41 protein-coding genes and 1 pseudogene (1 of these 42 running past the window's edge) are annotated in these 57671 nt (G+C 70.5%); 33 read left to right on the forward strand and 9 right to left on the reverse strand.

The annotated features are described in order from the left end of the window. Positions 1-125 precede the first annotated feature (125 nt). Positions 126-1184 (reverse strand): annotated as a pseudogene (locus tag OTB20_RS20000) (aminopeptidase P family protein); the annotation flags it as partial. Positions 1185-1353: 169 nt separating this feature from the next. On the opposite strand from OTB20_RS20000, the gene OTB20_RS20005 reads away from it, so the two are divergent. The 9 genes from OTB20_RS20005 to OTB20_RS20045 all read left to right on the forward strand — a co-directional run bounded on the left by OTB20_RS20005 (position 1354) and on the right by OTB20_RS20045 (position 11953). Continuing rightward, complete coding sequence (locus OTB20_RS20005; RefSeq protein ID WP_267819327.1) at positions 1354-3831, forward strand: collagenase; 2478 nt, start codon at positions 1354-1356, stop codon at positions 3829-3831. Positions 3832-3879: 48 nt separating this feature from the next. Further along, positions 3880-5031: an NAD(P)/FAD-dependent oxidoreductase gene (locus tag OTB20_RS20010; protein WP_267819329.1), complete on the forward strand. Its 1152-nt coding sequence runs from the start codon at positions 3880-3882 to the stop codon at positions 5029-5031. Positions 5032-5242: 211 nt separating this feature from the next. Then, positions 5243-5578 carry a (2Fe-2S)-binding protein gene (locus OTB20_RS20015; RefSeq protein WP_267819331.1) on the forward strand — a complete coding sequence of 112 codons (336 nt, stop codon included), beginning with the start codon at positions 5243-5245 and terminating at the stop codon, positions 5576-5578. Then, positions 5559-7079 (forward strand): NAD(P)/FAD-dependent oxidoreductase, encoded by a 1521-nt coding sequence (locus tag OTB20_RS20020; protein ID WP_267819332.1) that lies wholly within the window; start codon positions 5559-5561, stop codon positions 7077-7079. Before OTB20_RS20015 ends, OTB20_RS20020 begins: the two co-directional genes overlap by 20 nt. Positions 7080-7169: 90 nt before the next feature. Next, positions 7170-8099 carry a dihydrodipicolinate synthase family protein gene (locus OTB20_RS20025; protein WP_267752788.1) on the forward strand — a complete coding sequence of 310 codons (930 nt, stop codon included), beginning with the start codon at positions 7170-7172 and terminating at the stop codon, positions 8097-8099. A 20-nt stretch (positions 8100-8119) separates the two neighbouring features. Then, a complete protein-coding gene (locus OTB20_RS20030) occupies positions 8120-9124 on the forward strand; it encodes a proline racemase family protein (protein ID WP_267819333.1) in 1005 nt (334 codons plus the stop codon). Further along, on the forward strand, positions 9121-10152 hold the full coding sequence (locus tag OTB20_RS20035) for a proline racemase family protein (RefSeq protein WP_267819334.1): 1032 nt from the start codon (positions 9121-9123) through the stop codon (positions 10150-10152). The genes OTB20_RS20030 and OTB20_RS20035 overlap by 4 nt, the downstream gene beginning before the upstream one ends. A 56-nt stretch (positions 10153-10208) precedes the next feature. Next, positions 10209-11171 (forward strand): ornithine cyclodeaminase family protein, encoded by a 963-nt coding sequence (locus OTB20_RS20040; protein ID WP_267819336.1) that lies wholly within the window; start codon positions 10209-10211, stop codon positions 11169-11171. 56 nt (positions 11172-11227) lie between these two features. Then, entirely contained in the window at positions 11228-11953 is a 726-nt protein-coding gene (locus tag OTB20_RS20045; protein ID WP_267819338.1) for a GntR family transcriptional regulator, read from the forward strand. A 69-nt stretch (positions 11954-12022) separates the two neighbouring features. Here OTB20_RS20045 and OTB20_RS20050 read toward each other — a convergent pair whose 3' ends face one another. Beyond that, positions 12023-12202: a hypothetical protein gene (locus OTB20_RS20050; protein WP_267819339.1), complete on the reverse strand. Its 180-nt coding sequence runs from the start codon at positions 12200-12202 to the stop codon at positions 12023-12025. A 149-nt stretch (positions 12203-12351) separates the two neighbouring features. Here OTB20_RS20050 and OTB20_RS20055 point away from each other — a divergent pair, with 149 nt between their 5' ends. The 5 genes from OTB20_RS20055 (at position 12352) to OTB20_RS20075 (ending at position 18107) form a co-directional block, all read left to right on the forward strand. Continuing rightward, on the forward strand, positions 12352-14103 hold the full coding sequence (locus OTB20_RS20055) for an ABC transporter substrate-binding protein (protein ID WP_267819341.1): 1752 nt from the start codon (positions 12352-12354) through the stop codon (positions 14101-14103). Between the two features lie 2 nt (positions 14104-14105). Next, positions 14106-15071 (forward strand): ABC transporter permease, encoded by a 966-nt coding sequence (locus OTB20_RS20060; protein WP_267819343.1) that lies wholly within the window; start codon positions 14106-14108, stop codon positions 15069-15071. Continuing rightward, positions 15068-16054, forward strand: a complete 987-nt coding sequence (locus OTB20_RS20065) for an ABC transporter permease (protein WP_267752800.1) — start codon at positions 15068-15070, stop codon at positions 16052-16054. The genes OTB20_RS20060 and OTB20_RS20065 overlap by 4 nt, the downstream gene beginning before the upstream one ends. Next, positions 16054-17073, forward strand: a complete 1020-nt coding sequence (locus OTB20_RS20070; protein ID WP_267819345.1) for an ABC transporter ATP-binding protein — start codon at positions 16054-16056, stop codon at positions 17071-17073. Before OTB20_RS20065 ends, OTB20_RS20070 begins: the two co-directional genes overlap by 1 nt. A 92-nt stretch (positions 17074-17165) precedes the next feature. Then, the gene (locus OTB20_RS20075; protein WP_267819512.1) at positions 17166-18107 is read left to right on the forward strand and encodes an ABC transporter ATP-binding protein; all 942 of its coding nucleotides are present in this window, start codon (positions 17166-17168) and stop codon (positions 18105-18107) included. Positions 18108-18255: 148 nt separating this feature from the next. Here the strand turns inward: OTB20_RS20075 and OTB20_RS20080 are convergent, their stop codons facing one another. Then, entirely contained in the window at positions 18256-20337 is a 2082-nt protein-coding gene (locus OTB20_RS20080; protein ID WP_267819347.1) for a S9 family peptidase, read from the reverse strand. Positions 20338-20434: 97 nt separating this feature from the next. Between OTB20_RS20080 and OTB20_RS20085 the strand changes: the two genes are divergently transcribed. Next, entirely contained in the window at positions 20435-21997 is a 1563-nt protein-coding gene (locus tag OTB20_RS20085; RefSeq protein WP_267819348.1) for an MFS transporter, read from the forward strand. Between the two features lie 9 nt (positions 21998-22006). Here the strand turns inward: OTB20_RS20085 and OTB20_RS20090 are convergent, their stop codons facing one another. From OTB20_RS20090 to OTB20_RS20100, 3 genes are all read right to left on the reverse strand, one after another. Continuing rightward, the gene (locus OTB20_RS20090) at positions 22007-23458 is read right to left on the reverse strand and encodes a cytochrome P450 (protein WP_267819349.1); all 1452 of its coding nucleotides are present in this window, start codon (positions 23456-23458) and stop codon (positions 22007-22009) included. A gap of 529 nt (positions 23459-23987) precedes the next feature. Continuing rightward, positions 23988-25517: a helix-turn-helix domain-containing protein gene (locus OTB20_RS20095; protein WP_267819351.1), complete on the reverse strand. Its 1530-nt coding sequence runs from the start codon at positions 25515-25517 to the stop codon at positions 23988-23990. A gap of 529 nt (positions 25518-26046) precedes the next feature. After that, positions 26047-26202: a hypothetical protein gene (locus tag OTB20_RS20100; protein ID WP_267819353.1), complete on the reverse strand. Its 156-nt coding sequence runs from the start codon at positions 26200-26202 to the stop codon at positions 26047-26049. A 255-nt stretch (positions 26203-26457) separates the two neighbouring features. On the opposite strand from OTB20_RS20100, the gene OTB20_RS20105 reads away from it, so the two are divergent. The 6 genes from OTB20_RS20105 (at position 26458) to OTB20_RS20130 (ending at position 34245) form a co-directional block, all read left to right on the forward strand. Then, the gene (locus OTB20_RS20105; RefSeq protein ID WP_267819355.1) at positions 26458-26829 is read left to right on the forward strand and encodes a hypothetical protein; all 372 of its coding nucleotides are present in this window, start codon (positions 26458-26460) and stop codon (positions 26827-26829) included. A 153-nt stretch (positions 26830-26982) separates the two neighbouring features. After that, entirely contained in the window at positions 26983-27543 is a 561-nt protein-coding gene (locus OTB20_RS20110) for a hypothetical protein (RefSeq protein WP_267819357.1), read from the forward strand. Positions 27544-27837: 294 nt separating this feature from the next. Continuing rightward, entirely contained in the window at positions 27838-30567 is a 2730-nt protein-coding gene (acnA, locus tag OTB20_RS20115; RefSeq protein ID WP_267819359.1) for an aconitate hydratase AcnA, read from the forward strand. 305 nt (positions 30568-30872) lie between these two features. Further along, positions 30873-32324 carry an N-acetylglucosamine/diacetylchitobiose ABC transporter substrate-binding protein gene (gene ngcE / locus OTB20_RS20120; RefSeq protein ID WP_267752817.1) on the forward strand — a complete coding sequence of 484 codons (1452 nt, stop codon included), beginning with the start codon at positions 30873-30875 and terminating at the stop codon, positions 32322-32324. Positions 32325-32358: 34 nt separating this feature from the next. Then, on the forward strand, positions 32359-33303 hold the full coding sequence (locus tag OTB20_RS20125) for a carbohydrate ABC transporter permease (RefSeq protein WP_267752818.1): 945 nt from the start codon (positions 32359-32361) through the stop codon (positions 33301-33303). 12 nt (positions 33304-33315) lie between these two features. After that, positions 33316-34245 (forward strand): carbohydrate ABC transporter permease, encoded by a 930-nt coding sequence (locus OTB20_RS20130; RefSeq protein WP_267752819.1) that lies wholly within the window; start codon positions 33316-33318, stop codon positions 34243-34245. Here the strand turns inward: OTB20_RS20130 and OTB20_RS20135 are convergent. Then, positions 34238-34402 carry a hypothetical protein gene (locus OTB20_RS20135; RefSeq protein WP_267819360.1) on the reverse strand — a complete coding sequence of 55 codons (165 nt, stop codon included), beginning with the start codon at positions 34400-34402 and terminating at the stop codon, positions 34238-34240. The genes OTB20_RS20130 and OTB20_RS20135 overlap by 8 nt on opposite strands. 100 nt (positions 34403-34502) lie before the next feature. Beyond that, positions 34503-37223, reverse strand: a complete 2721-nt coding sequence (gene mgtA / locus OTB20_RS20140; RefSeq protein ID WP_267819362.1) for a magnesium-translocating P-type ATPase — start codon at positions 37221-37223, stop codon at positions 34503-34505. 581 nt (positions 37224-37804) lie between these two features. Here mgtA and OTB20_RS20145 point away from each other — a divergent pair. The 6 genes from OTB20_RS20145 (at position 37805) to OTB20_RS20170 (ending at position 46279) form a co-directional block, all read left to right on the forward strand. Beyond that, positions 37805-39019 (forward strand): ROK family transcriptional regulator, encoded by a 1215-nt coding sequence (locus tag OTB20_RS20145; protein WP_267819364.1) that lies wholly within the window; start codon positions 37805-37807, stop codon positions 39017-39019. Between the two features lie 130 nt (positions 39020-39149). After that, complete coding sequence (locus tag OTB20_RS20150) at positions 39150-40247, forward strand: sugar ABC transporter substrate-binding protein (RefSeq protein ID WP_267752972.1); 1098 nt, start codon at positions 39150-39152, stop codon at positions 40245-40247. Between the two features lie 160 nt (positions 40248-40407). Next, positions 40408-41196 (forward strand): ATP-binding cassette domain-containing protein, encoded by a 789-nt coding sequence (locus OTB20_RS20155; protein ID WP_267819367.1) that lies wholly within the window; start codon positions 40408-40410, stop codon positions 41194-41196. Continuing rightward, positions 41193-42464 (forward strand): sugar ABC transporter permease, encoded by a 1272-nt coding sequence (locus OTB20_RS20160; protein WP_267819369.1) that lies wholly within the window; start codon positions 41193-41195, stop codon positions 42462-42464. Before OTB20_RS20155 ends, OTB20_RS20160 begins: the two co-directional genes overlap by 4 nt. 252 nt (positions 42465-42716) lie before the next feature. Further along, positions 42717-44633 (forward strand): 1-deoxy-D-xylulose-5-phosphate synthase, encoded by a 1917-nt coding sequence (dxs, locus tag OTB20_RS20165; protein WP_267819371.1) that lies wholly within the window; start codon positions 42717-42719, stop codon positions 44631-44633. 131 nt (positions 44634-44764) lie between these two features. Then, positions 44765-46279, forward strand: coding sequence for an amino acid permease (locus tag OTB20_RS20170; RefSeq protein WP_267819372.1), 1515 nt, complete (start codon positions 44765-44767; stop codon positions 46277-46279). Between the two features lie 131 nt (positions 46280-46410). On the opposite strand, the gene OTB20_RS20175 is transcribed toward OTB20_RS20170, so the two are convergent. Then, the gene (locus OTB20_RS20175) at positions 46411-47487 is read right to left on the reverse strand and encodes an LCP family protein (protein WP_420716443.1); all 1077 of its coding nucleotides are present in this window, start codon (positions 47485-47487) and stop codon (positions 46411-46413) included. Positions 47488-47752: 265 nt separating this feature from the next. On the opposite strand from OTB20_RS20175, the gene OTB20_RS20180 reads away from it, so the two are divergent. The 6 genes from OTB20_RS20180 to OTB20_RS20205 form a co-directional block, all read left to right on the forward strand. Further along, a complete protein-coding gene (locus tag OTB20_RS20180) occupies positions 47753-49258 on the forward strand; it encodes a hypothetical protein (RefSeq protein WP_267819376.1) in 1506 nt (501 codons plus the stop codon). Between the two features lie 218 nt (positions 49259-49476). Further along, entirely contained in the window at positions 49477-50661 is a 1185-nt protein-coding gene (locus tag OTB20_RS20185; RefSeq protein WP_267819378.1) for a CDP-alcohol phosphatidyltransferase family protein, read from the forward strand. Beyond that, the gene (locus OTB20_RS20190) at positions 50658-55097 is read left to right on the forward strand and encodes a bifunctional glycosyltransferase/CDP-glycerol:glycerophosphate glycerophosphotransferase (RefSeq protein WP_267819380.1); all 4440 of its coding nucleotides are present in this window, start codon (positions 50658-50660) and stop codon (positions 55095-55097) included. The genes OTB20_RS20185 and OTB20_RS20190 overlap by 4 nt, the downstream gene beginning before the upstream one ends. A gap of 18 nt (positions 55098-55115) precedes the next feature. Beyond that, the gene (locus OTB20_RS20195; protein WP_267752836.1) at positions 55116-55883 is read left to right on the forward strand and encodes a rhamnogalacturonan acetylesterase; all 768 of its coding nucleotides are present in this window, start codon (positions 55116-55118) and stop codon (positions 55881-55883) included. Next, entirely contained in the window at positions 55880-56596 is a 717-nt protein-coding gene (locus tag OTB20_RS20200) for an Ig-like domain-containing protein (RefSeq protein WP_267819382.1), read from the forward strand. The genes OTB20_RS20195 and OTB20_RS20200 overlap by 4 nt, the downstream gene beginning before the upstream one ends. Further along, a protein-coding gene (locus tag OTB20_RS20205; protein ID WP_267819383.1) for a phosphodiester glycosidase family protein crosses the window boundary here: on the forward strand, positions 56589-57671 show its 5' portion. The gene runs 171 nt beyond the window's last position; 1083 of the gene's 1254 nt are visible here — the first part of the coding sequence; its start codon is at positions 56589-56591; its stop codon lies beyond the right edge, outside the window. The genes OTB20_RS20200 and OTB20_RS20205 overlap by 8 nt, the downstream gene beginning before the upstream one ends.

The following is a 57671-nucleotide window of genomic DNA, read 5'->3' on the forward strand; positions in this document are numbered from 1 at the left end:
CACCTCCGCTCGGGACCTCGGATTGCTCCTCGGCCCTGGAGGCTGGGGACCGACCATCGGTCACAGGTCAGGGAGTTGGCGTCTCACTGCCCAACCCCTCTCATCGTCAGCGACCTCATGTCGCACAGCACCCCCCACTCCGCGAGCCCTTCCGCGATCACGCGCATGCCGGCCCGGTGGAAGTCGCGGAAGCTCGCGCCCGGCCGCAGCGCCGCCATGCCCGCGTCCTGCGCGGCGAGAACCAGTTCGTACACCTGTCGCTGGACGGGGGAGAACCGGCCCGACAGCGGGAGGGTGCGGGTGATGTCCGCCGTGTAGAGGCTGTCGGTCTCCACGCCCGCGTCCATCAGGAGCAGGTCGCCGCCGCCGAGCCGGCCGTCGTTGCGGATCCAGTGCAGTACGCACGCGTGTGCGCCCGACGCCGCGATCGTCTCGTAACCGGTCCCGTTGCCCTCGGCCCGGGCCCGGCGGTTGAAGACCCCCTCGATCCACCGCTCGCCGCGCGGATGGGCGAGGGCGCGCGGGAGGTCCCGTACGACGTCCTCGAACCCCGTGGTGGTGTGGTCGACGGCCAGCTGCAGCTGGTCCACCTCCCACGCGTCCTTGACCAGGCGCAGTTCGGAGAGGGCGACGGCGAGTTCCGGGTCCGTGGCGGGAGTGCGCCCCGACGGTGAGCCCAGCGTGTCCAGGTGGGCGCAGCGGATGCCGGAGAGCCGCTCCGCCTCCGTGAGGTCGGGGCGGCGACCGACCCAGAACTCCCCGTAGCGGCGGTCGCGGTAGAACTCCTCGTTGCCGCCGCCGCGCGGTGAGCGCGGGCGCAGGTGGAGGACGGCCTCGTGCCCGTGCGGGCCGGCCGGCTCCAGGACCAGGACGTGGCCGACCTGGTCCTCGCCGGTGAGCCCGGTCAGCCAGGCGTACGCGCTGTGCGGGCGGAAGCGGTGGTCGCAGTCATGGCTGCGGACCTTCAGCTCGCCCGCGGGGATGATCAGGCGTTCCCCCGGGAAGCGGGCGGAGAGGCGTGCGCGGCGGGCCGGGGTGACGGCGTACGCGGGGATGCGGGTGGCGTCCGGCAGCGGAGAGGCCGCCCAGTCCGACGCCATGAATCGCGACAACTCGGCTGATACCGGCAGGTCGTGACTGCCGATGTTCAGCCCGGCGGTGGGGCGGGAGGGGGTGTCGCTCACAGGGGCTCCCTCAAGAAGATGCGAACTGGTGGGCGCACAGGTCTTGTCAGTGCAATTTCACATTACTATGTTACAGCTCACACCGCGGCATGTTAATCCCCGCCAAACGCCGTGTGAAGCAGGGCAGTTCCGCACCTTCCCCATTGCCCCTCCCAGCCAGGAGTTCTTGGTGTCCCAGCACAGAGTCGTGCGCACGTCCCTCCTCTCCGCCGCCGTCACGGTCACCCTCCTCGCCGCCGCGGGCCAGACCGTGACCCAGGCCGCCGAGACCGGAGCCCGCACCAACTCCTCGAGTGCCACCGGGCCCGGCACCTTCGCCGCCGAGTCGCCCGGCACCTCCGCCGCCACGCCCGGCACCTCCGCCGCCACGCCCGGCACCTTCGCCGGCGGCGCCCCCGGCGCCGAGGCCGGTGCGAACCCCTTCGACGAGGTCGAGCACCTCGCCGACGCGCGGCAGACCGCCCCCGCGCCCGCCCCGGCCCCCGGCGGCCGGGCCGTCACCAACGGCAGGATCCCCGGCGCCGTCACCGCGCCCGCCGCCGTGACCGCCACGAAGAGCGGCAGGCTCGCCGCCTCCGCCCGGAGCGCCGCCGCGGGCGTCCCCTGCACCCTCGACGGGATCACCGGACTCACCCCGGAGCAGTTGGCCGACTTCCTCGCCGACCCGGCCGTCACCGCGGGCGCGGGCGGCTGTCTGGCGGGCCTCGTCTGGACCTGGGACGCCCGGCTGGCCCCGGTCATGTCCGACGCCCACGTCCAGGCCGTCTCCCGCCGGATATCCGGCCTGGCCGCCGCCCACGACGGCCGGGGCTCCTCCCACCTGGAGGAGATGTTCACCTACCTGCACGCCGTGGCCTACCACGACCACTCCCGCACCGAGATCGACGTCACCGACGCCCCGACCGTCGACGCGATGCGCCAGGCCGTCGCCGCCTTCGCGGGCGCCGCCCGCACCTTCGACGCCACCGCCTCCAACGCCCGCACCCTGCGCGAGGCCCTCTACGCCGCCAGCGCCCCCGGCCTGCGCCATCACCAGCTCGGCCTGATCAAGAACGTCCTGGCCGCCATGGACCCGTCGCACACCGCGACGAACCTGGACACCGCCTGGGCGGGCGCGGCTCTCGCCGCCCTCTCCGTCAACTACCTCGGCGTGTACGCGGGCAACAACGACACCGCGTTCCAGGCGGCGGTGGCGGGCGACGCCCCATACCGCGACACCTTCAAGAACTTCGCGACGTACGCCCACCTCAAGGGCACCGCGAACGCCTGGGTGGCCCGCGACGCCATCGCCGAGTTCGGCCGCTTCGGCCAGATCGCGGGCCTGAGAGACGAGACCGTCGCCGGCCTCGGCGCGCTTCTGGGCCCGGCCAGGGCCGCCTTCGGCGACGGCAGCGCGCCGTGGGCGAAGGCCGTCTCCTGGCTCAACTTCTACCAGGCGTGCAAGCCGTACGGGGTGTGCAAGGAGGACATAGAGAAGGCGCTCTTCCCGAACACCTACACCTACGGCAGCGGCGCCGACGGCGCCGACGGCGCCATCAAGGTCCGCACCGCCCTCGACCGGGCCACCGTCGACCAGCTCTACTACGCGAGCAAGCAGGTCAAGGCCCAGTTCCACCGGGTGGTCGGCTCCGACCAGCCGATCGCCGGGGACCCCAACACCACCCTGAACATCGTGCTCTACGCCTCCCGCGCGGACTACGTGAACTACCACCCGGTCCTCACCGGTTACGGCACCGACAACGGCGGCATCTACATCGAGAACGGCGCCACCTTCTACACCTACCAGCGCCGCGTTCCCGAGGACTCCTCGCTCACCCTGGAAGAGCTCTTCCGCCACGAGTACACGCACTACCTCAACGGCCGCTTCGCCGTCCCCGGCTTCTTCGGCCAGGGCGCCTGGTACCAGGGCGACCGTACGACCGCCATGGACGAGGGCACCGCCGAGTTCTTCGACGGCGCGACCCGCGACAACGGCATCGCCGTGCGCAAGTCCCTGGTCAAGAGCATCATCGGCGACACGGCCGGCGGCGGCCCGCGCATGTCGGTCAACCAGCTCCTGCACGCCACCTACGCCAACGACGGATTCCGCTTCTACGGCTACGCGGGCACCTTCTTCGAGTTCCTGTGGACCGAGCAGCCCTCGAAGCTGCGCGAGATGTACGGCTACCTGCGCGCCGACGACCCGGCGGGCTTCGACGCCTGGCGGGTCCGCATGGGCCGGGACTCCGCCGTCCAGAGCGGCTACGACCGGTTCCTGGACGCCCAGATCGCCAAGGTCGACCAGCTGTACGTGCCGAACACCTCCTTCACCCCGAACGCGCAACTGCGCGACGCGGCGCTCGCGGACGTGAAGTCCACCTTCACCACGGCCACGTACAGCCACCCGGACTGCGTGGAGAACGGCGAGCCGGGCAAGCGCCGCTTCACGTGCACCGGCAAGATCACCGCGAACCTGAAGGACTGGCGCAGCGACGACCAGAACTTCAAGGACATGTCCGAGACGGTCGACTACTTCATCCTCGACCGGGCGGGCGCCGCCTCGAACAACCTGGCCGACATGAACTGCTCCTTCGGCCCGCCGGAGATCTGGACCAACCGGGTGGCGGGGACCTCGGGTTACAGCTGTGAGGGCCCGCTGCGCGGCTGACCTCGAGCACCCCTGTCCACCCCTAGAGATATGTGACATATTACTGCCGTGCCCAGACACTCCCTGGATCTCGTGATCATCGGCGCGGGCGTCGTCGGAGCCGCGTGCGCGTACTACGCGGCGCACGCCGGACTCCGCGTGGCGGTCGTCGACCGCGGCCCGGTGGCCGGCGGCACCACCGGCGCCGGCGAAGGCAACCTCCTCGTCTCCGACAAGGAGGCGGGCCCCGAGCTGGACCTCGCGCTGCTGTCGGCTCGGCTGTGGCGCGAGCTCGCGCTCGGTCTTCCGCGGGAGATCGAGTACGAGGCCAAGGGCGGACTGGTCGTCGCGGCCGACGAGGCCACCGTGAAGGCCCTACGGGGCTTCGCGGACGGCCAGCGCGCGGCCGGGGTCGACGCGGTCGAGGTGGGCCCGGGTGAGCTCCGCGAACTGGAGCCCCACCTGGCCCCGGACCTGGCGGGCGGCTTCCACTACCCGCAGGACGCCCAGGTCCAGCCGGCCCAGGCGGCGGCGCGGCTGCTGGCGGCCGCGCCCGGGGTGACGGTCCACCTGGGGGAAGAGGTCACGGAGCTGCTCCGGGGCCCGGCGGGTGGGCTCCGCGGGGTCCGTACGGCCCGCCGGGACCTGTCGGCCCCCGCGGTGGTCAACGCGGCCGGAACCTGGGGCGGTGCGGTGGCCGCGCTGGCCGGAGCGGCCCTTCCGGTGCTGCCCCGGCGAGGGTTCGTCCTGGTGACGGAGCCGCTGCCGCGCGTGGTGCGGCACAAGGTCTACGCGGCGGACTACATCGCGGACGTGGCCAGCGGGTCGGCGGCGCTGCAGTCCTCGGCGGTGGTCGAGGGCACGCCGGCGGGGCCGGTCCTGATCGGCGCCACCCGCGAACGGGTCGGCTTCGACCGCTCGCTGTCCACGGAGGCGCTGCGGCGGCTGGCGGGGCAGGCGGCCGCACTGTTCCCGGTCCTCGCGGACGTCCGGGTGCTGCGGACGTACCACGGCTTCCGCCCGTACCTGCCGGACCACCTTCCGGCGATCGGTCCGGACCCCAGGGTCCCGGGCCTCTTCCACGCCTGCGGCCACGAGGGCGCGGGCATCGGCCTGGCCCCCGCGACGGGAGCCCTGATCACCGCAGCCCTCACGGGCACACCCCCCGCCCTGGACCCGGCCCCCTTCGCCCCCGACCGCTTCCCGGAGCCGCCCCGATGACCCGGCCCCACCAGGAGCGCCCCCGCTGCCGGGAGCCGGCACCGGGGCCCCCGGGCGGGGCTGGGGGTCGCCTCAGCTCCCCCAGCGGTAGCTGGGGGAGCTTGAGGCGCGGGGTCTGGGACGGAGCCTGGGGGGTAGGGGACTTCGCCCCGCGCGGCACCCGTCCAACGAACCACGGCCGGTCAGAGGAACGACGAGGAGAACGGAAGCGATGAGCGAAGCGACGAGGGGCCGGCGAAGGTCGCCCCGCGACTTGGTCGGCGGAACAGCCGCGGAAACCTGGAGCCTGCGCTTCGACGACCGCGAGCTGCCCGCCCAAGCCGGGCAGAGCATCGCCGCGGTCCTCTGGTCCGCCGGCATCCTCGCCTGGCGCACCACCCGAGAATCCGCCGCCCCCCGAGGCGCGTTCTGCGGCATCGGCAGCTGCTACGACTGCCTCGTCACCGTCAACGGCCGCCCGAACCAGCGCGCGTGCCTCGTCCCCGCCCGCCCGGGCGACCTCGTCACCACCCAGGAAGGGACCGGCCATGACGACCTCGCCGTCTGAGCCGTCTGACAGCCCGTCCGGCCCGGCGTCCGGCCCGGTGCCCGGCACGGCGCCCGACACCCGGTCCGCGACCCCGGTCGACCTGGCCATCGTCGGCGCCGGCCCGGCAGGCCTGGCCGCCGCGGTCACGGCCGCGGGCCTCGGCCTGCGCGTCACCCTCCTCGACGCGGGGGAGCGGCCCGGCGGGCAGTACTACCGCCACCCCGCGCCCGGACTCGGCGCGGCCCGTCCCGAGGCCCTGCACCACGGATGGTCCGCCTTCGCCTCGCGCGAAGCCGCCCTGCGCGCCCACGAGTCGGCCGGGCGGATCACGTACCTCCCCCTCCACCACGTCTGGACGCTCACCCCGGACCACGGCGGGAGCCCCGGCTGGACCCTGTACGCCGTCGCCGGCCCCGACGAGGCTCCCGCGACGGTCCGGGCCCGGACCGTCCTGCTCGCCACCGGCGCCTACGAGCGGCAGCTCCCCTTCCCCGGCTGGACCCTGCCCGGGGTCGTCGGGGCCGGCGGGGCGCAGGCCATGCTGAAGGGCGGGCTCGTGCTCCCGGGCAGCCGGGTCGTCGTCGCCGGGAGCGGGCCCCTGCTGCTCGCCGTGGCCGGCTCGCTCGCCGCTGCCGGAGCCCGCGTGCCCGCCGTGGTGGAGGCCGCCGCCTACACCGGCTACGCCGCCTACACCGGCTACGCCGCCCACGCCCCCGCTCTGCTGCGCAACCCCGGCAAGCTCGCCGAAGGTGCCACGTACGGCGGGGCCCTGCTCCGCCACGGGGTTCGCCTGCTCACCCGGCATGCCGTCACCGAGGCGCACGGCGCCGACCGGGTCGAGGCCGTGACCGTGACCCGCCTGGACCGCGACTGGCGCCCGCTGCCCGGGACCGCCCGCCGCATCCCCTGCGACGCCGTGGCCGTCGGCCACGGGCTCGTGCCCCAGCTGGAGCTGGCCACCGGTCTCGGCTGCGCCACCCGCCTGAGCCCGGACGCCACCATCGCCCTGGAGCTGGACGAGCAGCAGCGCACCTCCGTGCCCGGCGTCTGGTCCGCCGGGGAGACCGGCGGCATCGGCGGCGCCCAACTGGCGCTGGCCGAAGGTGAGATCGCCGCCCACTCCATCGCGGGCCGGCCGGTCCCGGCGCGCCTCGCCCGGACCCGTACGAGGCTGCGCGCCTTCGCCGCCGCGATGGCCGGCGCCCACCGCCCGGGCCCCGGCTGGACCGACTGGCTGCGCGAGGACACCGACGTGTGCCGCTGCGAGGAGGTTCCGGCCTCCCGGATCCGGGAGGCCGTCGAAGACCTGGGGGCCCGGGACGCCCGTACGGTCAAACTCCTCACCCGGGCCGGGATGGGCTGGTGCCAGGGCCGGATGTGCGGCCCGGCCGTCGCCGCCCTCGCCGGAGCGGACCCGGCCCCCGACCGCAGGCCGCTGTCGTGCCCCGTGCCGCTGCGCCACCTCGCCGCGCTTCCCCCCGAAGCCCCTTCCGACGGGCTTCGCGCCGAACTTCCCTGACGGGGGACTGCCAACAGGACGGCCCGTACCTCTTGTGGCCGCCTCGCAGCCACTAGTAAAATGTCACACACCACTCTAGGGAGCCTTCTCATGACTCACGCGCACACCCCCGCGCCCGCCGGTACGGACACCCGCACCCGCCCCTGGCACGGCATCATGGTCGCCACCGTGCTACCCCTGCGGGAAGACCTGAGCGTCGACTACGACGCCTACGCCGAACACGTGGCCTGGCTGATCGCCAACGGCTGCGACGGGGTCGTCCCCAACGGCTCCCTCGGCGAGTACCAGACCCTCACCGACGAGGAGCGCGCACGCGTCGTGCGGACCGCCGTCGAGGCCGCCGGCGACGGCGCCCGCGTCATGCCCGGAGTCGCCGCCTACGGCAGCGCCGAATCCCGCCGCTGGGCCGAGCAGGCCGCCGAGGCCGGCGCCGGATCCGTGCTCCTGCTGCCGCCCAACGCCTTCCGGGCCGACGCGGACGCCGTACGCGCCCACTACGCCGAGGTCGCCCGCGCGGGAGTGCCCGTGGTCGCGTACAACAACCCCATCGACACCAAGGTGGACCTCGTCCCGGCACTGCTGGCCCGGCTGCACGCCGACGGCTCCATCGTCGCCGTCAAGGAGTTCAGCGGGGACGTGCGGCGCGCCTACGAGATCGCCGAACTCGCCCCGGGTCTCGACCTGTTGATCGGCGCCGACGACGTCCTCCTCGAACTCGCCCTGGCCGGCGCGGTCGGCTGGATCGCCGGCTACCCCAACGCACTCCCGCAGGCCTGCGCCACCCTCTACCGTGCCGCCGTCGCCGGGGACCTGGACACCGCCCTGCCGCTCTACAAGTCCCTGCACTCGCTGCTGCGCTGGGACTCCAAGACCGAGTTCGTCCAGGCCATCAAGCTCTCCATGGACCTGGCCGGCCGCCCCGGCGGCGCCACCCGACCGCCCCGCTTCCCGCTGACCGGCGAGATCGAGGCCGCCGTCCGCGCCGCCACCGAGAAGGCCCTTGCCGAGGGCCTCAACTAACTCCGCCCGAGGGGGACCTGATGCGCACGCGCCACATCTACCACGCGGTGGACTCGCACACCGAGGGCATGCCCACCCGGGTGATCACCGGGGGCGTCGGGGTGATCCCCGGCGCCACCATGGCCGACAAGCGGCTCCACTTCATCGAGCACCTGGACCACATCCGGACCCTGCTCATGTACGAGCCGCGCGGCCACTCCGCGATGAGCGGCGCCATCCTGCAACCCCCGACCCGTCCCGACGCCGACTTCGGCGTCCTCTACATCGAGGTGTCGGGCCTGCTCCCCATGTGCGGACACGGCACCATCGGGGTCGCCACCGTCCTGGTGGAGACCGGCATGGTGCCGGTCGTCGAGCCGGTCACCACTGTCCGGCTCGACACCCCGGCCGGGCTGGTGAGCGTGGACGTCCGGGTCGAGGACGGGGCGGCCACCGCCGTCACCCTCACCAACGTCCCGTCCTTCTGCGTCGGGCTCGACCTCAAGGCGGACGTACCCGGATACGGCACGGTCACCTACGACCTCGCCTACGGCGGGAACTTCTACGCCTTCGTCGAACTCGACGCCCTCGGGCTCCCCTTCGACCGGGCCCGCGGAGACGACCTGCTCGCCGCCGGCCTGGCCGTCATGGAAGCCGTCAACGCCTCCGGCGACCGGCCCGTCCACCCCGAGAACCCCTCCATCGCCGGGGTCAAGCACGTCTACCTCGCCGCGCCCGGCTCCGACGCCCGCCGCTCCCGGCACGCGATGGCCATCCACCCCGGCTGGTTCGACCGCTCGCCGTGCGGGACGGGGACCAGCGCCCGCATGGCGCAACTGCACGCCCGGGGCCTGCTGCCCCTGCACACGGACTTCGCCAACGAGTCCTTCATCGGCACCGAGTTCACCGGCCGGCTCATCGGCGAGACCACGGTGGGCGGGCTTCCCGCCCTCGTACCCACCGTCACCGGGCGGGCCTGGATCACCGGCACCGCCCAGTACTTCCTCGACCCGTCCGACCCGTTCCCCGGAGGGTTCCTGCTGTGACCGTCGTACGAACCGTGGACTACCACACCGCGGGCGAGCCCTTCCGCGTCGTCGACCTCACCTCCGGGGGGACACCGCCCGTGCCCGGGGACACCGTCGCCGAGCGCTGCGCCACCGCCATCGGACCCGGGGGATCGGGCACGGCCCCCCGGCGCGGCGCCCTGGACGACGTACGGCGGCTCCTCGTGCAGGAGCCGCGCGGTCACGCCGGGATGTACGGGGGCTTCGTGGTCCCGCCCGACGACGACGGGGCCCATTTCGGGGTGCTGTTCTGGCACAAGGACGGCTACTCAACCGCCTGCGGGCACGGCACCATGGCGCTCGGCGTCTGGGCCGTGGAAACCGGCCGGGTCGCCGCCCCGGACGACGGGGACGTCCAGGTACGGATCGACGTGCCCTCGGGGCGGGTCGGCGCGACCGTGCACCGCGCCGGGGGCCGCACCACCGGGGTCACCTTCCGCAACGTCCCGGCCCGCACCAGCGCCCGCAAGGTGCCCGTCGCCACCACCCTGGGCATGGCCGAGGTCGACATCGCGCACGCCGGGGCCTGCTACGCGTCCCTGCCCGCCCGGGACCTCGGCCTGGAGGTGACCCGCGCCGCGCTGCCCGGGCTCGTACGGGCCGGGAAGGAGATCCGGTCCGCCCTCGCGACCCACCCCGGTACCTGGCACCCGGACGGGCCGCTGCTCTCCGGGGTGTACGGGGTGACCCTGTACGAGGAACTCCCCGGCACCCCCTTCGGGCCGCACCAGCGCAACGTCACCGTCTTCGCCGACGGGCAGATCGACCGCTCGCCCTGCGGCTCCGGCACCTCCGCGCGGCTCGCGCTGCTCGCCGAGGACGGGCGGCTGGGGCCGGGGGAGGACCTGCTGCACGAGTCGGTGGTGGGCACGGTGTTCACCGGCCGGGTCGCCGCCGCCTCGGAGGCCGGGGTGGTGACGGAGGTCACCGGAGCGGCGTACCGCACCGGCGAACACACCTTCTCCGTGGACCGGCACGACGCGCTCGCCGCCGGGTTCCTGCTGTGAGGGGGCCTGCTGTGAGGGGGGCCGCTGTGACGGGGCCCGCGGTGACCCCATCGGCCATGCCCCCTTCCGCCGGTATCCCGCAGTTCTCGGCGGCCGGCACGGCCGGTCTGCTCGGCCCGGCCGCGGCCGCCGACGCGCTGGCCGGCGTACTGCGGGCCGGGCTCGACCCCGAGACCTGCCCGCCGCGCAGCTCCCTGCCGGTGGCGGGCGGCGGGGAGCTGCTGCTGATGCCGGCCGCCGCCGGCGCCTACGCGGGGGTGAAGATCGCCGGGGTGGCGCCCCGGAACCCGGCCCTCGGGCTGCCCCGGATCACCGGCTCCTACCTCCTCCTGGACGGGCCGACCCTGCGCCCGCTGGCCCTGTTCGACGGGGCCGCGCTGACGGCCCTGCGCACCCCGGCCGTCTCGGCCCTCGCGCTGCGCCACCTGGCGCCGGCCGGCCGGCCGCTGCGGCTGCTGCTCTTCGGATCGGGGCCGCAGGCGTACGGGCACCTCGAAGCGGTGCTGGCGATCCGCCGGCTGGCCGAGGTGGTGGTCGTGGCCCGGGACCCGGCAGGAGGGGAGAGGCTCGCGGCCCACGCGCGGGAACTGGGCGTCCCGGCGCGCCCGGGGGCCGCGGCCGAGGTGGCCGACGCCGACCTGGTCATCTGCTGTACGACGGCGCGCGAGCCCCTCTTCGACGGGCGGCTGATCGGGCCGGGGGCGACGGTCGTCGCCGTCGGCTCGCACGAGCCGGACGCGCGCGAGGTGGACACGGCCCTCGTCCGGCGTTCGGCCGTGTACGTGGAGTCGCGTGCGGCGGCCCTGCGGGAGGCGGGGGACCTGCTGGTGCCGGAGGCGGAGGGGGCGATCGGGCCCGGTCATATCAGCGGCACCCTGGCCGACCTGGTCGCGGGCCGGATGCCGGGCGGCGGGACGGGAAGTTCTCCACAGCTCTTCAAGAGTGTGGGCATGGCCTGGGAAGATCTCGCTGTGGCGGTCGCTTGGTTCGAGGCCGCCGGGAGGAACAGCGCAACGTGACATTGTACGCTGTTCCTTCGCGCGCCGATGGTGTGAGCGGTCTCGGAGGAAATGCAATGGGTGACCTGAAGCAGCACAGTCTCATCAAGGCTCAAGAACGGCTCCGGGACCAGGTCGGCCACGCCCTCCGAGCCGCCCTGATAGCGGGTGAACTGCGCCCGGGGAGCGTCTACTCGGCTCCCGGGCTCGCGGCGGAGCTCGGCGTCTCGGCCACCCCGGTGCGCGAGGCGATGCTCGACCTGGCCCGCGAGGGCCTGGTGGAACCGGTCCGCAACAAGGGCTTCCGGATCACGGAGGTCAGCGAGCGCGATCTGGACCAGTATACCGAGCTGCGCACGATGATCGAGGTCCCGACCATCGGCCGGATCACGAAGATCGCCACCCCCGAATCGCTGGAGGCCCTGCGCCCCATCGCCCAGGAGATCGTCACCAGCGCGCGCGAGCACAACCTCATCGGCTACCTGGAGGCCGACCGCCGCTTCCACCTCACCCTCCTCGGCCTCTCGGGCAACGACCGCCTGGTGGAAACCGTCGGCGACCTGCGCAAGCGCTCCCGGCTGTACGGCCTGACCGGCCTGGACGAGGCCGGCAAGCTGGTCTCCTCCGCCGAGGAGCACCTCGAGCTGCTCGACCTGATGCTCACCGGCGACGCGGAGGCGGCCGAAGCCTGCATGACCCGCCACCTGGGCCACGTCCGCTCCCTGTGGGCCCAGGGCCGCGACGAACCGGTCGGCCGCACCCCGGGCCGCCTGGGCTCGGGCAGCCTGAACTCGAGCGGCTGACCGGGGGTCCGGCCTCGACCCGTTCCGTGCCGCCGTTCCGTGCCGCCGTGCTGCTCCGGCGGCACGGCGCTACTCCTGGAGAACGACCCGCTCGTCCTCACCGACCGGCTCCTCGAACCCCGCCGCGTACCGCTCCAGGAGCTCGTCGCAGACGGTGACGCGGTTCGCGGACCGCGTCCCGGAGTTGCGGACGGCGAGGCGGCGTAGCAGCGTGTCCGGCACCGGCTCGGGGCCCCGCATCGGATCCATGGCGGGGGCATGGGCGGCCCCAACCCTCCGCCTCCCGAACGGATTTGGACACGGCTGGATAACGGAGGCTCCGACCCCTTGTCAGTACAATTTCACATTACTATGTTACCGGTCACATCATAGAGCGCGGCCCTTCACTGGAGTGACCCATGACCAAGCGCACCCAACTCGCCCTCGCCACCACCCTGGTGGCCGCACTCGCACTCGGCGCCTCGGGCTGCTCCGACCCCAAGAAGGGCTCGGCCGGAGGCGGCGGTGGATCCAACCCCGCCTCCTCCAACGACGGGAAGATCCTCGGCGGCGCACCCGTCAAGGGCGGCACCATCACCGTCCTGTCCAACCAGGACTTCGCCCACCTCGACCCCACCCGCAACTGGGTCATGCCGACCATGGACTTCGGCACCCGCCTCCTCTACCGCACCCTGGTCACCTTCAAGGCCGAACCGGGCAAGGCCGGCACCGAGCTCGTCCCCGACCTCGCCACCGACCTCGGCACCCCCTCCAACGGCGGCCGCACCTGGACCTTCACCCTGAAGGAGGGCGTGAAGTACGAGGACGGGTCGCCGATCAAGGCGCAGGACATCAAGTACAACGTCGAGCGCTCCATGGCCCCCGACCTCACCGGCGGCCCCGACTACGCGGCCCAGTACCTCGCCGGTGCCGAGGGCTACAAGGGCCCTCTCCAGGGCAAGCACCTCGACTCGGTCAAGGCCCCCGACGACCGCACGATCGTCTTCGAACTGAAGCGGCCCGTGGCCGAGTTCTCCGCGACCGCGACCCTGCCCACCTTCGCGCCGGTCCCCGAGTCGCAGGAGAAGGGCACGCAGTACGACGCCCGCCCGTTCTCCTCCGGCCCGTACAAGATCGAGTCGTACGACCGGGACAAGAAGCTCGTCCTGATCCGCAACGAGCACTGGGACGCCGCCACCGACACCGTCCGCAAGGCCTACCCGGACAAGTTCGTGGTCGTCATGGGCCTCAAGGGCGGCCAGATCGACGACCGGATCATCGCCGGGGAGGGCGCCGACGCCTCCTCCGTCCAGTGGTCCGACATGCGGCCCGAGAGCGCCCCCAAGGTGCTGCCCAAGCCGGAGGTCAAGTCGCGGCTGCTCGCCGAGTCCCAGGGCTGTACCGAGATGCTCCAGATGAACAACTCCCGCGCACCCTTCGACGATCCGAAGGTCCGCGAGGCCCTGCAGTACGCCGTCGACAAGGAGGCCGTGGTCACCGCGGGCGGCGGCCCGGCGCTCAACGAGATCGCCACCGCCTACCTGCCGCTGGCCCTCTCCGGCGGCAAGCCGGCCGACACCCTGAAGATCGCGCCGTCCGGCGACCCGGCCAAGGCCAAGGAGCTCCTCAAGGCCGCGGGCAAGGAAACCCTGAAGGTTTCCCTGGCCGTGTCCACCGGGGACAAGGGCAAGGCGGAGGCCATCCAGCAGGGCCTGGCCCGCGCGGGCGTCGAGGTGGTCATCGACACCGTCGACCCGGGCGCGTACTACGACGTCATCGGTGACACCACCACCGCCCCCGACCTCGTCCTCGCCGGCTGGTGCCCCGACTACCCCTCCGGCTCCACCTTCCTCCCCTTCCTGTTCGACGGCCGCACCATCAAGGCCAAGGGCAACTCGGGCAACTACTCGCAGTTCCGCGACGACGCGACGATGAAGCGGATCGACGAGATCAACGCCATGGCCGACGCCAAGCAGGCCAACCAGGCCTGGATCGACCTCGACGCCGAGATCATGAAGAAGTCCCCGGCCGTACCCCTCCTGCTGGAGCGCAAGCCGCTGCTCGTCGGCACCAACATCGCCGGCGCCTTCGGCCACCCCGTCTGGGTCGGCCAGCTCGACTACGCCACCATCGGCCTCAAGGACCCGGCCAAGAGCCAGGGCCAGGGCTGACCATGACCGCCGCCCTCGCCGCCGACTCCACGGACACGGCGGACCCGGCGGCGGTCGGTGGGATCCCTCCGGGCAGCAGCCCCTGGCAGCTCGCCCGGCGGGAACTCCGCCGCCGCCCCGCCGTCCGCATCAGCCTCTGCGTCGTCCTCCTCTTCGTGCTCATGGCCGCCACCGCCCCCTGGCTGGGCGCCCTCGGCGGCTGGTCCCCGGACGAGTTCGACAAGACCGCCATCGACCCCTACCTCGGCGGCCAGCCGCTCGGCTCCTTCGGCGGGATCAGCCCCGAGCACTGGCTCGGCGTGGAACCCGTCACCGGCCGCGACCTGTTCGCCCGCGTCGTCCACGGAGCCCAGGTCTCGCTCCTCATCGCCTTCACCGCCACCGCCATCGTCGTCGTGGCGGGCACCGCCGCCGGAATCGCCGCCGGCTACTTCGGCGGGCGCACCGACGCCGTCCTGTCCCGGCTGATGGACCTGACGATGTCCTTCCCGTCCCTCATCTTCATGATCGCGATGCTGTCGGTGGCCAAGGACGTCAACCGCATCGTCCTCATGACCGTCGTCATCGGCGTCTTCGGCTGGCCCGGCGTCGCCCGCGTCGTACGCGGCCAGGCCCTCTCCCTCAAACACCGCGAGTACGTGGACGCCGCCCGCGTCGGCGGGGCGAGCTCCTGGCGGATCCTGACCCGCGACATCCTCCCGGGAGTCTCCGGCCCCGTCATCGCCTACACCACCCTGCTCATCCCCGGCATGATCAGCACCGAGGCCGCGCTCAGCTACCTCGGCGTCGGCGTCCGGCCGCCCACCCCCTCCTGGGGCCAGATGATCGCCGAGTCCGTGGCCTTCTACGAGACCGACCCGATGTACTTCGTCATCCCGAGCCTCTTCCTCTTCCTCGCGGTCCTCGCCTTCACCCTGCTCGGCGACGCCCTGCGCGACATCCTCGACCCGAGGGGCGGCCGGACGTGATCCTCTACCTCGCACGCCGGCTGCTCGCCCTCGCGGGCGTCCTCCTCGCCATCGCCGCCGTCACCTTCCTCATCTTCTACGTGCTGCCCTCCGACCCGGCCGCGGCCGCCTGCGGCAAGACCTGCAGCGCCGAGCGGCTGGCCGACGTACGCGCCTACCTCGGCCTCGACCAGCCCCTGTGGCGGCAGTTCACCGACTTCCTCACCGGGATCTTCACCGGCCGCACCCTCGGCACCGGCCAGTACGCCGTCCAGTGCGACTTCCCCTGCCTGGGCTACTCCTACGAGAACTCCCTGCCCGTATGGGACCTGCTGATGGACCGGCTCCCGGTCTCCGCCTCCCTCGCCGTCGGCGCCGCCGCCCTCTGGCTCCTGCTCGGCCTCGGCGCGGGGGTCACCGCCGCGCTGCACAAGGACACCGTCACCGACAAGGCGCTCATGGTGGGCGCGGTCGCCGCCGCCTCCCTGCCCGTGTACTTCACCTCCGTGATGCTCATCTACGGGGTCATCCGCATCGCCGGACTCCTGCCCTACCCCACCTACCAGGCCTTCACCGACAACCCCCTCGGCTGGGCCACCAACCTGCTCCTGCCCTGGACCGCACTGGCCCTGCTCTACGCCGCCATGTACGCCCGCCAGAGCCGCGGTTCGATGATCGAGGCGATGGCCGAGCCGTACATCCGCACCGCCCGAGCCAAGGGAATGCCCGAGCGCACCGTCGTCGTCAAACACGGACTGCGCTCCGGGATGACCCCGATCCTCACCATCTTCGGCATGGACCTCGGCGGCCTGCTCGCCGGAGCCGTCATCACCGAGTCCATCTTCGGACTCCCGGGCATCGGGAGGCTGTTCTACGGGGCCCTGGTCAGCTCGGACCAGCCCGTGGTGCTCGGGGTCACCCTGCTGGCCGCCTTCTTCATCGTCGTCGCGAACCTCGCCGTCGACCTCCTGTACGCCGTCATCGACCCGAGGGTGAGGTACTGATGGCTCCTCCTCCCAAAGCCCCGCTGCTCCAAGTCCGCGATCTGCACGTCACGTTCACGACCCCGCGCGGCGCCGTACGCGCCGTCGACTCCCTCGGCTTCACCGTCGAGGCCGGCCGCACGCTCGGCATCGTCGGCGAATCCGGCTCGGGCAAGTCCGTCACCTCCCTCGCCGTCATGGGCCTGCACCGGGGCGCCGAGATCGGCGGCTCCATCGCCCTCGACGGGCAGGAGCTCACCACCAAGTCCGAGAAGGAGCTCTCCAAGCTGCGCGGCCGCAAGATGGCCATGATCTTCCAGGACCCGCTGTCCAGCCTGCACCCCTACTACACGGTCGGCGAGCAGATCGCCGAGCACTTCCGGGTCCACTTCCGGGCCGGCCGGGCCGCCGCGAAGAGGCGCGCCGTCGACATGCTCGGCGAGGTCGGCATCCCCGAACCCGCCCGCCGGGCGGGGGAGTACCCGCACCAGTTCTCCGGCGGCATGCGCCAGCGCGCGATGATCGCCATGGCGCTCGCCTGCGAACCCGACCTGCTCATCGCCGACGAGCCGACCACCGCCCTCGACGTCACCGTGCAGGCGCAGATCCTGGAGCTGATCGCAGGGCTCCAGCAGGACCGCGGACTCGGGGTCGTCATGATCACCCACGATCTGGGCGTGGTCGCCCGGGTCGCCCACGAGGTGCTCGTCATGTACGGCGGCCGGGCCGCCGAACAGGCCTCGGTGGACGCGCTGTTCACCGACCCGGCGCACCCCTACACCCGGGGCCTCCTCGACTCCCTGCCCCGGCTGGACGACGCCGACGACGAGCCGCTGAGGGCCATCCCCGGCTCCCCGCCCTCGCTGCTCGCCCCGGCCCCGGGATGCGCCTTCGCCCCGCGCTGCGCCATGGCCGCCGCGGGCACGGAGGAGGACCGGCAGCGCTGCGCCACGGTACGGCCGGAGCTCCGGCCGTACGGCGATGAAGGCCGCGAGGCGGCCTGCCACTTCGCGGGCGCCGTACAGGAGGTGACCCGATGACCCCGGCGAACAGGACCGGACCCCGGACCGGCACGGTCCCGGCGGCCCGGGGTGAGACCCCGCCCCCGCTGCTGCGCGTACGCGACCTCACGATGACCTTCCCCGGCAGACGGACCGTGACCGGGCGCCGGGGGGCTCCCGTGCGCGCCGTCGACGGAATCTCCTTCGACCTGGAGGCCGGCCGTACCCTGGGCCTCGTAGGGGAGTCGGGCTGCGGCAAGTCCACCACCGGGCGGATGCTGGTACGGCTGCTGGAACCGACCTCCGGGAGCGTCGAGTTCGACGGCAGGGACATCAGCCGGCTCTCCCAGAGCGCCCTGCGCCCGCTGCGCCCGGGCCTGCAGATGGTCTTCCAGGACCCGCACTCCTCCCTCAACCCCCGCCAGACGGTGGCCCGGATCATCTCCGACCCGCTGCTGGTCCAGGGTTCCGGTGCGGCGGACGCCCGCCGCCGGGCCGCCGAGCTGATGGAGCTCGTAGGACTGATCCCGGAGCACATCGACCGTTATCCGCACGAGTTCTCCGGCGGCCAGGCGCAGCGCATCGGCATCGCCCGCTCGCTCGCCACCAGCCCCCGGCTGATCGTCGCCGACGAGCCGGTCTCGGCGCTCGACGTCTCCGTCCAGGCACAGATCGTCAACCTGATGGAGCGGCTGCGCACCGAACTGGGCCTGGCCTACGTGTTCATCGCGCACGACCTCTCCGTCGTCAAACGGGTCAGCGACCGGGTCGCCGTCATGTACCTCGGCCGGATCGTCGAGATGGGCGACAAGAAGGCGCTCTACGAGAACCCCCAGCACCCCTACACCAGGGCGCTGCTGTCCGCCGTGCCGCTGCCGGACCCGGCGGCGGAGCGGCGGCGCGAGCGGATCGTGCTGCTCGGCGACCCGCCGAGCCCGGCCGCCCCACCCCCGGGCTGCACCTTCCACCCCAGATGCCCCAAGGCCCAGGCCGTCTGCCGGACGGAAGCCCCCGTCCTGCGCACGACGGAGGGCCGCGAGGTGGCCTGCCACTTCCCGGGCGTGGAGGGGTAACGCCAGGCTCCGCTCCCGGGGGCCGGCCCCCGGGCGCGGCCCGGGGAACGGGGGAACCGGGGGTCCCCGGACGGAGTCCGGGGGAGGGTAGGGGACTTGGCCCCGCGCAGCGGCGACCCGCAGCCGGAGCCCGCCCCTGCCCGCCCCCTCAGCCCAACTCGCGTCGGAAGAACGCCAGTTCCTGCGCCACGATCTTCTCCCGCACCCCACCCGGGGTCATGTGGGTGACCCCCGGCAGCGCGAGGAGCTGGTGCGGACGCCCCGCATCCGTCAGCGCCCGCGACAACCGCAGCGTGTGCGACGGATGCACGTTGTCATCGGCCAGCCCCGTCACCAGCAGCAGCGGCCGCGTCAGCCCCGCCGCGTCCGCGAGCAGCGAGTCCCGCTCGTACACCTCGGGGTGCTCCGCCGGCAGGCCCAGGTACCGCTCGGTGTACGCGGTGTCGTACTGCCGGAAGTCGGTCGGCGCGGCCCCGGCCGCCGCCGCGTGGAAGACGTCCGGGCGGCGCAGCACCGCGAGGGCGGAGAGGTACCCGCCGTAGGACCAGCCGCGGATGCCGACCCGGGTCAGGTCGAGGTCGCCGTGGCGTGCCCCGAGCGCCTGCAGGGCGGCGACCTGGTCCTCCAGGGTGACCTCGGAGAAGCCCCGGTACATGGCGTGGGTGAACTGGGGGGAGACGTACGCGGTGCCGCGGTTGTCGACGGTGACCACGGCGAAGCCCTGGTCGGCCCACCACTGCCGGAGCTGCCAGCGGCGCGGCTCCGCGCTGACGTCCTGCATGCCGGGGCCGCCGTAGCTGTCCATCAGTACGGGCAGCCGCGTGCCGGGGACGTGGCCGCGCGGCCAGACCAGCGCGGTGGGGACGCCGTGCTCGGTGACCCGCTCCAGCACCGGGACCACCCGGTACGGCAGCGGCTGCGACAGGTCGCCGGGAGTGAACTCTCTTCCGTCGGCGGTCCGTAGGACGCGCCGGACCCCGTCGGCGTCGGCGGAGGTCAGCAGCAGCGCCCCGGCGGCGGCCTGGACGCTGTGCACTCCCGGCCCGTCCGCGAGCGCGGTCAGCTCGCCGGTGTCCGGATCCAGCAGGAGCACCTGCTGCTCGGAGGGGTCGCGCCGGCCGGCCTCGATGAGCAGCCGGTTCCCGTGGGCGCCGGCCACCTTGCGGACCTGGAGCCCGTCCCCGGTGAGGAGTACGCCGTCCAGCGCGAGCGCGCGGGCGGCCCCGCCGCGGGTGTCGGCCGAGGTGAGCATCCGGCCGTCGGCCAGGCGTGCCGGGGTGCCGGGGAGCATGGGGTCCACCCACTGGGGGTGCGTGGTGCGCGACAGCTCCCGGGTGCGCCCGGTGTCCGGGTCGGCGGAGAGCAGCAGGACGTGTCGCTGGAGCCGGTCCCGCACGGTGAGCAGGATCTCGGCGGGCGAATCCCAGCCGGCGTCGGAAACGTACGGGTAGGTCTCGGCGTCCCAGGCGAGCCGTACGGCGGGGTCCCCGCCCGGCCCGAACACCCAGAGCTGCACGTCGGCGTTGGGGCCGCCCGCCTCGGGGTACGCGAAGTCCTCGGCCGGCAGCTCCGGGTGCGCCGGGTCGGCGAACCAGCGCCGCTGGAGGGCGGATTCGTCGACACGGGCGGCGAGCAGGCGCTGTCCGTCGGGGGACCACCAGTGGCCCCGGTGCCGGTCGAGCTCCTCGGCGGCGGCGAACTCGGACACGCCCCAGCGGGCTCCGTCCCCCGGGCTGACCCGGCCGCCGGGGACGGTGTGCAGGGCGTCGTCGGCGACGTAGGCGATGCGTGAGCCGTCGGGGCTCGGGAGCGGGTCGAAGACGGGTCCGGCGGTGGGGAGTTCCTTGGGCTGCGCGGGCTGTCCGGCGTCCGCCTCCCGGGTGACCTCGTACAGGCGCCCGTAGAGCGCGAACACCGCCTTGTGTCCGTCCGCGCAGAGTGCGTACGAGCCGATGCCGGCGGCGACGAGCCGGCTGCGTTCGCGCAGGCGGCGCTCGGCGACGGGGAGGGGCGCGGGCTCGGGGGACAGCTCGCGGGGGTCGGCGAGCCGGGTCTCGGTGCCGGTGGCGGTGTCCAGGACCCACAGGCTGTCGAGAGGATCGGTGGGTCCGGTGGAGCGGAGGAACCAGAGGAGCCGGCCTTCGCCGCCGAAGGCGAAGGCGCGCGGGGCGCCGTGGGTGAACCGGGCGGTGCTCGCGGAGAGCCTGAGGAAGTCATCCATGCGATCCATGAAACCAGTGTGTCATGTGAAATGGCACATAACATATGCCACATAGCCTAGGCCGTTCGAGTGGTGGCACCCCGGGTACAGGTTTAGCGTCGAACAAGTGGACCCGAACGCTACGCCGAGCAGTACCAGCACCGGGACCGACGGCAAGGTCCAAGGCGACGGCAGCGGTCACGGACTCGCTCTGCTCGTGATCGCGTCGTGCCAGCTCATGGTCGTTCTCGACATCACCATCGTGAACATCGCGCTGCCGCACATCCAGACCGCCCTCGACTTCTCCACCGAGAGCCTGTCCTGGGTCGTCAACGCCTACACCCTCACCTTCGGCGGCCTGCTGCTCCTCGGAGGGCGCACCGGTGACATCCTCGGCCGGCGCCGCGTCTTCGTCTTCGGCGTCCTGCTCTTCGGCCTGGCCTCGCTCCTGGGCGGATTCGCCCAGAACGCGGGCCAGTTGATGGGTGCCCGGGCCCTCCAGGGCGTCGGGGGCGCCATCGCCTCGCCGACCGCCCTCGCGCTGATCACCACCACCTTCCGCGAAGGCCCCCAACGCAACCGGGCCTTCGGCGTCTTCGCCGGCGTCTCGGCCGGCGGCGGCGCGATCGGACTGCTGGCCGGCGGCGTGCTCGTGGAGTGGCTGAACTGGCGCTGGGTGCTCTTCGTCAACGTCCCGATCGCGCTGCTGATCGCCATCGCCACCCCGAAGGTCATCCGCGAGTCGGAGCGCCACCCCGGACACTTCGACTTCGCGGGCGCCCTGCTCTCCACCCTGGGCATGGTGGCCCTGGTCTACGGATTCATCCGCGCGTCCCAGGACGGCTGGCGGGACGGGCTGACGATCGGCTCCTTCGCGGCTGCCGTGATCCTGCTGAGCCTCTTCGTCGTCAACGAACGACGCTCGCCCCAGCCCATCACCCCACTGCACATGTTCGCCGACCGCAACCGGGCCGGCACGTACGCGATCATGCTCTTCTTCGCCTGCGCGATCTTCGGCATGTTCTTCTTCCTGACCCTGTTCGTGCAGAACGTGCTGGGCTTCAGCCCACTGCGCGCCGGGCTCGCCTTCCTGCCGGTCAGCGCGATGATCGCGGTGACGGCGGGCATCACCTCCCAGGGGCTGCCGAAGTGGGGGCCCAAACCGTTCATGGTGACGGGCTCCGTGCTCGCGGCCGCCGGACTGGCCTGGCTCACGCAGACCGACATCCACTCGACGTACCTGGGCAGCATCCTGGGCCCGATGCTGCTGTTCGCCGCCGGCATGGGCATGCAGTTCGTGTCCCTGACGCTGATGGCGCTCTCCAACGTCCCCGACCGGGAATCGGGCGCGGCCTCCGGGCTGCTGAACGCGATGCAGCAGGTGGGCGGTTCGCTGGGCCTGTCCATCCTGGTCACGGTGTTCGGTACGGCCAGCCGCAACGAGGCCAAGGACCAGGCGGGTTCCTTCCTGCGCACCGCCACACCCGAGCAGAAGCTGTTCTTCGCCCGGACCAAGCAGTACCCGAAGCCCTGGAGCGACCAGGTCCTCACCTCGGGCGTCAGCGCGGCCTTCGTCGCGGCGGCCGTTTTCACCCTGGTCACGGCGCTGATCGCACTCTTCGTCATCCAGGTGCGGCCCTCCGACCTCGCCCGCCTCCAGGGCAACCACACACCGACGGCGGCGCGCTGACCCTGACGCTCAGCCCTCCACGCGCCGGATCCGGCAGCGCGCCGGACTCGTAGTACGCAGGGTGATCCCGGCGGTGACGGAAATGTCGGTGTCGACCGCCTCGAACTCGTAGGCCCGCAGCAGCATCGCCAGCGCGATCACCGACTCCAGCATGGAGAAGTGCTGTCCGATGCAGGCGCGCGGGCCGCCGCCGAAGGGCAGCCAGGCGTAACGCGGCCGGGCCGCCTCCGCCTCCGGGGTGAACCGGTCGGGGTCGAAACGCTCCGGGTCCGGCCAGTACTCGGGGTGGCGGTGGATCACCCAGGGCGCGACGATCACATCGGCGCCGGCCGGGATGGCGTACCCGTCCACCTCCGCCGCGGCGACCGAGCGGCGGCCGAGGGCGGGGGCCGCCGGATAGAGCCGCATGGCCTCCTTGAGCACCTGGGTGAGGTACGGGAGCCGGTCGAGGTCGGCGGCCCCGGGCGCACGGTCGCCCAGTACGGCGGCAATCTCCGCGCGGGCCCGGTCCTGGAGCTCGGGATGGCGGCCCAGCAGGTGGAGGGTGAAGGCGAGCGAGGTGGCTGTCGTCTCGTGTCCGGCGAGCAGGAAGATCAGTACCTGCTCACGCAGTTCGGTGGCGTCGAACTCCCCGTCGTCCGCGCTGGTCGCGGCGGCGAGCAGCGACAGCAGGTCCTCACCGGGTGCGCCGGCCGCCCCTGCCTCCGGCCCTGTCTCCGTCGCCGCCCCGGCCCCGGCCCCCGCTCCTGCCCTTGGGCTCCGGCGCTCGGCGATGATCGCGTCGCAGATCGCGTACAGCTCGTCCAGCGCCGCGGCCGCCCGCTTGTTGCCCGGAGTGGGCCAGTCGCGGGGGACGTTGACGGGGGAGTAGCCGCGGCGCATCACATAAGCGGTGATGACCGGAAAGCATCGGTCGACGACGTCGGCGGTGGCATCCACATCGGTGCCGAAGAGGATCCGGGAGACGGCGCGCAGCGCCAGGGTCATCATCTCGTCCGCGACGTCGACGACCCCGTCCGCGGCCTCCTCCCAGGCCGCGAGGGTGGCGGCGGTCTCGCTCGCGACGGCGTCCGCGTACCCGTCCACCCGGCGCTTGGTGAACAGCGGCTGGACCAGCCGCCGCTGACGCATGTAGTCCTCGTCCTGACTGGTGAGCAGACCGTTGCCGAAGGCGTTGCGGACCTCTTGGTACAGGGCGTTGTCCTTGCGGAAGTTGGCCGCCTGCGAGGCCAGGACCTGCTGCGCCCCCTCCGCCGAGAACACGCAGTGCAGCTCGGTGCGCAGGCCCGGCGGACCGGCCGCGATCCGTACGACGTCGCCGTGCCGGTGCTGTGCCCGCAGGTACGTGCCGAGTGCGTCCGATTTCAGGTCGGCGAGCGACCCGAGCAGTGGGGAACCCTCCAGCCGGGGGATCTCCGTACCGACGCCGCTGCCTGTCCGTGGTGCTTGCGCTGTTGCCATGACTCCGCCCTCAAAGCTGTGCCGACAGAGTGATTCTGCGGGCGGCGGCCCACCGGGGCGAGGGGCCGCCGAGTCATCAGGCCGAATATCGCCGCACCACCAGGACGCCCGCCCGCACCACTTGTCGCAGGCGACGCCGTCGTCGTCCCGGTCGAGGTGCTGTCCGCGGCGCTCTGCCGCGTCACCCTCACCTCGCCGACTGCGGGCAGCCGAAGCCGAAGTCCAGCCCGACCCCGGCTCCCGGCCCGAAGGGCGTCAGCTACGAGAACTACGCCGCGGCCAAGGCCGCGGACGCCGCCCCGATCCGGCGCGGCCGGCCCGGATACGCCGGAAGGAACGTCAAGGCCCTTTCGGGTAACCCGGCCACGGCGACCCGGGGTTCACGCTGCGTACGTGTACGCACCTCATGCCCAACAGCCAGGCGCGAGCGCGAAGGGCCGTCGACGGAGCCTTCCGCGGGGGCGGAGACACCGGCGACGGCCCAGAGACGGCCCAGGAGGATGGAAAGGCGTCCTGACCTGCGACTCGGTTAAATGTCGCGGAAGATCTCGATCTGCGCGCCCACCGAGTTGAGACGCTCCGCCAGTTCCTCGTAGCCGCGGTTGATGACGTAGACGTTGCGCAGGACCGAGGTGCCTTCGGCCGCCATCATGGCCAGCAGGACGACCACCGCCGGGCGCAGGGCCGGCGGGCACATCATTTCCGCCGCGCGCCAGCGGGTGGGGCCCTCGACCAGGACGCGGTGGGGGTCCAGGAGCTGGAGGCGGCCGCCCAGGCGGTTGAGGTCGGTGAGGTAGATGGCGCGGTTGTCGTACACCCAGTCGTGGATCAGGGTCTGGCCCTGGGCCGCGGCCGCGATGGCGGCGAAGAAGGGGACGTTGTCGATGTTGAGCCCGGGGAAGGGCATCGGGTGGATCTTGTCGATCGGTGCTTCGAGTTTGGAGGGGCGGACCGTGAGGTCGACCAGGCGGGTGCGGCCGTTGTCGGCGGTGTACTCCGGCGAGCGGTCGTGGTCGAGGCCCATCTCCTCCAGGACCGCGAGCTCGATCTCCATGAACTCGATCGGGACCCGGCGGATGGTGAGTTCGGACTCGGTGACCACGGCCGCGGCCAGCAGGCTCATCGCCTCGACCGGGTCCTCGGAGGGGGAGTAGTCCACGTCCACGTCGATGTTCGGGATGCCGTGGACCGTCAGGGTCGTGGTGCCCACGCCGTCCACCCGTACGCCGAGCTGCTCCAGGAAGAAGCACAGGTCCTGGACCATGTAGTTGGAGGAGGCGTTGCGGATGACGGTGGTCCCGTCGTGCCGGGCGGCGGCCAGCAGCGCGTTCTCGGTGACGGTGTCCCCGCGCTCGGTCAGCACGATGGGGCGGTCCGGGGAGACCCCGGGTTCGACCTCGGCGTGGTAGATGCCCTCGGTCGCGGTGATGTCCAGGCCGAAGCGGCGCAGGGCGATCATGTGCGGCTCGATGGTGCGGGTGCCGAGGTCGCAGCCGCCCGCGTAGGGCAGCTTGAAGTGGTCCATCCGGTGCAGCAACGGTCCCAGGAACATGATGATGCTCCGGGTCCGGCGGGCCGCGTCCGCGTCCATGGCGTCCATGTCGAGGCGGGCCGGCGGTACGAGTTCCAGGTCGACGCCGTCGTTGATCCAGCGGGTGCGGACGCCGATGGAGTTCAGGACCTCCAGGAGGCGGTAGACCTCCTCGATGCGGGCAACCCGGCGCAGCACGGTACGGCCCTTGTTGAGCAGCGAGGCGCACAGCAGGGCCACGCACGCGTTCTTGCTCGTCTTGACGTCGATCGCGCCGGACAGGCGGCGGCCGCCGACCACGCGCAGGTGCATCGGACCGGCGTAGCCCAGGGAGACGATTTCGCTGTCGAGGGCTTCCCCGATGCGGGCGATCATCTCAAGGCTGATGTTTTGGTTGCCGCGCTCGATCCGGTTCACGGCGCTCTGGCTGGTGCCGAGTGCGTCCGCGAGCTGACTCTGTGTCCAGCCCCGGTGCTGCCGGGCGTCACGGATGAGCTTGCCGATGCGTACGAGGTAGTCGTCTGCCATGGATGCACCGTATCTCAAATATGAGATTCGGCTCGCGCTGGGTGTGGCAGACGGGTGTTACCGGTCGTCAGCTCCCATGGTGGGGCCGGACCGTGAGCGGTGCGCGACGAGCCGACCGAGCAGCCGGGTGGCTGTTCGCGCTCCTGACTGGACAAAGGGGACAGAAGCTCCTCCTGGGCCGCGTCGAGCAGTTGCTCGAGCTTGCGCAGCCGGCGCCTGCCGGCGGCCGTGAGGGTGATGGCGTTGCGCCGCCGGTCGGCAGGGGCCGGGTGTCCGTTCGACCAGTTCGCGAGCGGTGAGTGCGTTGATGACGGCGACCAGGTCGCTGCGGCAGCCGGCCCGCCGCCGAGATCGCCTGGTACAGCTCCAGTTCGTGCCGCCCCACCAGCGTGTCCATCATCGTGGTGACCCCGGACGCGGCCGCCGGCCCCAGCGCCTCGGCGCACGCCGCGACCAGTTCGGCGCGGGTGTGCTCCGGAACGAGCCGCTTCACCAGCCCCTGGGCGTCGTCCTTCAGGACGCCCGTCGGCTACCCGTCCGCACCCTTGACCGCCTTCCCGCCGACCGGGTCGGGCGTGGCCGCGGTGATCCCGACGATGTTCAGGGCCCGCTGATTGGCCCACAGGTTGTGCCCGTCGCCGCCGATCGGGACGACCGGCCGCCGGGTCGGGAGCGCGTCCAGCATCGAGTGGTGCGGGACGGTGCCCGCGGGGAGCGGTCCGACCGGGCTCCACCTCCACGACCAGCCAGTCGTCGGGTTCGGCGCCCGCGCCGCCCGTGTCGGCGAGGAAGCCGGCCAGGATCTCCAGGAGCTCTGCCGGGGTGGCCTCCGCGCCCTCCAGGGAGGGGGACAGCGAGCGTTCGCCGGCCCCGAGCGGGGTGGACGTGGCCGTCGTGGATCCCGCTCATCACGGTGTTCCCGCGGGCGTCGACGACCTCGGTGTCCCGGCCCACGTACCGGCGCAGCTCCGCGTCGCTCCCGGTCGCCAGGATCTTCCCGTTCCGGCCGGCCGCGACGGCCCGCACCGGCCCCCGGCGGCCGGTCCCGGTGAACACCGAGGCGTTGCGGACCACCAGGGCGGCCGACCCCGGGCCCCGCCCGACCGCCCGCCCGCCGACCGGAGCGGCGGAGGCGGCCGCGGCGGGCCCCGCGCCCAGGAGACCCGCCGCGCCCCCGGCTGTCTCGCACGCCCGGAACGGCACCGGCCGCCTCGGGGAGTCCACCCGCCGCCGGGTGCGCGAGGTCGCCCCGGCTCCCTCGGCTACGGTGCCCGGCGCGGCCCGCGCAACCGCAGCCTGGGCATCGCGGTGACCACGTAGGCCGGGGTTCGCCTGGGGCTTCGCCCGGATCGCCCACTGCGCCCGGCTGCTCATCGCCGCCACCTCGGCGGCGCACGCCCGCGGCTACGCCCTGACCGCGCTGCCCGCCGACCGCGGCGCCGAGCCGCTGTGGCACACCCTGGCGGTGGACGGGATGCTGCTCCTCGACAGCCCGGCCGACGACCCGGTGCCGCGCGCACTGCGGGCGCGGGGCCTGCCGGTGGTCTTCGACGGGCCCCCGGCCGATCCGGGGCCCGGCCACGTGTGGGTGGACAACGACCACACCGCCACCACCGGCGAGGTACTGGACCACCTCGCGTCCTGCGGTGCCCGGCGGATCGCGCTGCACGCGGGCTACGGCCGGCGGTTCTACCCCGGAGCCGTCACCTCGGCCTACGAACACTGGTGCGCCGAGCGCCGCCGGACTCCGCTCGTGATCCCCTTCGACCCCGACGACGCGGCCGGGCACGCCTTCGACCCGGCCTTCGCGGGGCCGGACCTGCCCGAAGCGGTCTACTGCGTGTACGACCCGGAGGCCGGCAGGTGCTGGCCGCGGCCGCGCGCCACGGCATCGCCGTCCCCGGCGGCGGGCCGGGGGAGGGTCGCCATCCGCGCCGACGACCAGGGTGGGCGTCCGGATCCGAGGGGCTGCTGCGGGTCTGCGCCGGCGAGGACTCGGCGTACGCCGGGAACGAGCCTTCAGTGACCACTGTCACCTTCGACCCGGAGCGGATCGCGGAAAGGGCGGTTTCGTCCCTGGTCAAGCTCATCGAATCCGGACATGCTCAATCGCCTGGCCGGCTGACGGTACCGGCGGGGCCGAGGGTGCGTGCCTCGTCCCGCGACCCCCGCATGTATTAGAGTTATCTCGACATCGAGATATCTGCCCCGGACGTGCCGCAGCCGCCCCGCTGGTAAGGGTTACCTAACTTAGCCTCACCTTAGCGGAATGGCCAGAGTGCCTCGCGGCAGGATTGCGGCAATACGCGCGAATTCATGCATGAAGGAGACTGTCGTGTCGGCGAACAGCTTCGACGCCCGCAGCACGCTGCGGGTGGGCGACGAGTCGTACGAGATCTTCAAGCTGGACAAGGTCGAGGGCTCCGCCCGTCTTCCCTACAGCCTGAAGGTCCTGCTGGAGAACCTGCTCCGTACCGAGGACGGCGCGAACGTCACCGCCGACCACATCCGGTCGCTCGGAAACTGGGACTCGCAGGCCCAGCCCAGCGAGGAGATCCAGTTCACGCCGGCCCGCGTGATCATGCAGGACTTCACGGGCGTTCCCTGCGTCGTGGACCTCGCCACGATGCGCGAGGCCGTGAAGGCCCTCGGCGGCGACCCGTCCAAGATCAACCCGCTGGCGCCGGCCGAGCTGGTCATCGACCACTCGGTCATCGCCGACAAGTTCGGCACCCCGGAGGCGTTCCTCCAGAACGTCGAGCTGGAGTACGGCCGCAACCGGGAGCGCTACCAGTTCCTGCGCTGGGGCCAGACCGCCTTCGACGAGTTCAAGGTCGTCCCCCCGGGCACCGGCATCGTCCACCAGGTCAACATCGAGCACCTGGCCCGCACGGTCATGGTCCGTAACGGTGTGGCCTACCCCGACACCCTCGTCGGCACCGACTCGCACACCACGATGGTCAACGGCCTGGGCGTGCTGGGCTGGGGCGTAGGCGGCATCGAGGCCGAGGCCGCGATGCTGGGCCAGCCGGTCTCCATGCTGATCCCGCGCGTCGTGGGCTTCAAGCTGACCGGCGAGCTGCCGGCCGGCACCACCGCCACCGACCTCGTGCTGACCATCACCGAGATGCTCCGCAAGCACGGTGTGGTCGGCAAGTTCGTCGAGTTCTACGGGCAGGGCGTCTCCGCCACCTCCCTCGCGAACCGCGCCACCATCGGCAACATGTCGCCGGAGTTCGGCTCCACCGCCGCGATCTTCCCGATCGACGACGAGACGCTGAAGTACCTGCGCCTGACGGGCCGCGACGCCCAGCAGGTCGCGCTCGTCGAGGCGTACGCCAAGGCCCAGGGCCTGTGGCTGGACCCGGCCGCCGAGCCGGACTTCTCCGAGAAGCTGGAGCTCGACCTCTCCACGGTCGTCCCCTCCATCGCCGGCCCGAAGCGCCCGCAGGACCGCATCATCCTCGCGAACGCCTCCCAGCAGTTCGCCCAGGACGTGCGCAACTACGTCAACGACGACGAGGAGTCCGGCAAGGAGTCCTTCCCGGCGTCCGACTCCCCGGCCACGTCCAACGGTGTGCCCACCAAGCCCACCCCGGTGACCCTGGCCGACGGCACCTCCTTCGAGATCGACCACGGCGCCGTCACGGTCGCCGCGATCACCTCGTGCACCAACACCTCGAACCCCTACGTCATGGTCGCCGCGGCGCTCGTGGCGAAGAAGGCCGTCGAGAAGGGCCTCGCCCGCAAGCCGTGGGTCAAGACCACCCTGGCCCCGGGCTCGAAGGTGGTCACGGACTACTTCGACAAGGCCGGCCTGACCCCGTACCTCGACAAGATGGGCTTCAACCTCGTCGGGTACGGCTGCACCACCTGCATCGGCAACTCCGGGCCGCTGGAGGAGGAGATCTCGAAGGCGATCAACGACGCCGACCTCGCGGTCACCTCGGTGCTCTCGGGCAACCGCAACTTCGAGGGCCGCATCAACCCCGACGTCAAGATGAACTACCTGGCCTCCCCGCCCCTGGTCGTCGCGTACGCCATCGCGGGCTCCATGAAGGTGGACATCACCAAGGACGCCATCGGGATCGACACCGAGGGCAACCCGGTCTTCCTGAAGGACATCTGGCCCTCCGAGGCCGAGGTCAACGACGTCGTCGCGAACGCGATCGGCGAAGACATGTTCAACAAGTCCTACCAGGACGTCTTCGCGGGCGACGCCCAGTGGCAGGCGCTGCCGATCCCGACCGGCAACACCTTCGAGTGGGACCCGCAGTCCACCTACGTGCGCAAGCCCCCTTACTTCGAGGGCATGACGATGGAGACCACCCCGGTCTCCGACATCGCCGGCGCCCGCGTACTGGCGAAGCTGGGCGACTCGGTCACCACCGACCACATCTCCCCGGCCGGCGCCATCAAGGCCGACACCCCGGCCGGCAAGTACCTGACGGAGCACGGCGTCGAGCGCCGCGACTTCAACTCGTACGGTTCCCGCCGTGGAAACCACGAGGTCATGATCCGCGGTACGTTCGCGAACATTCGCCTCCGCAACCAGATCGCGGCGGGCACCGAGGGCGGCTTCACCCGCGACTTCACCGCCCCGGACGCGCCGGTCGCGTTCATCTACGACGCCTCGCAGAACTACCAGGCCGCCGGCATCCCGCTGGTCATCCTGGCGGGCAAGGAGTACGGCTCGGGCTCCTCGCGCGACTGGGCCGCCAAGGGCACCGCCCTGCTCGGCGTCAAGGCCGTCATCGCGGAGTCCTACGAGCGCATCCACCGCTCCAACCTGATCGGCATGGGCGTCCTGCCCCTGCAGTTCCCCGAGGGCGCCACGGCGGCCTCCCTGGGCCTCACCGGCGAGGAGACCTTCTCCTTCACCGGTGTGGAGGAGCTGAACAACGGCACCACCCCGCGCACGGTGAAGGTGACCACCGACACGGGCGTGGACTTCGACGCGGTCGTCCGCATCGACACCCCGGGCGAGGCCGATTACTACCGCAACGGCGGCATCATGCAGTACGTGCTGCGCAACCTGATCCGCGGCTGAGCGCATACCGGCACCAAAGGGCCGTACCTCCGTTAAGGGGGTACGGCCCTTCCGTTTTTGTGGGTGGCTCCAACGGTCCAGGTCAGGTGACGGTGAGGTCTCAACTCGGAAAAGCCGGGGCCCATACCGGTACATGATCTTGCTCACAGGAGCGGAAGTGGACTATACCTGTGCCCGTCCGGGTCACCGCGAAACGAGCGGCACCGGACGGGGGGACGGCGGGGACCTGCGGTGATGTCCGCTGGGCGGCAGCAGTCGCACTTTCCTTCCTCCTTCACACTCCTGACGAAGGCGAGGACTTGAGCATGGGATCCACCTCCGCCCACGGCGAGAACAGCAACGGTGAGGGCTTCGGCCGCCGGGACCTGATCAAGCGCTCCGCGGCACTCGGACTGATCGCCGTACCGACCATGAGCTTCCTGTCCGCGTGCGCCTCCGGCTCCGACGAGACGACCAAGGGCAACGAGTCCAAGGTGGCCGTCACCAAGGAGAACCCGTTCGGCGTCGCCAAGGGCGGCAAGCTCGACGTGGTCGTCTTCAAGGGCGGTTACGGCGACGACTACGCCAAGGCCTGGGAAGCGGCGTTCGACAAGAAGTGGGGCACCACTTCCTCGCACCTCTCCACCCAGGAGATCACCTCCAAGCTGCAGCCGCGCTTCAACGGCGGCAACCCGCCGGACGTCGTCGACGACTCGGGCGCCCAGCAGATCAAGCTGGACGTGCTCGCGAAGGGCAACCAGCTCGCCGACCTCACCGTGGTGCTCGACGCCCCGTCGCTCGACGACCCGTCGAAGAAGGTCCGCGACACCCTGATGCCCGGGACCATCGAAGGCGGCATGATCGGCGGCAAGTTCGTCGCGCTGCAGTACGTCTACACCGTCTGGGGCCTGTGGTACTCCGGCAAGCTCTTCAAGGAGAAGGGCTGGACCCCGCCGAAGACCTGGCCCGAGTTCATGGAGATCTGCAAGAAGGCCAAGGAAGCCGGCATCGGCGGCCTGGCCCACCAGGGCAAGTACCCGTACTACATCAACGTCGCCATCATGGACCTGATCGCCAAGAAGGGCGGCCTGGATGCCATGAAGGCGATCGACAACCTCGAGCCGAACGCCTTCGCGAACAACCCGGTCGCGCTCGAGGCCGTCGAAGCGGTCTACGAGATCGTCGAGAAGGACCTGCTGATGCCGGGCACCAACGGCCTGACGCACACCGAGTCCCAGACCCAGTGGAACCAGGGCAAGGCCGCCTTCATCACCTCCGGCTCCTGGCTGGAGAACGAGCAGCTCAAGCAGACCCCGGAAGACTTCGACATGCAGTTCCTGCCGATGCCGGTGCTGCCCGGGAGCAAGCTGCCCTTCGAGGCCATCCGCGCCGGCGCCGGCGAGCCCTTCATCGTCCCGGAGAAGGCCGCCAACAAGGCCGGCGGCCTGGAGTTCCTCCGCTCGATGCTGTCGCGCGAATGGTCGACCCTCTTCGCCCAGCAGGCCAACTCCCTCACCGTCCTCAAGGACGGCGTGGACCCGGCGGTCAAGCTCCGCCCGGGCACCCAGTCGGCCGTCGGAGCGCTCAAGGCGGCCGGGGACAACACCTTCAACTACCGCTACGCGGACTGGTACAGCGAGATGGGCACGGAGCTCGAGAACGCGTCCAATGAGCTGATGGCCAAGCGGATCCAGCCCAAGGAATGGATCAAGCGGGCCCAGGCTGCGGTAGACAAGGCGACCAAGGACCCGAACGCCAAGAACAACAAGCGCAGCTGACGCCCGCGTCCACCGGTCACCAGGGACGGACACCATGAGCCACGTAGCAAACAGCAAGGGGCGGGGCGGCTTCATCGCCGGCTTCCTCATCCTGCCCCTCGCGCTGTACCTGACCTTTGTCATCTGGCCGTACATTCAGACGTTCGGCTATTCCTTCACCAACTGGACGGGTCAGTCACCGACTTTCGACTTCGTCGGGCTGGACAACTACTCGGCCTTGTTGAAGGACGAGGTCTTCCGCGGCGCCCTGCTGCACAACCTGCTGCTCCTGGTGTTCGTCCCGGCGATCACCATCTTCATCTCCCTGTTCTTCGCCTTCATGCTGAACGCCGGTGGGCGCAGCGGAGCCGGCGGAGTCCAGGGGGTGGCGGGCTCCGCCCTCTACAAGGTGATCTACTTCTTCCCGCAGGTGCTCTCCCTCGCCATCCTCGCGGTGCTCTTCGGAGCCGTGTACCGCAGCGACGAGGGGGGCCTGCTGAATGGATTCCTCACCAAACTGGGTCTGGTCGACCCGGCCCACCCCATCGAATGGCTCAACGAGCCGAACTTCGTCCTCTGGTGCCTGCTGCTCGTCGTCGTCTGGCACGGGGTCGGTTTCTACCTCGTCCTGTTCTCGGCGGCCATGCAGTCGGTCCCCAAGGACATCTACGAAGCCGCACTGCTCGACGGCGCGGGGCGCGCCCAGACCTTCTTCAAGGTCACGCTGCCCCTGCTGTGGGATTCTGTGCAGACCTCCGCGGTCTATCTGGGTATCGCCGCCATGGACATGTTCGTCCTCGTGTCGACCATGACCTCGGGCCAGTTCGGCGGCGGACCGGACCACCACAGCGAGGTCATGGCGACGGTGCTGATGCGTAACTTCCTCTACTTCGGCCACGCCGGCTATGCCTGCGCCATGGGGGTCGTGATGCTCGTCCTCACCCTGATCCTCTCCGCCATCACGCTGCGGGCCACTCGCCGCGAGCACGTCGAGTTCTAGCGGGAGACCACGATGACCACTGTGATCAAAGCACCGGGCGAGGCGGCGGCAGAGAAGCGCTCCGCCGCTACCGGGCAGTCCCGCGGCAGCAAGAAGAGCGGTTCCGACGGGATGGTCCTCAACGTCTTCTCACACGGCTTCCTCGCCGTGTGGGGGATATTGATCATCCTGCCCCTCATCTGGCTGGTGCTCGGCTCGTTCAAGACCGACGTGCAGATCGGCGAGTCGGCCTTGAGCTGGCCGGCCAACTGGCACTTCGACGCCTTCCCGCGCGCCTGGAGCAAGGGCATCGGGGACTACTTCGCCAACACGATGATCGTGATGGTGTTCTCGGTTCCGCTGACGATGCTGCTCGGCTCCATGGCCGCGTACGTCCTGGCCCGCTACCCCTTCCGGGGCAACCGGCCGATCTACTTCTTCTTCGTCAGCGGGGCCATGTTCCCGGTCTTCCTGGCGCTCGTCCCGCTGTTCTTCATGGTGAAGCGGCTGGACATGCTCAACACCTTCCAGGGCCTGATCCTGGTGTACGTGGCGTACTCGATGCCGTTCACCGTCTTCTTCATGCACTCGTTCTTCCGGACGCTGCCGACGGCCGTGCACGAGGCGGCGGTGATCGACGGGGCCTCACACACCCGGATCTTCTTCCAGGTGATGCTCCCGATGGCCAAGCCCGGCCTGATCAGCGTCGGAATATTCAATGTTCTGGGGCAGTGGAACCAGTACATCCTGCCCTCCGTGCTGATGCAGCCGCAGACCGGATCCGACCCCGAGCGCTACATGCTCACCCAGGGCCTGATCCAGCTGCAGTACCAGATGGGCTACGAGACGGACCTGCCGGTGCTGTTCGCCGGTGTGACCATCGCGATGATCCCGATGCTGGTGGTCTACCTGTCCTTCCAGCGGCAGATCCAGGCAGGTCTCACTTCCGCCACGCTCAAGTAGCGGCGGCGGAGGGGTCGGGTACGACCGACCAGCTGACCGCCGAGACCGGGGGCCCCCGGCCGGAGGCTGGGGGCGGGCCGAGAGAGAGGTTGCTGACGGCTTCCTCGAGCATCCGGCCCCCCTGGCCCTCGGCGGTCAGCAGCGCGGACACCGTCACCAGGCCGGCCTCCGGGCCGTCCTGGCTGCGGGATCGAGCGCAGCTGCTAGCCCGGCCGCCCCAGGGCGTCGACCAGCCGGTGGCGGATGTGGGCCTCGGCCTAGAGCCAGGTGCCGAACTTCCGGATGTACACGGTCTTCAGCAGCTGCGTGAGCGTGCAGTACGCCAGCAGCACGCCGATCAGCCACGGGAAGTAGCTCGCCGGCAGGGGTACGAAGCCCAGCGAGGCGGCCAGCGGCGAGAAGGGCAGGAAGAGCCCGGTCAGCACCGCGAGGACGGTCATCACCATCACCGGCCAGGACGCCCGGGACTGGATGAAGGGGATCTTGCGGGTACGGATCATGTGGACGACCAGGGTCTGCGAGAGCAGGCCCTCGATGAACCAGCCGGACTGGAAGAGCGCCTGGTGCGCCTCGGTGTCGGCCGCGAAGACGTTCCACATGATGACGAACATCGCGATGTCGAAGATCGAGCTGATCGGGCCGATGCAGAGCATGAAGCGGCCGATGCCCTTGGCGTCCCAGTTGCGGGGCTTGCGCAGATAGTCCTCGTCCATCCGGTCCCAGGGGGTGGCCAGCTGGGCGATGTCGTAGACCAGGTTCTGGACCAGCAGCATGATCGCCAGCATCGGCTGGAACGGGATGAAGGCGCTCGCCACCAGTACCGAGAAGACGTTGCCGAAGTTGGAGCTGGCCGTCATCTTGATGTACTTGATCGTGTTGCCGAAGGTGGTCCGGCCCTGGATCACGCCCTGCTCGAGGACGGTCAGGTCCTTCTCCAGCAGGATGATGTCCGCCGACTCCTTGGCGATGTCCACGGCGGTGTCCACCGAGATGCCGACGTCGGCGTCGCGCAGCGCGGCCGCGTCGTTGATGCCGTCGCCGAGGAAGCCGACCGTGTGGCCGTCGGCCTGCAGGGCCCGCACGATCCGGGCCTTCTGGACCGGGTTGACCTTCGCGAAGACCGTCGTACGGGCTGCCAGCGCGCGCAGTTCGGCGTCGTCGAGGGCGTCGATCTCGCAGCCGCCCACCACGTGGCCGACCGTGAGGCCGACGTCGGCGCAGACGCGGGCGGCGACGAGCTCGTTGTCGCCGGTGACGACCTTGACCGCGATGCCCTTGTCGGCCAGGCCCTGCAGGGCCCGGGCGGCGTCGGCCTTCGGCGGGTCGAGGAATGCGAGGAAGCCGACCAGGGTCAGCTGGTCCTCGTCGGCGACCGCGTAGGTAGAGCGCGCGCTGCCCATCGTGCGGGTGGCGACGGCGAGGACGCGCAGGCCCTGGCGGTTGTTGTCCTCGGCGATGCGGGTGACGTGCCACCGCAGCTGTTCGGTCAGTTCGACCTTCCGCCCACGGTCCGTCATGTGCGTGCACAGGGCGAGGACTTCCTCGACGGCCCCCTTGGTGATCATGACGTGTTCGGGCCGGCCGGAGCCGCCCACGAGGCTGTTGCGGTTCAGGACCACGGACATCCGGCGCCGGGCGAAGTCGAAGGGGATCTCGTCGACCATCGAGAACCGAGCATCGACGACAACCTCCTCGGCCTCGCCCACGCGGTCGATGACCGCCTGGTCCATCAGGTTCTTCAGGCCCGTCTGGAAGTGCGCGTTGAGGTAGCCGTACTCCAGCACCTCGTTGTCCTCGCCGCCGTGCACGTCGAGGTAGCGGTCCAGGACGATCCGGTCCTCGGTGAGGGTGCCGGTCTTGTCCGTGCAGAGCACGTCCATCGCGCCCAGGTTCTGGATGGCGTTGAGCCGCTTGACCACCACCTTGCGCTGGGACATGGCCACCGCGCCGCGCGCCAGGTTGGCGGAGACGACCATCGGCAGCATCTCGGGGGTCAGTCCGACCGCCACGGCGATGCCGAGGAGGAAGGCTGCCTCCCAGTCGCCCTTCGTGAAACCGTTGATCATGAAGACGATGGGGACCATCACCAGCATGAAGCGGATCAGCAGGAAGCTGACCTTGCGCACCCCGGTGTCGAAGTTGGTCTCCGGGCGCTCGCCGACCAGGGAGCCGGCCATCGAGCCGAAGTAGGTGTCGGAGCCGGTGGCGACGACGACTCCGGTGGCGGTCCCGGAGGTCACCGAGGTGCCCATCAGGCAGATGTTGTCGGCCTCGACGGGGTCGGTGGTCTCCAGCTGACCGAGGTCGTCGGCGCGGGTGTCGGCCTTGGCGACCGGCAGGGACTCCCCGGACAGGGAGGCCTGGCTGACCATCAGGTCCTTGGCCGTGATGAGCCGCAGGTCGGCCGGGATCAGGTCGCCGGCGGCCAGCTTGACCACATCGCCCGGCACCACTCGGTCCATCGGGATCTCGAAGGTGGTGGGTCCTGACCCGCTGCCGGCCCGGCGCTGCACCGCGCAGGTGGTGGTGACGAGCTGCCCCAGGGCATCGGCGGCCCGGCCCGAGCGGTACTCCTGCCAGAAGCGCAGCAGGCCGCTGATTGCGACCATCACCGAGAGGATGATGACGCCGGGGTCGGCGGGGTCCTGCCAGTACATGACGGCGGCCAGGAAGACCAGGACCGCGATGAAGGGGTTGGCGTACGCCTTCGCCAGCTGGACGTACCAGCGCGGGGCGCGTTCCTGGGCGATGACGTTGGAGCCGTGCCGCTCCAGGCGCAGCGCGGCCTCGGTGTGGGTGAGGCCGCCCGGGGACGCGTCCACGTCCTGCAGGACCCGGACGCCCGAGCGGGCGCTGATGTCGGCGAGGTGCTCGCCGACGAGCCGGGTGCGGGCCTCCAGCTCGGCGGCCTTGCGTTCGCGGCGGGCCCGGCCCGGGGGTGCGAGCTTGGCGGGGGTACGGGGGGTGAGCATGGTCATGGCAAATACCTCCCTCCACGGTGTCCGGGCAGCGCGAAGCCGTGCGGTCACGTGGAGTGATCATGGGTCGGCGCGGAGCGGCAACGTACGGCCGCGGGGCACGCCGGTGGGCATGGATGACGCAGGCCCGACGGAGACGTCAGGGCATGCGGAAGGGGTTACGAAGGTGAATGCAGAAACGCGCGGGGGCGGCAAAGGGCCGCGGCCGTGCACACTCGAAGGAGAACCGGCCGCTCAGGGAGCTCAGCCGAAGAGAGCGCTGCAAGGACTTCGATCGGGACTCATCCCGAACACCTCCTTGCGTAGCACTTTCATTGCAGAGGGCGTCCGATCCGGCCGTGAAGACCGTGGAAGACCAGCGCCACGGCGACCGTAGCACGATAGGGATGGAGGTTCTCTCATACTTATGACCGGTAGTGGCCGATTCGTGCTGCGTCGGCCTCTTGACGTCGTGAGGCGCAAAGGCTCGACTTAAGGTTCACAAGTTGGAGAGACGCCGGGGTCTCGGAGCACTCAGCCGTTGACGGCCCCGGCCGGGGGGCGACGGCTTGCCGTTGCTTATGGGCAGGAGTGGATGAGTCGTGCAGACTCCCGGATCGCAGTCTTCACTGCATCGCGCGAATCTGGAGCGCGTCGTACGGGCGGTGCGGCTCGCGGGTTCGCTGACCCAGGCGGAGATCGCCCGGACCACCGGGCTGTCGGCGGCCACGGTCTCCAACATCGTCCGTGAGCTCAAGGAGGCCGGAACCGTCGAGGTCAAGGACACCTCGGCCGGTGGCAGGCGGGCGCGCAGCGTCTCGCTCAGCGGTGACGCCGGCATCGTGATCGGCGTCGACTTCGGCCACACCCACCTGCGGGTGGCCGTGGGGAACCTGGCCCACCAGGTGCTGGCCGAGGAGTCCGAGCCGCTGGACGTGGACGCCTCCTGGGTCGACGGCTTCGACCGGGCCGAGTCCCTGGTCGGACGGCTCGTCGAGGGCATCGGGGTCAGCCGCGACAAGGTCATCGGCGTCGGGCTCGGCGTACCCGGCCCCATCGACGTGGAATCCGGCACGCTGGGGTCCACGGCGATCCTGCCGGGCTGGGCCGGGATCAACCCGCGGCGCGAGCTCTCGCAGCGCCTGGGAGTGCCCGTGTACGTGGACAACGACGCGAACCTCGGGGCGCTGGGGGAGCTGGTCTGGGGGAGCGGGCGCGGGGTCAAGGACCTCGCGTACATCAAGGTCGCGAGCGGTGTGGGCGCCGGCCTCGTGATCAACGGGGAGATCTACCGGGGACCCGGCGGCACCGCGGGCGAGATCGGGCACATCACGCTGGACGAATCGGGTCCGGTCTGCCGCTGCGGCAACCGCGGCTGCCTGGAGACCTTCGCCGCGGCCCGGTACGTGCTGCCGCTCCTGCAGAGCAGCCACGGCGCCGAGTTGACGATGGAGCGGGTCGTGGAGCTGGCCCGGGAGGGGGACCCGGGCTGCCGTCGGGTCATCACGGACGTGGGCCGCCACATCGGCAGCGGTGTGGCCAGTCTGTGCAACCTCCTCAACCCCAGCCGGGTGGTCCTGGGCGGCTCGCTCGCGGACGCCGGTGAACTGGTGCTGGCCCCCATCCGTGAATCCGTGGGGAGGTACGCGATCCCCAGTGCGGCCCGGCAGCTGTCGGTGCTCACGGGATCGCTGGGCGGACGGGCCGAGGTGCTCGGGGCGCTGGCCCTCGTACTGAGTGAGATGGGCGATTCGACGCTTTTGACGGAAAATGGGAGTGGGGTACGAGCTCCCGCCGTCTTGTCTTCAGTTAGATAACGGATGGCACCGTTGTCATCTCGTTAAGGATTCACTCCTTGACGGCAAACTTGCGGCCGGGGTTGACTCACACCCACCTCGGCCGCAACGCTGCGGCCTCGTCAGGGAGGTTCAAGTAATGAACACGCGCATGCGCAGAGTCGCCGTAGCCGTCGCCGCCAGCGCCATGGCCGTCTCACTCGCTGCTTGTGGCAGTGCGAAGGAGTCCGGCGACAAGGCCTCCACCTCCACCGTCAAGGGCAACGCGATCAAGGTCGGGCTGCTCCTGCCGGAGAACCAGACCGCGCGCTACGAGAAGTTCGACAAGCCGCTCATCGAGAAGGCTGTCGCAGATCTCACCGCGGGCAAGGGCGAAGTGGTCTACGCCAACGCCAAGCAGGACGCGACCACGCAGAACTCGCAGGTCGACACGATGATCACCAACAAGGTGAACGTCCTGATCATCGACGCGGTGGACTCCAAGGCCATCGCCGGTTCGGTCAAGAAGGCGAAGGAGGCGGGCATCCCCGTCGTCGCCTACGACCGTCTCGCAGAGGGCCCGATCGACGCCTACACCTCCTTCGACAACGAAGAGGTCGGCAAGGTCCAGGGCAAGGCGCTCCTGGAGGCCCTGGGCGACAAGGCCAAGTCCGGCCAGATCGTCATGATGAACGGCTCGGTCACCGACCCGAACGCCAAGCTCTTCAAGTCCGGTGCGCACTCCGTCCTCGACGGCAAGGTGAACATCGGCAAGGAGTACGACACCGTCGAGTGGAAGCCGGAGAACGCCAACACCAACATGGCGGCCGCGCTCTCGGCGCTCGGCAAGGACAAGGTCATCGGCGTCTACTCCGCCAATGACGGCATGGCCGGAGGCATCATCACCGCCCTCAAGGCGGCCGGTGTGTCCCCCCTGCCCCCCGTCACGGGCCAGGACGCCGAACTCGCCGGTGTGCAGCGGATCGTCGCGGGCGAGCAGTTCATGAGCGTCTACAAGCCGTACGCCCCCGAGGCCCAGGCCGCCGCGAAGATGGCAGTGGCCCTCGCCAAGGGTGACCCGATCGCGACCACCGCCACCGCGAAGGTCGACAGCCCCACCACCAAGGGCGTTCCGTCCCTGCTGATCCCGGTCGTCTCACTGACCAAGGACAACGTCAAGGACACCGTGATCCGGGACAACGTCTACACGGCCGACGAGATCTGCACCGACAAGTACGCGGCCGCCTGCGCCACCCTCGGCCTGAAGTAAGGCCCCCGCCGCTCGGTGCGCCGAGCGGCCCCCTTGCCTGTCCGGCGCTCCCGCCTTCACATCCCGCCACTGGCGGGGCGCCGGACAGAAACGTTTCTCTCCCATACCCCCGTGGTCTTGCTCTTTTGCACGACATCCCCGCCGGTCAGGCGGCAAGGAGATGGTTCATGTGTCCGCTGCGCCCGTACTGGCGTTGCGAGGGGTCTCGAAGCGGTTCGGCGCCGTTCAGGCCCTCACCGACGTAGAACTCGAGATCTACTCCGGCGAGGTGGTCGCCCTCGTCGGCGACAACGGCGCCGGTAAGTCCACGCTGGTCAAGACCATCGCCGGCGTGCACCCCATCGATGACGGAGTCATCGAGTGGCAGGGCCGCCCGGTCTCGATCGCCAAGCCCCACGACGCCCAGAACCTGGGCATTGCGACGGTCTACCAGGACCTCGCGCTGTGCGACAACATCGACGTCGTCGGCAACCTCTTCCTGGGCCGCGAGCTGAAGCGGCGCGGCATCCTCGACGAGGTGGAGATGGAGCGGCGCGCACGCGAGCTCCTGACCACCCTGTCCATCCGGATCCCCAGCGTCCGCATCCCCATCGCCTCGCTCTCCGGCGGGCAGCGCCAGACCGTGGCGATCGCCCGCTCCATGCTGGGCGAGCCCCAGCTCGTGATCCTCGACGAGCCCACCGCCGCCCTCGGCGTCGAGCAGACCGCTCAGGTGCTCGACCTGGTGGAGCGGCTGCGTGAGCGCGGCCACGCCGTCATCCTCATCAGCCACAACATGGCCGATGTGAAGGCCGTGGCCGACAAGGTGGCCGTCCTGCGGCTGGGCCGCAACAACGGGGTCTTCTCCGTGAAGGACACCTCGCAGGAAGAGATCATCTCCGCCATCACCGGTGCCACGGACAACGCCGTGACCCGCCGGGCGGCCCGCACCGGGGAGGCCCGCAAGTGAGCACCCAGCACATAGACCCCGTCAACCCGGCCGCCGCGCACGACGCGATCCCGGCCGTGGACCCCCGCCTGCTCGTACGCGAGCAGGGCTTCGCCGGGTACCTGAACGAGTTCGGCCGCAAGCTCAAGGCCGGCGACCTGGGCTCCGTGCCCGTCGTCCTCGGCCTGATCATCATCTGGAGCATCTTCCAGGGCCTGAACTCGAACTTCCTCGGTGCCGAGAACCTCACCAACATCGCGATCACGATGACGGCCACCGGCATGATGGCGGTCGGCATCATCTTCGTCCTGCTGCTCGGCGAGATCGACCTCTCGGTCGGCTCGGTCAGCGGTGTCTCGGGCGCGATCGTGGCCGTCCTCTCGGTCACCCACGGCGTCAACGAATGGCTGGCCATCCTCGCGGCGATCGTCGGGGGTGCCCTGATCGGCTCCCTCCACGGCTTCTTCTTCGCCCGGATCGGCGCCCCGGCCTTCGCCGTCACCCTTTCGGGCCTGCTCTTCTGGTCCGGCGCCATGCTGCAGATCCTCGGCAGCAACGGCACGATCAACATCGACTCCGAGGGTGTGGTCGGGCAGCTGACCACGTACTTCTTCTCGGACGTGGCCGTCGGCTACGGGCTCGCCGCCGTCGCCGTGGTCGGGTACTTCCTCGCGACCTTCTCCGACGCGCGGCGCCGTGAGGCCGCCAAGGTCCCCTCCCGGCCGCTCGGCGAGATCCTGCTGCGCACCGGACTCCTCGCGGTGTTCACCTTCGGGCCGGCCGTCGTGTTCAACCAGTACAAGGGCCTGCCGCTCGCGATCGTGCTCTTCCTGCTGGCCCTGGTCGGCACGGACTTCCTCCTGCGGCGCACCTCCTTCGGCCGCCAGATCTTCGCGCTCGGCGGCAGCGTCGAGGCTTCCCGGCGCGCCGGCATCAACGTCAACCGGGTCCGGATCACGGTCTTCGCGATCGCCGGTACCTTCGCGGCGATCGGCGGCCTCTTCTGGGCTTCCAAGATCGCGGCGGCGAACCAGAGCGCCGGCGCCGGCGACCTGCTGATGAACGTGATCGCGGCGGCCGTCATCGGCGGCACCAGCCTCTTCGGCGGCCGCGGCCGGACCTGGAACGCCCTCCTCGGCGTCATGGTCATCACCTCCATCCAGTACGGTCTGGCCCTGGAGGGAATCGCGACGCCGATCCAGTACATGATCACCGGCGCGGTCCTCCTCGCCACCGTGGTGATCGACTCGATCACCCGCAAGACGCAGAAGACGGCCGGACGCGCCTGACCGCAGCGCGCGGAACGTGATCGGGCGGTAAGAACCGTCACAGTGCCCGGTGCCACTTCGTGTGGCGCCGGGCACCTGTGCGTAGGTATGTACGCACAGGTGTGCGGGTATGGCCCCTTTTGGGGGGTGTGACTCCGTACTGATGTGTACAGGTATGACAAAGGTGTGACCTGACCGGGACCGCGCTTAACTGGCGACCAAGTGCAGAACATTAGACTCGGCAGACCAGCAAGCGACTGCAAGGAGGCACGGGTGCTGCTGACCCGCATCAAGGGACCGCGCGATCTGGACCGGCTCAGCCAGGAGGAGCTCGACCGGCTCGCCGCAGAGATCAGGTCCTTCCTCGTCGATGCCGTCTCCAAGACCGGCGGGCACCTCGGCCCCAACCTCGGTGTGGTCGAGCTGACCATCGCCCTGCACCGGGTCTTCGAATCGCCCAAGGACAAGGTCCTCTTCGACACCGGCCACCAGGCCTACGTGCACAAGCTGCTCACGGGCCGGCAGGACTTCGCCGGCCTGCGCACGAAGGGCGGCCTGTCGGGCTACCCCTCGCGCGCCGAGTCCGAGCACGACGTGATCGAGAACTCGCACGCGTCCACCGTGCTGGGCTGGGCCGACGGCTTCGCGAAGGCCAACGAAGTGCTCGGCAAGGAGGACCACCACGTCGCCGCGGTGATCGGCGACGGGGCCCTCACCGGCGGTATGGCCTGGGAGGCGCTGAACAACATCGCCGCCGCCAAGGACCGCCCCCTGGTGATCGTCGTCAACGACAACGAGCGTTCGTACGGCCCCACCATCGGCGGCCTCGCGAACCACCTGGCGACCCTACGCACCACGGACGGCTACGAGCGCTTCCTGGCTCGCGGCAAGGACCTCCTGGAGCGCACCCCGGTCGTCGGGAAGCCGCTCTACGAGACCCTGCACGGGGCCAAGAAGGGGCTCAAGGACTTCATCGCCCCGCAGGGCATGTTCGAGGACCTGGGCCTGAAGTACATCGGGCCCATCGACGGCCACGACATCGAGGCCCTGGAATCGGCCCTGCAGCGCGCCAAGCGCTTCAGCGGACCGGTCATCGTGCACTGCCTGACCCAGAAGGGCCGCGGTTACACCCACGCGGAGCAGGACGAGGCGGACCGTTTCCACGGCATCGGCCCGATCCACCCGGACACCGGGCTGCCCGTCTCCACGGACGCCGCCAGCTGGACCTCCGTCTTCGCCGACGAGATGGTGCAGCTCGGCAAGGAGCGCAAGGACATCGTCGGCATCACCGCCGCCATGCTCCAGCCGGTCGGGCTGAAGAAGTTCGCCGACGCCTTCCCGGACCGGATCTTCGACGTCGGCATCGCCGAACAGCACGGTGCCACCTCGGCCGCCGGTCTGGCCTCGGGCGGCGCCCACCCGGTCTTCGCGGTGTACGCGACCTTCCTCAACCGCGCCTTCGACCAGGTCCTGATGGACGTGGCCCTGCACAAGTGCGGGGTCACCTTCGTCCTGGACCGTGCCGGAGTCACCGGCACCGACGGCGCCTCCCACAACGGCATGTGGGACATGTCCATCCTCCAGGTGGTCCCGGGCCTGCGCCTGGCCGCCCCGCGCGACGCCGAGCAGCTGCGGGCGCAGCTGCGCGAGGCCGTCGCGGTCAAGGACGCGCCGACGGTCGTGCGCTTCTCCAAGGGCGTCGTCGGCCCGGCCGTCCCGGCCATCGGCAAGATCGGCGGCATGGACGTGCTGCGCGTCCCGGCCGAGGAAGTCACCCGGCCGGACGTACTGCTCGTCTCGGTCGGCGCACTCGCCCCGATGTGCCTGGACATCGCCGATCTGCTCGACAAGCAGGGCATCTCCACGACCGTGGTCGACCCCCGTTGGGTCAAGCCGGTGGACGAGGCCCTGGCCCCGCTCGCCGACCGCCACCGGGTGGTCGTCACCGTCGAGGACAACAGCCGCGCCGGCGGTGTGGGCTCCGCCGTCGCACAGGCACTGCGGGACGCGGGGGTCGACGTACCGCTGCGCGACTTCGGCATTCCGCAGCGCTTCCTGGACCACGCCACGCGCAAGGAGGTCATGGCCGAGATCGGTCTGACCGCCCCGGACATCGCGCGGCAGGTCACGGGCCTGGTGGCCAAGCTGGACGGGCGCTACGACAGCGAGCGGGCCGCCACCGTCGACTGACCGGAGCACGACGGCTCACGGGCCGCGGCTGATCATCTGCGGTTGCACGCGACGGGCCGGGAGGTTCACCCTTGGAGGGTGGGCCTTCCGGCCCGTTTCGTTTCGATGCGGTCTTCCTGCGAGGTGCGTCGGTGAGTAGGAACCTGAACGGCCCCTTCCGTACGAAATCGGTGGAGCAGTCGATCCTCGACACGGAAGAGCCGGAACACGCGCTCAAGAAGTCGCTCTCGTCCTGGGACCTGACCGTCTTCGGCGTCGGCGTGATCATCGGTACCGGCATCTTCGTCCTCACGGGCAAGGTCGCCAAGGAGACCGCCGGACCCGCCACGGCCCTCGCGTTCGTCGCCGCCGGCGTCGTGTGCGCGCTGGCCGCCCTGTGCTATGCCGAGTTCGCCTCGACCGTCCCGGTGGCCGGATCCGCGTACACCTTCTCGTACGCCTCGATCGGCGAGCTGCCCGCCTGGATCATCGGCTGGGACCTCGTGCTGGAGTTCGCGCTCGGCACCGCGGTCGTGGCCGTCGGCTGGTCGGGGTACGTCCGCTCGCTCATGGACAACGCGGGCGTCCACCTGCCCGCCTCGCTCCAGGGACCGGACGTTCCGGGCGGCAGCTTCGACGTGCTCGCCTTCGTCCTGGTCCTGGTCCTCACGGCGATCCTGGTCGTCGGGGTGAAGCTGTCCGCGCGGATCACCGCGGTGGTCGTCGCGATCAAGGTCACGGTGGTGCTCATCGTGATCATCGCGGGCGCGTTCTTCATCACGAAGTCCAATTACACGCCGTTCATCCCGCCGGCCGAGCCCCAGACGGGCGGCTCCGGACTGGACGCCCCCCTGGTCCAGCTCCTCTTCGGCTACGACCCGACCAACTTCGGCGTCATGGGCATCTTCACCGCCGCCTCCGTGGTCTTCTTCGCCTTCATCGGCTTCGACGTGGTGGCCACGGCGGCCGAGGAGACCAAGCTGCCGCAGCGGGACATGCCGCGCGGCATCCTCGGCTCGCTGATCATCTGCACCGTGCTCTACGTGGCGGTGTCGATCGTGGTGACCGGCATGCAGAATTACAAGGACCTCTCCACCAGCGCCCCACTGGCCGACGCCTTCAAATCCGCCGGACATCCGGTCTACGGAGGCATCATCAGCTTCGGCGCCGCCGTGGGCCTGACCACGGTCTGCATGATCCTGCTGCTCGGCCAGACCAGGGTGTTCTTCGCGATGAGCCGTGACGGGCTGCTGCCGCGCTTCTTCTCGCGGACCCACCCGAAGTTCCGTACGCCCTACCGGCCGACGATCCTGCTCGGCGGGGTCATCGCGATCGTCGCCGGATTCACCAGCATCAACGAGCTGGCGACCCTGGTGAACATCGGCACCCTGTTCGCCTTCGTCGTCGTCGCGCTCGGCGTGATGGTCCTGCGCCGCACCCGGCCCGACCTGCACCGGTCCTTCCGCACCCCGTGGGTCCCGGTCGTGCCCGTCCTGTCGATCGCCGCGTCGGTCTGGCTGATGCTGAACCTGCCGGCCGAGACCTGGCTGCGCTTCGGGATCTGGATGGTGATCGGCTTCTTCGTCTACTTCCTCTACGGGAAGAAGCACAGCCGGCTGGGTCGGGGCGAGGGCATGACCGCCAACCCGGCGCGCGAAGGCCGCTGACCTCTCCCGCGGCCGCAGGGAGTGGATGCGCGGTTCGAGTGCTCACCCGGGTCAATGGATACGGCCGCGGGGCCGGTCGCGGGGCGCAGAGCCCTTCGCGACCGGCCCCGTGTTCCGGAGCGGTCGAACCGTCAGCCGCCGGTGGCCGGCGACTTCTTGGCCGAAGCCGGGATCGTCTTGTCGTTGCGCAGGGCCTCCCACAGCTGGCCCGCCTGCGGCTCCGACGCGACCACGCGGTTGATGTCGATCTTGTCGTAGGCGACCGGGAGCATGATCGTCTCCATGGTCTCGGGGTCCACGCCCTTCATGCTCTGGGCGAAGTCCGACAGGCCCTTGAGGGAACCGAGCTGGGAGTCGGTGGTCAGTGCCTTGGTGCCGGCGTCGGCGAGCTTGTAGAGACGGGCCGGGTTGCCGAGGGCGTCCTGGTTCTTGATCTCGGTCAGCATCGCGATCATGAACTTCTGCTGCAGGTCGATGCGTCCGAGGTCGCTGCCGTCGCCGTAGCCGTGGCGGGTGCGGACGAACTTCAGGGAGTCGGTGCCGTTCAGCCGGTGGGTGCCCGCGTCCAGGTTCAGGCCACCCTTGATCGGCTTGTCGAGGGTCACGTTGACTCCGCCGAGGGAGTCCACCAGCTCCTTGAAGCCGGCGAATTCCACCTTGACGAGGTGGTCGACGCGGATGCCGGACATCTGCTCGACGGTCTTGACGACACAGGCCGGGCCGCCGGTCCCGATGACCGAGTTGATCATGACGCGCTTCGCCCCGGGAACCGTGTTGCCCTTCGCGTCCTTGCATTCGGGACGGGTGATGAGGGTGTCGCGGGGGATGCTGATGGCGGTGGCCTTCTTACGGCCCTCGGGTATGTGCACCAGCATGTTGGTGTCCGAGCGGGAGCCGCTGACATCGCCGTGATCGAGCTCACCATTTGCGCCGGCGCGCGAGTCCGAGCCCAGCACCAGGATGTTCTGCCCGCTGTCCGGAACCTTCGCCGGGCGGTTGTCGACACCGATCGCCTGGTCGAGGTCGACACTGTCGATGTTGCCGTTGAGGTGGCTGTACGCCCACCAGCCGGCGCCCGCGGCGCCGAGCAGCAGCACGACCACCACCACCAGGAAGATCTTCATCGCACGGCGCCCGCGTGACCTGGGCGGACGCACTCCACGCCGTCCGGTGTTCCGGTGGCTGGGTGTCGCGGTCTGTTGGGTCATACTGCTCGAATCCTCGGGGCCTCGTCGGCTGGCGGACGGCGCGGTCGGCCGGATGCCGCTGCACTATAGGCAGATTTTAAACTCGAACGGGAGAGCGCTTATCGTCTTCGAGGTTGGCGTGAGGCGGATGTGCACAGTCCGCAAGAGCTAAGGGGGAGTAGAGGCCATGGTCCGAGCGAGCGGACGTCGTGCGCGACGCGGGGCCACTTCCCATGAGCAGATGCCGGCGGCGGCGCCCCGCGCGGGGGCGGTCCAGGCCGGTCCTGTGGCGATCGTCGTGGCGGCGCCGGCCGAGGCCATCGCGCTGATCGCCTCGGAGCCGGACGGCTCGGTGATCGAGGTGATCTGCCTGGACGGCGGCAGCGGAGCCGAGTACCGGGCCCTGGAAGCGGCCATGGCCGCGGCGAGCCGACGCGGCTGCCGTTTCTCCGGAGAGCCCTTCGTCCTCGACGCCGGAGCCGGGAACATCACCGGGCAGATCCTGGACGTCCTCCACGAGACCGGACCCGTACGGCTGCGGACCCTGGACCCGGATCCCGCGCACGATTCCTTCGACACCGAGCGCAAGCTCCCGATCGTCAACGAGCCCGCGGCCCGCGGCAAGGCGGCGCGCAGCGCCCTGCGGGCAGCCCGCCGCTACCAGCTGGAAGCAGGCGTACCCGTCTTCGTGGAGTGCCGCAGGGCCGGCGCCGGGACGGGGCTGCCCCCCGAGGCCGCCACCCGCTACCCGCTGACCACCGGCTGGCTGGTCAGCGGCAAGGACGGCCGGCTGTCCGCGTACCTGCCCACGGCCGCCGGCGTCGTCCGCTGGACCGAGGGCCGTACCGAGGCCGAGGGCTGGAGCGGCCCCGAACTGCTCGACGGCCCGGAGCTCATGCCGGGGCTGCGCGTGCTGCGCGGCCCCGACGGCTACGCGTACCTGCTCGGCCTGAGCCGGACCAAGCGCAAGGAGAGCGGCGCCGACATCGAGGTCGTGTGCGCCGCCCAGTACCAGTCGGGCCGGCCCCTCGGGCCGTGGGTGGCACTGGGCAACCCGCACGCTCCGAACTGGCAGGTGGCCCGCTCGGTCGGCTTCCCGTCGGCGGCCTTCGCCGCCGACGGGTCCATGCACGTGTTCGTACGGAACTTCGGGCACGGCGTCAGCGTCCGGACGCAGTCGCCGAAGGGGCGCCTGAGCCGCTGGGACGCCCTGCGGGGGCAGAAGGTGGCCGACGAGATGACGGCCTTCCCGGCGTCCGACGGCGGTGTGCAGCTGGTCGCCCGGGCGCGTGACGCCGAGGGCGCCGTGCACTGGCACCGGCGGGACGCGGAGTCGGCCTGGCAGGAGGACGCCAGGGTGCCGGTGAGTCTGCGCGCGGGCAGCCTGTCGGCGGCCCCGGAGTCCGGGCTGGTGCGCTTCCGCTACTCGGCGACGAACGAGGTCTGCGTCTGGTGGCCCGGCGCCCAGACGCCGATCGGTCTCGGCGGCCCGGACGGGGACGGCCCCGTCGCGGGGGTCTCGGGAGCCGACATCCAGGGCTGGGGCTGCACGGTGCTCGTGCGCGGCGGCCACGGGGGAGTGCCGGCGATCGGCGCGCACCCGGACGGGCGGCCGGATACGGGCGTGTGGTGGTCGGAATCGGGGGAACGCTCCATCGTTCCGCCCGCCGCGGCCTTCGACAGCCGGGGCCGTGTGGTGATCGTCACGGTCGGGATGGACGGAAAGCTGCGCGTCGCCCGACAGCAACTGGGATCCGATGGCTTGGAGTTCACTCCGTGGAGTGTCCTATAGCGACCGTTTCATCAATTCATGTGCGGGTTTGATGGCCGCCATCATCGACTTGCGCACTGGCTGGTGTCATCGACGTATTGCTAAGGTCAAAGAACGCCCTTTACTTGAACCATAAGTGAACGGTTGGCGCCCTACGGCAGCCACCTGCTGTCACACGTGATCACGGGGCGAAGGTTCCGCCGGTACACCTGGTTCACGTTGTCGACGACTGAGGGGTTATGTCCAAGCTGTCACTGAAGGCCGTTCAGAAGCTCACCTGCAAGAAGCGGGACGCATGGTGGACGGTCCTTCTGGTCGACCCGATAGCGACCCGCCTCGTCTGTGTGCTGGCGCGGTGGAACTTCGTCACGCCCAACCGTGTGACGTGGGCCGCCCTCTTCGTGGGCCTCGGCTCCGCCTTCTTCTTCCTCCAGGCCGACTGGGTCTCCCTGTGCATCGGCGCGGCCCTGTACCACGTCAGCTTCATCCTCGACTGCATCGACGGAAAGCTGGCGCGCCTCAAGGGCAACGGGACCGTCTTCGGGGGCTGGCTCGACTACGTCTTCGACCGCATCCGCGTCCTGTTCTGCGCGCTCGCCCTGATGGGCGGGCAGTTCCTGCAGCACGACGAAGAGGTCTACCTGCTCGCGGCCCTGGCCGTGATCTTCCTCGACATGCTCCGCTACGTGGATGCCCTCCAGATCTACAAGATGCGCATGTCCATGCGCGGCAAGATCGAAGCCGTCACCCTCGCCCGCCAGGCGGAAGAGGGGGTCGACGAGGAGGAGCGCAAGGTCGTCTTCATCGAGGACCTGCTCCGCGAGAACCCCCTGGGCCAGGCGGACGAGCTCAAGCGCCAGAGCACGCAGGTCGAGCAGTCCGAGGTCATCGACCTCCACGAGCAGTTCCGCGAGCGGTTCCCCTGGTACGCGCGGTTCCGCCACGCGCTGGTGCAGAGCCGAATCCGGCCGCACCTCATCAGCGGCATCGAGTTCCAGATGTTCATCTTCATCATCGGCCCCGTCATCGGCCACATCCTGTGGACCACGGCGGCCTCGGCCGTGCTGATGGGCGGCTTCGAGCTGGTCATCATGTTCAAGTTCTGGCTCTCCACCCGGGACTTCACGCGCACGATGGAACGCCTCGACCCCGGCAACATCCCCTCGCGCGCCGGCTCCATCGCCCCGCACATGCACGCCGGACGCCACCGCCGGCGCGGCGAGGACGGCGACCTCGAGGCCGTGGCGGAAGCCGCCCAGCGCTTCCCCGCCCCCGAGTCGTACGAGGACCCCGGGTTCGTGCCGTACCCCCGGCCCTACCCGGACGAGTACACGGGCGCCGTGACCGACACGATGCAGCTCTCCAAGATTCCGGCCCAGGCACTGCGGCCCGGCTATGTCGAACCGGAGCACTACTCTCGATGAGCTTTCCGGTCGACATCTCGCACTACGGCGTCACCATCGTCATACCGGCCTTCAACGCGAGCGCCACGCTCGCCCGGGCCCTGCAGTCGGCGCTGGCGCAGACGCACCGCAGCGTAGAGGTCATCGTCGTCGACGACCGCTCCACCGACGGCACTCTCGCCCTCGCGCACCAGTTCGCCGCCCAGGACGGACGGGTCCGGGTCATCGAGCGGCCGCAGAACAGCGGCGGTTGCGGTGCACCCCGCAACAACGGCATAGAGGCGGCCGCCGGCCAGTTCGTGATGTTCCTCGACGCGGACGACGAGCTGCCGCTCAAGGCCGTGGAGACGCTCCTGTCCTCGGCGCTCGTCACGGGCTCGGACGTCACCGCCGGCCGCGTCGTGCGCATCAACCACGCCACGGACGAGCTCACCGTCTGGCAGCCCCAGCTGTACCCGGCTGACCAGACGGTCGCGGGCCTGGGCGCCATGCCCGAGCTGATCGACGACCCGATCGCCGCGGGAAAGCTGTACCGCCGGGACTTCCTCGACAACTACGGCATCCGCTTCCCCGAAGGCGTCTACTTCGAGGACACGTACTTCTCCACGGTCGCGAACTTCCACGCGCGCTCGTTCACGATCCTCGCCACCCCCGTCTACCGGTGGATGTGGGAGCGGGAGTCCGACCAGCCCTCGATCACCAACCGCCGCCACGAGCTGCGCAGCATCAGCGACCGCGTCCTGGTGCACCAGTACACCGACAGCTTCCTGCGCAGCGTCGGCCGACCGGACCTGCTGGCCCGCAAGGGCGCCAAGTTCCTCTCGCACGACCTGCGGCTCTACACGCCCGAGCTGCGCACCGGCGACCACGCCTTCCACAGCGGTTTCCTCGCCGCCGTCGCCCCGTACCTGCACAGCCTGGACCCCGGCACCTTCGAGCTGTGCGGCCCCATGGAGCGGGTACGCGCCTTCGGCCTGATGCACGGACGCGTCGACATCGCCGTGTCGGCCTCCGACTACATGAAGCGCCGCAGCGTCATCAGCTCCGACATCGTGGAGCGGGACGGCCGGGTCTTCTGGTCCGGGTCGCTGCTCGGCTACCCCGAGGCCGAGAAGTTCCTCGAGGTCACCGACCTCGAGCTGACCGGCCACAAGCTCGCCGACTCCCGCATGTACAACAAGGCGGCGTCGATCGAGGTGGTCGACGGCGAGCTGCACATCTCCGGCGCGATCCGCAACCAGTTCAGCAGGTTCGGTGCCGAGGACAAGGTCGAACTCATCGCCGTGCTGCGCCGCCGCAGCACCAAGGCGGACCACCACTTCCCGGTCTCCGGTCTGGAGATCGACAAGGACTGGATCCGGTACCACACCACCATCGACCTCAAGTCCACCCTGGACAAGACCGACCGCGCGGGCTACTGGAACTTCTTTGTCCAGCTCCGGCACGCGGGCGACCGCGCCTCCACCGCGCTGAACATCAGCGGTGTCGACGTCACCAGCCTGCGGCACTCCTGCGACGCGGGCGTCTACGAGGTCTACGAGACCGTCAGCGGCAACCTCGGCCTGCGCCCGGAGACCGGTGAGCAGCGGGTCAAGACCTCGGACCGGGGCACCCCGTGGCTGTGGTGGCAGGACACCGCCCCGACCGGGCCCGTCGCACCGCCCGAGCGGTACGCCGCCGCGCTCGTCGTCCACTGCCACAACGACGAGTACCACCTGCGCGAGTTCCTCTCCTCGCTCGTGGCGCAGGGCAGCTTCGACCGCACCCAGGTCGTGTTCGTCGACGACGGGTCCAACGACAGCACCGCACGGCAGCTCGCGGCCTTCGCCGCCTACTACCCCAACGCCGGCGTCGTCACCCAGCACAGCCTCGGTGCGAGCGCCGCCTTCGACCACGGGCTGCAGTACGTCGTCGCCCCCTACGTGATGTTCGCGCGGGCCCGGGACATCCTCGGCGAGGACGCCGTAGGCCGGCTCCTCACGGGCGCCCGCCGGGTCAAGGGCGCCGATGTCGTCGTCGGCCAGGCCGACAACTTCCCCGGTGCCTGGCGCAGCGAGGACGAGCCGTGGCAGCGGTACTTCACCGGCAAGGACTCGGTCCGCAAGCTGGCGGACGCGCCGTACCTCGTCTTCTCCACGCTGCTCGGCGGCAAGCTCTTCAAGACCTCCTACATCCGGGAGCACGGCTTCCGCGGCGGCCCGGGTCCCGGGCTGGAGGACGACTGGTTCACCGTACCGGCCGTGCTGTACGCGCGGGCGGTGGCCATCGCGCCCGGCGCCCGCTTCTTCGAGCGTGACGAGACGAACCAGAACTCGCTCTTCGACTCGCCCTGGAACGACCCGGTCAAGTCCGTGGACCGCCTCCGGCTGGCCGCGCACGTCCTGTCCTCGGTACAGGGAGCCCCGCCCCGGACCCTCGTCCTGGCCCAGCGCTTCGTCGTCCGTACCCTCCAGCCCTACGTGCGCAACATGCACCGCATCATGAGCATGCCCGAGCTCGCCGCGGTCCTGCCCCTGCTGGGATCGGTCTACAGCCAGATCCCCGACGACGTGATCCTCCAGTACGCCGTCCACCCGCAGTCCAAGGTCCAGCACCACGCGATCGTCACGGGCAACCTCGAGCTCTTCGTGGACCCGCTGGGCGCACCGGAGTTCCTGCCCACCCTCTTCCTCGACGACGAGGGCATGTACCGCAGGCTGGTGACCGACCCCGTACGGACCACGCTGCTGCGCGTCCCGCGGGCCAGCGCGGTCCTGGAGACCTTCGACTGGACCGACGGCGAGATCCACTTCGAGGGGCTCCTCGTCCTGTCCGGAGTGGACATCAACGCCCGGTACACGAACCGGATCCAGCTGGTCCTCTCCAACGGGGAACGCGAGGTGGCGATCCCCGTGGAGCAGGCCTACCGCCGCGACCGCTGGCGCACCCGCAAGAACCAGGACTGGTTCTCCGGCTGGCGCGCCACGGTTCGCCCGGGCACGCTCGACTCCCTGGGCAACGCCGAGCTGACCATGGTGATCCGGGTGATCGACCAGGACCGCCACCACGACGTCCCACTGGCGGCCCGCCAGATGCTGCACCGCTTCAAGGGCGTGCACACCCAGGGCCGGCAGCGCTTCGTCGTGTCGATCGACGACGACGAGCAGGTCACCGTCCGCTGGGTACGCGGCTTCGCGGCCCGGTGCAAGGACAAGCTGCGCCGGGCCAAGTGGGAGCTGCGCAACTCGCTGCCCGGCCGGCCCGGCTGGCGTACCCGCCTCATGTACTGGCTCACGTACCCGTACCTGCACAACCGGGGCATCTGGATCATCGGTGAGCGCGAGGACACCGCCCAGGACAACAGCTACCACCTGTTCAAGTGGATCCGGCAGAACCGGCCCAAGACCAAGGTCTACTACTCCATCAACGGGGATTCCCCCGACTGGGACAAGGTCGCGCAGCACGGCCAGGTCATCGACCGGATGTCGTGGAAGCACCGCGCCTACCTGCTCCACGCGGAACGGCTGATCAACGCCTACGACCTGGAGGCCTACCTCGGCTTCCCGGGCCTCCTCAAGCGCGCCTTCCTACGCGGCTACGGCGACCTGCTGCGCTACAAGCGGGTGTTCCTCCAGCACGGAGTCGTCTACAACGACGTCGTCGCCTCGATCCACGGCCAGGCCACCAACGTCGACATGGTGCTCACCACGGGACGCAGCGAGCGGTCGTACTACGCGGAGCACTGCGGCTACGGCTACGACCGCGTCGCGGCGACCGGACTGCCCCGGTTCGACGCCCTGGAGCCGGTGCACGGACCGCGGCGGATCCTGGTCATGCCGACCTGGCGCCGCGACATCGTGGCGCCCTCGTACAACAAGGCGGCCAAGCCCGAGATCCCGTTCGCCGCGTCCGAGTACTACCGGTTCTTCTCCGCGCTGCTGCGCAACGAGCGGCTGCTGAGCGCGGCCCAGTACTACGGCGTCGAGCTGGAGTTCATGCCGCACTACGAGATCCGGCCCTACCTCAGCCACTTCAAGATCGACCACCCGTCGGTCAGCGTGTCCACGACCGGCCGGGACGTACAGCTCGCCATGCGCGAGTGCTCGATGCTCGTGACGGACTATTCTTCGGTGTTCTTCGACGTGGCGTACATGGGCAAGCCCATCGTCTACACGAACTTCGACGACGAGTCCTTCTACACGAAGCACTACAAGCGCGGCTACTTCGATCTCGCGCGGGACGGCTTCGGCCCGGCCTGCCGCACGGTCGACCACGCGGTCCACGAGATCATCGCCCTCATCGAGCGGAACTTCGAAGTGGAACCGCAGTACCGCCGCCGCGCCGAGGAGTTCTTCGTCCTGCGTGACACCTCCAACTGCGAGCGCGCTTACCAGGTCATCGAGACGATGGACGCGAACGCCGTCGGCGACCAGCGGGCTCTGCTCCACCTCGGAGCACGGGGCTTCGGCGAGTTCTGATAGGAAGTGCACGAAAGCATGACGAGAATCTTCCTCGCCGGCGACTCCAGCGTCACGAGCCGGCAGGCCAGCATGGCGCCCATGGTCGGATGGGGCCAGACCCTTCAGCTGTTCCTGCAGGGCGCCGAGGTGCTCAACTGCGCGCGTGCCGGCTCGAGCACCCGCAGCTTCCTGGAGCGCGGGCGGCTCGCCTGGATCCTGGAGAACGCCGTCCCCGGCGACATCATGCTCATCTCCTTCGGGCTCATCGACATGAAGCCCGGTGACGGCCGCTACACCGAGCCGTTCAAGGAATTCCAGTCCTTCCTGCGCGAGTACGTCCACGCGGCCCGCGACCGGGGTGTCCACCCGGTCCTCGTCACCAGCCACGAGCGCCGCGTCTTCGACAAGTTCGCCAACATGCGCCGCCCCCTGGGCCTGTACCCCGCAGCCATGCGGGAGGTCGCGGCGCAGCTCACGGTGCCGCTCATCGACCTGAACGAGTGGAGCGTCGCCTGGTGGCGGCACGCCGGCCCCGACGGAACCAAGGCGATCTTCCTCTACCTGGATCCGGGCGAGCACCCGAACTATCCCGAGGGCGTGGCGGACAACACCCACCTGCGCGCCCACGGCGCGGTGGAGTGCTCCCGCTTCATCGCGGGGGAGCTGCAGACCCGCGGGCTGCTGCCGCCCTCGTACTTCCGCAACCTCCAAGCCCAGTTCGATCCGGAACAGGCCGTCGAGTTCCTCCCCGACGACGTCTTCGACCAGCAGACCAAGGAACGGGTCGCAGAGGTACGACGATGACCGACTGGTATCCGCTCGTCCGGGCGTGGGCCACCCACGAAGGCCGCACCGGCGTCCTCGACCTGATGTCCGACGTGGACCCCGCGCTCCCGGTCGCCCCGGGCCAGGAGTTCCAGATCGCGATGACCGTGACGCCGAGCGGCGGGGCCTTCCGCACCTACGGCTACCTGCTCGACGACATGTTCGGCGACCTCGCCACCTTCGAGGACCTCCAGGGGCTGCGTCACCTCACGAACGGGCGCTACACCACCTTCGCCACGGGGGACGAGCCGCGCACCGCCGTCGGAACGGTCCGGATGGCCAAGGACGCCCCCGAGCGCGAGGTCCTGCTCCCGCGGGTCATCGTGGGCATCATGCCGGCCCAGGGGGAGAAGCTCGTCCCCTGCGCGGTCGTCCACGACCAGGGCTTCTACATCCGCCGCCACCACCTCCGCGGCCGCGTCCTGATGCTGAACCCAGGAGCGCGGACCGTACTGCCCGCCGAGCCCCCCGCCCCCGGGCTGCGACTGACCGGGGTCTCCCTGGCCCGCGGCGGGATGATCAGCTGTACCCCGGACGGGACGGTCACCTACCAGCCCCACCCCTCGCACCTCGGCTACGACCGCTTCGAGTGCCGTTACGAGGACGCCGACGGCAACACGGTCTGGTCCGATGTCACCGTGCACGTCGGCGAGCTCGCCAACCCCGGAGCACTGCCGGTCGATCATGGCTAGACGCATTGCTCCGACGGCTCTGCTCTGTCTCGCGCTCGCCGCGACCTCGTGCGGCTCCGCACCCGACGAGGACCGGCCGTCGCCCTCGCCGAGCGTGGACCTCCACCTGCCTGCGGGCGTCGAGTACCACGAGACCTCGGAGGAGTTCGGCCGCCGCGGCCCCTCGGCCGTCAAGATCCTCACCATCAGCCCCGACTCCAAGGCCCGGGTGGCCGGCATCCACGCCAAGGAGCTCGCCGGGACCGCGACGGTACGGGACATGGCGCAGCAGACCGGGGCCCGCGCGGCGGTCAACGGCTCGTTCTTCGACATCGCCACGGGACGCCAGTACGCCGGCTACGAGGGGGACCCGCTGGGCCTCTACGCCGAGAACGGGAAGATCCTCAGTGAGGCGAGCAACGGCCGTGCGGCGCTGCTCCTCGGCTACGAGGACGGACGGCTCGTCGCACGCGTCGAGGAGACCCTGACCACCGGCCGGCTGCTCGCGGAGGACACCACGCAGCGCGAACTGGACGGGGTCAACCGGGTTCCCGGCCGGGTGCTGGGCTGCGGCGGGGTGGGCGGCGACCGGATCGCCAACACCGAGGAGCCCATGGACGAGCCGTACACCGGGCTGTGCACCGACGTCGACGAGATCGTCCAGTTCACCGAGCAGTGGTCGAGCCGGACCCCGCCCGGACCGCCGCGCAGCTCGGAGGCCGTGCTCGACGAGGACGGCACGGTCCGCGAGGTGCGGGTCCCGGCGGGCGGCCGGATCCCGCCGGGCGGCAGCACCCTGTACGCCATCGGCCCGGGCGCCGGGTGGCTCCAGGGCCACGCGCTCAAGGGCAGCCGCATGGAGGTCAGCCAGGAGATGACCGACGGGGCGGGCCTGGCCATGTCCGGTCAGGTCGACTCGGCCATCGGCGGCAGCCACCGGCTGCTGCGCAACGGCACGGTCACCGTCGCGGCCAACGCGGCGGGCGGCAAGCCCAACCCGCGCACTGTGGCCGGGGTGAAGGCCGACGGCACCCTGCTGCTCGTCACCATCGACGGCCGGGAGGTGGGCGTGAGCGCCGGCGCCACCCTTGCCGAA

Origin of the sequence: Streptomyces sp. H27-H1 (assembly GCF_026627445.1) — a bacterium.
Classification (GTDB): Bacteria; Actinomycetota; Actinomycetes; order Streptomycetales; family Streptomycetaceae; genus Streptomyces.

Bases quoted from the DNA above. Each gene is read 5' to 3' on its own strand.
- OTB20_RS20070 (WP_267819345.1), top strand. From the start codon at position 16,054: ATGGCTCCTCCTCCCAAAGCCCCGCTGCTCCAAGTCCGCGATCTGCAC.
- OTB20_RS20055 (WP_267819341.1), top strand. From the start codon at position 12,352: ATGACCAAGCGCACCCAACTCGCCCTCGCCACCACCCTGGTGGCCGCA.
- acnA (WP_267819359.1), top strand. From the start codon at position 27,838: ATGAAGGAGACTGTCGTGTCGGCGAACAGCTTCGACGCCCGCAGCACG.
- OTB20_RS20050 (WP_267819339.1), bottom strand. From the start codon at position 12,202: ATGGATCCGATGCGGGGCCCCGAGCCGGTGCCGGACACGCTGCTACGC.
- OTB20_RS20125 (WP_267752818.1), top strand. From the start codon at position 32,359: ATGAGCCACGTAGCAAACAGCAAGGGGCGGGGCGGCTTCATCGCCGGC.
- OTB20_RS20080 (WP_267819347.1), bottom strand. From the start codon at position 20,337: ATGGATCGCATGGATGACTTCCTCAGGCTCTCCGCGAGCACCGCCCGG.
- OTB20_RS20045 (WP_267819338.1), top strand. From the start codon at position 11,228: ATGGGTGACCTGAAGCAGCACAGTCTCATCAAGGCTCAAGAACGGCTC.
- mgtA (WP_267819362.1), bottom strand. From the start codon at position 37,223: ATGACCATGCTCACCCCCCGTACCCCCGCCAAGCTCGCACCCCCGGGC.
- OTB20_RS20030 (WP_267819333.1), top strand. From the start codon at position 8,120: ATGCGCACGCGCCACATCTACCACGCGGTGGACTCGCACACCGAGGGC.
- OTB20_RS20175 (WP_420716443.1), bottom strand. From the start codon at position 47,487: ATGACCCAACAGACCGCGACACCCAGCCACCGGAACACCGGACGGCGT.
- OTB20_RS20195 (WP_267752836.1), top strand. From the start codon at position 55,116: ATGACGAGAATCTTCCTCGCCGGCGACTCCAGCGTCACGAGCCGGCAG.
- OTB20_RS20075 (WP_267819512.1), top strand. From the start codon at position 17,166: ATGACCTTCCCCGGCAGACGGACCGTGACCGGGCGCCGGGGGGCTCCC.
- OTB20_RS20130 (WP_267752819.1), top strand. From the start codon at position 33,316: ATGACCACTGTGATCAAAGCACCGGGCGAGGCGGCGGCAGAGAAGCGC.
- OTB20_RS20190 (WP_267819380.1), top strand. From the start codon at position 50,658: ATGAGCTTTCCGGTCGACATCTCGCACTACGGCGTCACCATCGTCATA.
- OTB20_RS20100 (WP_267819353.1), bottom strand. From the start codon at position 26,202: ATGCTGGACGCGCTCCCGACCCGGCGGCCGGTCGTCCCGATCGGCGGC.
- OTB20_RS20185 (WP_267819378.1), top strand. From the start codon at position 49,477: ATGTCCAAGCTGTCACTGAAGGCCGTTCAGAAGCTCACCTGCAAGAAG.
- OTB20_RS20020 (WP_267819332.1), top strand. From the start codon at position 5,559: ATGACGACCTCGCCGTCTGAGCCGTCTGACAGCCCGTCCGGCCCGGCG.
- OTB20_RS20015 (WP_267819331.1), top strand. From the start codon at position 5,243: ATGAGCGAAGCGACGAGGGGCCGGCGAAGGTCGCCCCGCGACTTGGTC.
- OTB20_RS20040 (WP_267819336.1), top strand. From the start codon at position 10,209: ATGCCCCCTTCCGCCGGTATCCCGCAGTTCTCGGCGGCCGGCACGGCC.
- OTB20_RS20090 (WP_267819349.1), bottom strand. From the start codon at position 23,458: ATGGCAACAGCGCAAGCACCACGGACAGGCAGCGGCGTCGGTACGGAG.
- OTB20_RS20200 (WP_267819382.1), top strand. From the start codon at position 55,880: ATGACCGACTGGTATCCGCTCGTCCGGGCGTGGGCCACCCACGAAGGC.
- ngcE (WP_267752817.1), top strand. From the start codon at position 30,873: ATGGGATCCACCTCCGCCCACGGCGAGAACAGCAACGGTGAGGGCTTC.
- OTB20_RS20150 (WP_267752972.1), top strand. From the start codon at position 39,150: ATGCGCAGAGTCGCCGTAGCCGTCGCCGCCAGCGCCATGGCCGTCTCA.
- OTB20_RS20155 (WP_267819367.1), top strand. From the start codon at position 40,408: ATGGTTCATGTGTCCGCTGCGCCCGTACTGGCGTTGCGAGGGGTCTCG.
- OTB20_RS20025 (WP_267752788.1), top strand. From the start codon at position 7,170: ATGACTCACGCGCACACCCCCGCGCCCGCCGGTACGGACACCCGCACC.
- OTB20_RS20095 (WP_267819351.1), bottom strand. From the start codon at position 25,517: ATGGCAGACGACTACCTCGTACGCATCGGCAAGCTCATCCGTGACGCC.
- OTB20_RS20060 (WP_267819343.1), top strand. From the start codon at position 14,106: ATGACCGCCGCCCTCGCCGCCGACTCCACGGACACGGCGGACCCGGCG.